At 73.0% G+C, this 44,690-nt stretch carries 36 protein-coding genes; 13 read left to right on the top strand and 23 right to left on the bottom strand.

Translation table 11 applies throughout. From position 1 onward, the window contains the following. Positions 1-137: 137 nt before the first annotated feature. Positions 138-1,565: a HEAT repeat domain-containing protein gene (locus tag AB0F13_RS26840; RefSeq protein WP_362087452.1), complete on the bottom strand. Its 1,428-nt coding sequence runs from the start codon at positions 1,563-1,565 to the stop codon at positions 138-140. 326 nt (positions 1,566-1,891) lie between these two features. Between AB0F13_RS26840 and AB0F13_RS26835 the strand changes: the two genes are divergently transcribed. After that, the gene (locus AB0F13_RS26835) at positions 1,892-3,367 is read left to right on the top strand and encodes a SpoIIE family protein phosphatase (RefSeq protein WP_362087450.1); all 1,476 of its coding nucleotides are present in this window, start codon (positions 1,892-1,894) and stop codon (positions 3,365-3,367) included. A 69-nt stretch (positions 3,368-3,436) separates the two neighbouring features. On the opposite strand, the gene AB0F13_RS26830 is transcribed toward AB0F13_RS26835, so the two are convergent. Beyond that, positions 3,437-4,918, bottom strand: a complete 1,482-nt coding sequence (locus AB0F13_RS26830) for a hypothetical protein (protein ID WP_362087447.1) — start codon at positions 4,916-4,918, stop codon at positions 3,437-3,439. A gap of 235 nt (positions 4,919-5,153) precedes the next feature. On the opposite strand from AB0F13_RS26830, the gene AB0F13_RS26825 reads away from it, so the two are divergent. Both AB0F13_RS26825 and AB0F13_RS26820 read left to right on the top strand, forming a co-directional pair. Continuing rightward, entirely contained in the window at positions 5,154-6,260 is a 1,107-nt protein-coding gene (locus AB0F13_RS26825) for an aminoglycoside phosphotransferase family protein (protein WP_362087444.1), read from the top strand. Between the two features lie 404 nt (positions 6,261-6,664). After that, positions 6,665-8,545: a peptidoglycan recognition family protein gene (locus AB0F13_RS26820; protein WP_362087441.1), complete on the top strand. Its 1,881-nt coding sequence runs from the start codon at positions 6,665-6,667 to the stop codon at positions 8,543-8,545. A gap of 76 nt (positions 8,546-8,621) precedes the next feature. On the opposite strand, the gene AB0F13_RS26815 is transcribed toward AB0F13_RS26820, so the two are convergent. The 6 genes from AB0F13_RS26815 to AB0F13_RS26790 all read right to left on the bottom strand — a co-directional run bounded on the left by AB0F13_RS26815 (position 8,622) and on the right by AB0F13_RS26790 (position 13,551). After that, positions 8,622-9,122 carry a hypothetical protein gene (locus tag AB0F13_RS26815; RefSeq protein WP_190109561.1) on the bottom strand — a complete coding sequence of 167 codons (501 nt, stop codon included), beginning with the start codon at positions 9,120-9,122 and terminating at the stop codon, positions 8,622-8,624. A 120-nt stretch (positions 9,123-9,242) separates the two neighbouring features. After that, the gene (locus tag AB0F13_RS26810; protein WP_361888798.1) at positions 9,243-9,482 is read right to left on the bottom strand and encodes a DUF397 domain-containing protein; all 240 of its coding nucleotides are present in this window, start codon (positions 9,480-9,482) and stop codon (positions 9,243-9,245) included. Between the two features lie 76 nt (positions 9,483-9,558). Continuing rightward, on the bottom strand, positions 9,559-10,734 hold the full coding sequence (locus AB0F13_RS26805; protein ID WP_362087437.1) for a thiolase domain-containing protein: 1,176 nt from the start codon (positions 10,732-10,734) through the stop codon (positions 9,559-9,561). Beyond that, positions 10,731-11,777 (bottom strand): lipid-transfer protein, encoded by a 1,047-nt coding sequence (locus tag AB0F13_RS26800; RefSeq protein ID WP_362087434.1) that lies wholly within the window; start codon positions 11,775-11,777, stop codon positions 10,731-10,733. Before AB0F13_RS26800 ends, AB0F13_RS26805 begins: the two co-directional genes overlap by 4 nt. Continuing rightward, positions 11,774-12,733 (bottom strand): OB-fold domain-containing protein, encoded by a 960-nt coding sequence (locus AB0F13_RS26795; RefSeq protein ID WP_362087431.1) that lies wholly within the window; start codon positions 12,731-12,733, stop codon positions 11,774-11,776. Before AB0F13_RS26795 ends, AB0F13_RS26800 begins: the two co-directional genes overlap by 4 nt. Positions 12,734-12,750: 17 nt before the next feature. Beyond that, the gene (locus tag AB0F13_RS26790; RefSeq protein WP_362087428.1) at positions 12,751-13,551 is read right to left on the bottom strand and encodes a crotonase/enoyl-CoA hydratase family protein; all 801 of its coding nucleotides are present in this window, start codon (positions 13,549-13,551) and stop codon (positions 12,751-12,753) included. 134 nt (positions 13,552-13,685) lie between these two features. Here AB0F13_RS26790 and AB0F13_RS26785 point away from each other — a divergent pair, with 134 nt between their 5' ends. The 4 genes from AB0F13_RS26785 (at position 13,686) to AB0F13_RS26770 (ending at position 18,269) form a co-directional block, all read left to right on the top strand. Continuing rightward, positions 13,686-15,308 (top strand): acyl-CoA synthetase, encoded by a 1,623-nt coding sequence (locus tag AB0F13_RS26785; protein ID WP_362087425.1) that lies wholly within the window; start codon positions 13,686-13,688, stop codon positions 15,306-15,308. Between the two features lie 76 nt (positions 15,309-15,384). Continuing rightward, a complete protein-coding gene (paaK, locus tag AB0F13_RS26780) occupies positions 15,385-16,692 on the top strand; it encodes a phenylacetate--CoA ligase PaaK (protein WP_362087422.1) in 1,308 nt (435 codons plus the stop codon). Next, a complete protein-coding gene (locus AB0F13_RS26775) occupies positions 16,689-17,159 on the top strand; it encodes a DinB family protein (protein WP_362087419.1) in 471 nt (156 codons plus the stop codon). The genes paaK and AB0F13_RS26775 overlap by 4 nt, the downstream gene beginning before the upstream one ends. Positions 17,160-17,294: 135 nt before the next feature. Then, a complete protein-coding gene (locus AB0F13_RS26770; protein ID WP_362087417.1) occupies positions 17,295-18,269 on the top strand; it encodes a zinc-binding dehydrogenase in 975 nt (324 codons plus the stop codon). Positions 18,270-18,342: 73 nt separating this feature from the next. Here AB0F13_RS26770 and AB0F13_RS26765 read toward each other — a convergent pair whose 3' ends face one another. From AB0F13_RS26765 to AB0F13_RS26695, 15 genes are all read right to left on the bottom strand, one after another. Then, the gene (locus AB0F13_RS26765; RefSeq protein ID WP_362087414.1) at positions 18,343-18,924 is read right to left on the bottom strand and encodes a hypothetical protein; all 582 of its coding nucleotides are present in this window, start codon (positions 18,922-18,924) and stop codon (positions 18,343-18,345) included. Between the two features lie 130 nt (positions 18,925-19,054). Next, complete coding sequence (locus AB0F13_RS26760; protein WP_362087411.1) at positions 19,055-20,605, bottom strand: acyl-CoA synthetase; 1,551 nt, start codon at positions 20,603-20,605, stop codon at positions 19,055-19,057. An 82-nt stretch (positions 20,606-20,687) separates the two neighbouring features. Beyond that, positions 20,688-21,791, bottom strand: coding sequence for a nitronate monooxygenase family protein (locus AB0F13_RS26755; RefSeq protein WP_362087408.1), 1,104 nt, complete (start codon positions 21,789-21,791; stop codon positions 20,688-20,690). Between the two features lie 66 nt (positions 21,792-21,857). Next, a complete protein-coding gene (locus AB0F13_RS26750) occupies positions 21,858-24,143 on the bottom strand; it encodes a tetratricopeptide repeat protein (RefSeq protein WP_362087405.1) in 2,286 nt (761 codons plus the stop codon). A 127-nt stretch (positions 24,144-24,270) separates the two neighbouring features. Next, entirely contained in the window at positions 24,271-25,458 is a 1,188-nt protein-coding gene (locus tag AB0F13_RS26745; RefSeq protein WP_362087402.1) for an acyl-CoA dehydrogenase family protein, read from the bottom strand. 231 nt (positions 25,459-25,689) lie between these two features. Then, positions 25,690-26,478, bottom strand: coding sequence for a phosphatase PAP2 family protein (locus AB0F13_RS26740; RefSeq protein WP_362087399.1), 789 nt, complete (start codon positions 26,476-26,478; stop codon positions 25,690-25,692). Positions 26,479-26,683: 205 nt separating this feature from the next. Continuing rightward, a complete protein-coding gene (locus tag AB0F13_RS26735; protein WP_362087396.1) occupies positions 26,684-27,670 on the bottom strand; it encodes a CapA family protein in 987 nt (328 codons plus the stop codon). A gap of 150 nt (positions 27,671-27,820) precedes the next feature. Continuing rightward, positions 27,821-28,504: a GntR family transcriptional regulator gene (locus tag AB0F13_RS26730; protein ID WP_362087393.1), complete on the bottom strand. Its 684-nt coding sequence runs from the start codon at positions 28,502-28,504 to the stop codon at positions 27,821-27,823. 56 nt (positions 28,505-28,560) lie between these two features. Continuing rightward, positions 28,561-29,925: an aldehyde dehydrogenase family protein gene (locus AB0F13_RS26725; protein WP_362087390.1), complete on the bottom strand. Its 1,365-nt coding sequence runs from the start codon at positions 29,923-29,925 to the stop codon at positions 28,561-28,563. After that, positions 29,922-30,926, bottom strand: coding sequence for a proline racemase family protein (locus AB0F13_RS26720; protein WP_362087387.1), 1,005 nt, complete (start codon positions 30,924-30,926; stop codon positions 29,922-29,924). Before AB0F13_RS26720 ends, AB0F13_RS26725 begins: the two co-directional genes overlap by 4 nt. Before the next feature lie 29 nt (positions 30,927-30,955). Then, complete coding sequence (locus AB0F13_RS26715) at positions 30,956-31,864, bottom strand: dihydrodipicolinate synthase family protein (protein WP_362087455.1); 909 nt, start codon at positions 31,862-31,864, stop codon at positions 30,956-30,958. A gap of 50 nt (positions 31,865-31,914) precedes the next feature. Continuing rightward, positions 31,915-33,348, bottom strand: a complete 1,434-nt coding sequence (locus tag AB0F13_RS26710; protein WP_362087384.1) for an NAD(P)/FAD-dependent oxidoreductase — start codon at positions 33,346-33,348, stop codon at positions 31,915-31,917. Next, on the bottom strand, positions 33,329-33,643 hold the full coding sequence (locus AB0F13_RS26705; RefSeq protein ID WP_362087381.1) for a (2Fe-2S)-binding protein: 315 nt from the start codon (positions 33,641-33,643) through the stop codon (positions 33,329-33,331). Before AB0F13_RS26705 ends, AB0F13_RS26710 begins: the two co-directional genes overlap by 20 nt. Positions 33,644-33,683: 40 nt before the next feature. Next, positions 33,684-34,832, bottom strand: a complete 1,149-nt coding sequence (locus tag AB0F13_RS26700; RefSeq protein ID WP_362087378.1) for an FAD-binding oxidoreductase — start codon at positions 34,830-34,832, stop codon at positions 33,684-33,686. 46 nt (positions 34,833-34,878) lie between these two features. Then, a complete protein-coding gene (locus tag AB0F13_RS26695) occupies positions 34,879-36,258 on the bottom strand; it encodes an aminopeptidase P family protein (protein WP_362087375.1) in 1,380 nt (459 codons plus the stop codon). Between the two features lie 131 nt (positions 36,259-36,389). Between AB0F13_RS26695 and AB0F13_RS26690 the strand changes: the two genes are divergently transcribed. The 6 genes from AB0F13_RS26690 to AB0F13_RS26665 all read left to right on the top strand — a co-directional run bounded on the left by AB0F13_RS26690 (position 36,390) and on the right by AB0F13_RS26665 (position 44,596). Further along, on the top strand, positions 36,390-38,138 hold the full coding sequence (locus AB0F13_RS26690; protein WP_362087372.1) for an ABC transporter substrate-binding protein: 1,749 nt from the start codon (positions 36,390-36,392) through the stop codon (positions 38,136-38,138). A gap of 12 nt (positions 38,139-38,150) precedes the next feature. After that, a complete protein-coding gene (locus AB0F13_RS26685) occupies positions 38,151-39,086 on the top strand; it encodes an ABC transporter permease (protein WP_362087369.1) in 936 nt (311 codons plus the stop codon). Then, positions 39,083-40,069, top strand: coding sequence for an ABC transporter permease (locus AB0F13_RS26680; protein WP_362087366.1), 987 nt, complete (start codon positions 39,083-39,085; stop codon positions 40,067-40,069). Before AB0F13_RS26685 ends, AB0F13_RS26680 begins: the two co-directional genes overlap by 4 nt. Continuing rightward, positions 40,069-41,088 (top strand): ABC transporter ATP-binding protein, encoded by a 1,020-nt coding sequence (locus tag AB0F13_RS26675; protein WP_362087364.1) that lies wholly within the window; start codon positions 40,069-40,071, stop codon positions 41,086-41,088. The genes AB0F13_RS26680 and AB0F13_RS26675 overlap by 1 nt, the downstream gene beginning before the upstream one ends. Further along, a complete protein-coding gene (locus tag AB0F13_RS26670; protein ID WP_362087361.1) occupies positions 41,085-42,077 on the top strand; it encodes an ABC transporter ATP-binding protein in 993 nt (330 codons plus the stop codon). The genes AB0F13_RS26675 and AB0F13_RS26670 overlap by 4 nt, the downstream gene beginning before the upstream one ends. Before the next feature lie 176 nt (positions 42,078-42,253). Further along, the gene (locus tag AB0F13_RS26665) at positions 42,254-44,596 is read left to right on the top strand and encodes a collagenase (protein WP_362087358.1); all 2,343 of its coding nucleotides are present in this window, start codon (positions 42,254-42,256) and stop codon (positions 44,594-44,596) included. Positions 44,597-44,690 lie beyond the last annotated feature (94 nt).

Raw genomic sequence — 44,690 nt, 5'->3', positions numbered from 1 at the left:
TTCGGGAGAGGGGTTAGCAGCCGCAATGTAACGATCTGGGCCGCCACGGGGCGGATGGCGGCCTGCCCCCCCCCCGCGGCGATCTCCCCCCCAGCCCGTCCGGCGCTTGAGGACCGGGGTCCGGAGCGGAGCTCCGGTCATACTGCCGGGGCGTCCGGTTCGAAACGGCTGCGCACCGCGGTCTGCACCTCGGCCTCCTCGGCAGGATCGGCCGCCAGCCGGCGCAGCTGCTCGACGACGCGGGCGTCGGCGGTGGTCGCGTGGTGGGCGGCGAGCTCGCGGGTGCTCTCCTCGCAGTCCCACAGGCACTCGACGGCGAACCCGGTGGCGAACGAGGGGTCCGTCGCGGCGAGGGCGCGCCCGGCACGGCCGCGCAGATGGGAGGAGGACGTCTCGCGGTAGACGTGGCGCAGGACGGGGGCGGCGCAGCCGATCGTCAGACGTCCGGCGCCGTCCACGAGGTCCCACAGGACGGGCGCGTCACAGCCCTCCGTCCGCACCGTGCGGCGCAGGGCACCCAGGACGAGCGCGGAGTCGTACTGGGCACCACGGCAGGCGAGCATCCCGGCCGCGGCGGCGCCCAGGGCACCGGTGCGATGGACCCAGCTGCGGGCGCGTTCCAGGGCGGCCGTGCTGCGCATCCGCTCGAAAGCGGTCACGGCGGCGTCCGCGACCAGTTCGACGGTGTCCTCGGCGGCGGCCTCGATGAGGTCGAGGGCCTGGGGGTCGTGGTGCTCGGCGAGGTAGCGCAGGGCGGTGGCGCGTGCGGCCTCCGGGCCGGAGGCGGCCGCCGCGATGATCTCCACGCGGTCCTCGGGGCCCGCGACCGCGGTGAGGCACCGGGTGGCGGGGACGTGCCGCAGCTGGGTGGGGTACTGGGCGAGCCCCTCCTGGGCCCAGTCCAGGACCTCGCGCACGCTCCAGCCCGGCCGGGGACCGGAGGGCCGCAGCTGGCGCTGCCAGCGGTCGAAGGAGCCCTGTTCCTGTGCGGCGCGCACCCTGGCGGCGAGCGCGGGGGCGTGCCGGTCCTCCGCCCACAGCCGCCACGGCCGGGGCTCGAAGGCGTCGCGCACGGCGGCGGCGAGCGCGGATTCACCCTCAGGAGTGTGCGGGAACCGGGCCAGGACCGCGGCGCCGAGGGCCGCGAGGCCGGCGTCGTCGTCGCGCAGGGCCAGCTCGTCGAGGGCCCAGGCCCAGTTGCCGCCGGTGGCGGCGTAGCGGCGCAGCAGCAGGAGGGCGTCGTCGCGCCCGTAGGAGGCGAGGTGGCCGAGGACGGCGAGGGCCAGGCCGGTGCGCTCCTCAGCGGTGTCGAGCAGGTCGTCCGGGTGGAAGAGGTGCTGTTCGATCTCGCCGAGCCCGCCGTCGAGGTCCAGGTAGAGGCGCGCGTAGTAGAGGGAGCGGTTCTCGAGCTGCCAGTCGCGCCGGGGGTCGTGCAGCACACAGTGGTTCAGTGCCGTGAGCGCCTCGGCGCGCGGCGCCGCGAGGGCATGCAGGGTCCCGTCGCCGCGGCCTCGCTGAAGGAGGCCGAGCAGGGTGCCGCTGGGCGCTATGTCTGGATCGAACATGGGGTCAGCATCCGGTGCGGGGAGTCGGCTGGCAACGGGATTTCCGTCGTCCGGCATTCTTGCCGGTGTCCACCAGTGCTATGCCTGGTGAACTGTGGAAACTCGGGTTCTCCTGAGCGCCCGCAGCCTACCCGGAGCAGAGCATTCCGCCGAGCGGTGTCAGATATGTCCCACTCACGCCGGAGGCATATGCCGCGAGCACCACCGTATCGGGTATTGCAAAATCCCTTACGGGCCCTCGCTCGCTGTGCAACAGTCGTTACAGCAGACCGGCCGTTCCAGCGGACCCCGGATCCGGCCGCGCCCCGCCTCTATCGGAGAACGTGATGCCGTCCCCACTGTCCGCGGACCGTTCCGCCGCACCGCCGCCCGAGGGCGACCCGGTCGACGCGCTCATCTCGCAGGCCCAGCGGCTCAGAGGCGGCATCGACGCCGTGCGCCGCGAAACGGCGGCGGACGCCGAGCGGTCGGACGACCCCCGGCTGCGCTGGCAGCGCGCCCTGTGCGAGCTCGCCGCCCACCAGGTGGACCACCTCGGCGAGCACCTGGGGCAGCTGCGCGAAGGACTGGACGGGCAGTGCCCGCAGCCCTCCGCCGCGACTGCCACCCTGGCCTCCGGGACGGTGCCGGCGGGGCCGGAGCAGAGCGGGCCGGACGCCCCGCCCGGCCGGGTGGGCAGCGCCGAGTGGAACCTCCTGACCGACGAGGTCACCTGGTCCGACGAACTCTTCCGGCTCTTCGGGCGCCCGCCCGGGGACGGTGCGCTGACGCTCGACGAACTCCCCTCCTGGCTCCTGGAGGAGGACCGGGACGGACTGACCGCGATGGTCACCGACTGCCTGGTGGACGGTAGGCCCATCGACGGTGAGTTCCGTATCGTGCGCGGCGACGACGGCGCGGTGTGCACGGTGCACATGATGGGCGAGCCGGTGCTCGACGCCGACGGCTGCACGGCCTCCATGTGGGCGGTGCTGCGGGATGTCAGCGCACTGCGGCAATGCCGGCAGGAGGTGCACGAGACCCGTGACTCGGCGCACCATCGGCGGCAGCTCGCGCAGACGGAACACCGGCTCGCGGTCGAGCTGCAGGAAGCCGTGCTGCCACCGTGGCGCGGCTCCCTGCGGTTCCCGCCTGCCGGGCCGGCCGGAGCGCACACCCCCGCATTCGGCGGCGCCCTCGATCTGGCCGGGCACTATCTCCCCTCCTCGACGAGCAGCCTCGTGGGCGGCGACTGGTTCGACGCCATGGAGCTGCCCGGCGGCCGGACGCTGCTGACCGTCGGCGGGCTCACCGGACACGGGGTGACCGCCACCTCCACCATGGCGATGCTGCTCGGGGCGGTGCGCGGCATGGCGGTCTCCGGTGCCGAGCCGGGCCCGCTGATGGGCTGGCTCAACCACCTCCTCGACGCCTCCGCGCAGCCCGCCCTGGGCAGCGCCGTCTGCTGCCGTTACGACCCCGCGTCCGGCACGCTCCTGTGGTCCCGGGCCGGCCACCCGGCCCCGCTGCTCTTCCGCGGCGGAGCGGAGGTCGCGCTCCCGCCTCCGGAGGGCGTACTGCTGGGGGCGGTCTCCGACGCCGCCTACGCACAGGCCGAGGAGCGGCTGCTCCCCGGCGACGTGCTCGTCCTCCACACCGAGGGACTGGCTCCCCGGCCGGCCCTCGCCGGACTGCCGGAGCTCGCGCAGCGCTTCGCGGCGGCAGGCAGCGCGCAGGAGTGCCTGCGGGTGGTCCTGGAGGAGTTCGGCGACAAGGAGCGCGAGGACGACGCGTGCGTGCTGGTCGCCCGCATCGGCGCCTAGGGCCCCGCTCGTGGCCCCGGACGCCCTCCGGCTTCCGGCGGCCGGCCCCGCTGTGGCGTCGGCGGCCGGTCACACGGGGGCGGTCCTGCCCTTGCCCGGCCCCTTCGGCAGCGCCCGCTGGATGTCCTCCCGCAGATGCTCGATCTTGGGATAGCCCGCGTATTTCCCGGTCAGCCGGTACATCTCGCGCAGCCGGTCCCATGTGCGGTGCGATGAGGTCTCGCCGATGGTGTTGAGCGCCATCCGGGCGAAGGTGTCCGCCTGCTCCGGGTCGTTGCCGAGGAAACAGGCGGATGCCATGGAGATGTAGTCGAGGATCATCGACCGCTGGCGCTGGTCCCCCCGCAGCTGCATCGCCCGCTTGGCGTGCCGCTGTGCGATGACGGCGGCCGCGGGGTCGTGCTCCGCCAGCGTGCGGTAGGCCAGCGCCTGCATGCCGTGGAGATCCGCCTCGTCGAACATCTGCATCCAGCTGGGCGGCGGCACATCGCCCTTGTCCGACACGAACAGCTCCTCGGCCTCGCCCAGGGTCCGCCGCATGGCCTGGCCACGCCCCATCGACGCCTGCGCCCAGGCCTCGATGGTGTACAGCATGGCCCGGGTACGCGGCAGGGCCTGCTCGCCGGAGCCGGACTTGGCGAGCTGCATCAGATCCAGCGCCTCGCCGGGACGGCCCAGGTGGACCATCTGGCGGGCCGCCCGCGAGAGGGCCTCCCCCGCCCGGGGCCGGTCGCCGCCCTCACGGGCCGCGTGCGCGGCGATGAGGAAGTACTTCTGGGCGGTCGGCTCCAGACCCACGTCGTGGGACATCCACCCCGCGAGCACGGCGAGGTTGGCCGCGACCCCCCACAGCCTGCGCTGCAGGTGCTCGGGGTGGTGGTAGGAGAGCATGCCGCCCACCTCGTTGAGCTGGCCGACCACGGCCTTGCGCTGCAGTCCGCCACCGCGGGAGGCGTCCCAGAGGCGGAAGACCTCGACCGAGCGCTCCAGCGCGTCGATCTCGAGCGATCCCACGGGGGCCGCCTCATAGCGGTCGTACCCGGCCGGATCGGCGTGGGCGGTGCCCAGGGGGTCGTCGAAGCGGGGGGCGTCGGAGGAGAGGACAGGGTCGGAGTGCAGCCAGTCGTGCATCGCGCCGGTGATTGCTGATCCTGCGGCGAGCGCGGCGCCCGCGCCCACCAAGCCGCGTCGGTTGAGCATGAGGTCCATTCCCGTGAATTCGGTGAGGACCGCGGCGGTCCGCTCGGGTGGCCACGGCAGCCCGTCCTGGGACTGCCCCTTGCCGGCCCGCCTTCGCCGGCCGAACCCGAGGTCCTCAATGGTCACGACACGGCCGAGTCGCTCGGTGAAGAGGGCGGCCAGCACCTTGGGCACGGGATCTCGGGGGGACTCCCCCATGTCGATCCACCGCCGCACACGCGAGGTGTCGGTCGCCAGCTGCGGATGGCCCATGACCGCCGCCTGCCGGTTCACAAGTCTCGCGAGCTCGCCCTTGGACCAGCCGGCCAGGCCGAACAGGTCCGCGAGGCGGGCGTTGGGTTCCCTCGTCACGTCAAGCCCCCAGGTTCCTCGGCTGACTTGAAGGTACTCGGGCCGTCATGGGCCAAGCGAGTATTCGCCAGGGTTCGCCAGGGTGCGCCAGATGGTGTGCCACCCGCGCCCGGGTGTGATGTAGGAACGCGCAACCCCGGCCACCCGGCAGCCCGACCGCATTCCCCAGGGTGCGTGACGGCCCGGGGACCGGGAAGCGCGGCAATTCGCCGACACGAAGGGATCTGTTCCGCCCATGTATGCAGCATCGACCTCCGTGTCCGCTCCGCCCCGGCCGCTCCGCCCCCAGCAGAGCGGCAGCGGACCGTACCTCGACCCCTCCCACGCCGTGGGGGCCGCGTTCGGGAGCGGACGGGCGCGGAGGGCCCCGGGGCTCGGCGCCCAACCGCTCAGCGGGAGAATCGACTTGTCCGGCCCCCAGGGCGCGCAGCTGCGCACGGTGATCTCGTCGGTGCACCGCATCTGTCCCGAGTTCAACCCCGTCCAGGTTCTCCGGCGCGGCGGGCGCTCGGTCCTCCTGGTCGGCACGACCGGGCGCAGCACGGTTGTGGCGAAGTGTTTACTGGACAATTCACCCGCCTGGGCCGAGCGGTTCCGGCACGAAATAGCCACATATCGGGCGTTTGTCCGGCATCGCCCCCCGGTCCGGGTGCCACGGCTCATCGCCGCCGATCCCGACAACTGCACGCTCGTCATCGAGCGGATGCCCGGGCGCCCTGCCGCCGTCCAGCGGCACCCGGTGGACACCCTGCCCCGCGCGGATGTCCGGGCGGCGCTCGGGGCGATCTGCCGGGTCAATCTCTGGCGGCCGCCGGCAGGGATGTTCGACATGCCGCTGGACTACGGCAAGCGGATCGCCCGCTATCACGAGCTCGGCCTGCTCACCGACCGTGACATGGGTGACCTGCAGAAGCTGCTGCACGGCCTGGCGCATGTGCAGGGCCAGTTCTGCCATGGCGACGCACTGCTGTCGAACGTCCTGCTCTCGCCCGCCGGACCGGTGCTGGTCGACTGGGACAACGCCGGCTGGTACCTCCCGGGGTACGACCTGGCGACGCTGTGGACCGTCCTCGGCGACGCCCCGGTGGCCCGCCGTCAGATCAGCCAGCTCGCCCAGGCCGCGGGGGCCACGTCCCGGGACGCCTTCCTGGTCAACCTGATGCTGGTGCTCACCCGGGAGATCAGGACCTACGAGACGGCTGTGCAGCGCGCCATGCAGGATCCGGTACCACCCGGCACGACCCCCGAGTCCGGGGAGGAGCAGCGGCTGCTGCTGCGCCGGTTGCACGACGACTGCGCCATGGCCCGCCGGGCCGTGCGAGCCGCCGTCGGTACGCGCTGAGCCGGAGCCCGGTCGATACGTCGTTCCGCCGACTTACGGCGTGTCGATGCTCACCCGTACGGGCGAGCACTGCTCCGGTGCGCTCGTCGACGCCCGCGTCGGGAAACTCCCCGACGCGGGCGTTGACGTGTGTCACGCCGTCACCTCAGTCTAATGAGCGCCACTCGTCCGTGTTATTGACGGATCGTCGGATGAGCCCGGGGCTCTTGGTAGGTTTCGATCCGCAGGCTTGATCGCGTACCCCTTCACTGCAAGCGCTCGGCACGGCCCGTCCTGAGGAGGCCGCATTGCGAGGATCCGCACCGGAGTCAGCATCACGGAACGCACCCCCGGCCGGCAGGCGAAGAAGCCGCCGTGCGCGGACGGCCGGTGCTCTCGCGTCGGCCGCCCTGCTGCTGCCGCTGGTGGCGGCCGGTCCCGCCACCACCGCGGAGCGGCCGGGCTCCGCCGCACTGCAGCAGGAATTCGCCGCCGCGGCGGCGAAGTACCACGTGCCGGGCAACGTGCTGCTCGCCCTCTCCTACCTGCAGTCGCGCTGGGACACCCATGGCGGGGCACCCAGCGTGACCGGCGGCTACGGCCCCATGCACCTCACCGACGCGGCCACGGCCCTGGCCGCCGCCCCGCACCACAGCGAGCCCGGTGAGGACGCCCGGGGTGACATCGCCCGGCCGCGCGGCTCCACCCGGGCGGCCGTCCCCGCACCCGCGACGCTTCCCGCCCGGCTGCGTACCCTTCCGCGCGCCGCCGAGCTGACCGGGCACTCCCCCAAGGAGCTGCGGGAGAGCGCCGCCGCCAATGTCCAGGGCGGTGCCGCCCTGCTCGCGGCCGAGCAGAAGCGGCTCGGCCTGCCGCTGAGCGAGGACGCCGCCGACTGGTACGGCGCGGTGGCCGGCTACGCCGGCGCGTCCGACACCGCGACGGCGGCCACCTTCGCGAACGACGTCTACGACGTGCTCCGTACCGGCCTGCGGCGCACCACCGACAGCGGCCAGCAGGTCGCCCTGCCCGGCAGCCCGGGCCTGGCGCCGCGCACCGGGCAGGTGCGGCGGCTGGGGCTCTCCCGGGTCGGGGCCGACGGCGTCGAGTGCCCGGCGACGGTGGCCTGCGAGTCGATCCCGGCTCCGTACCAGCCGCTGGAGGGCAAGGACTACGGCAACCACGACATCGCCGACCGCCCGGCGTCGCAGAAGGTCGACTACATCGTCATCCATGACACCGAGGGGTCTTGGGAGACGACGATCAGGCTCATCAAGGACCCGGCGTACGTCTCATGGAACTACACCATCCGTTCCGGGGACGGGCACATCGCCCAGCACGTGCCGACCAAGGACGTCGCCTGGCACGCAGGCAACTGGTACATGAACGCGAAGTCCGTCGGCATCGAGCACGAGGGCTTCCTGGCCCAGCCCGACGCCTGGTACACGGAGGAGATGTACCGCACGTCCGCGCGGCTGGTGCGGCACCTGGCGCAGAAACTGAATATTCCGCTGGACCGGCAGCACATCCTGGGCCACGACAACGTCCCGGGGACGATCCCGTCGACGATCCGCGGCATGCACACCGACCCGGGCCCGTTCTGGGACTGGGCGCACTACTTCGAACTGATGGGCCGGCCCTTCCACGCCACGGCGAGCCCCTTCAGCGGGATGGTCACCATCGCGCCCGACTACGACGAGAACGAGCCGGTCTACACGGGCTGCGTCAAGGCGGGCGAGACGTGTGCTCCGCACGGCTCGGGCGCGGTCCGGCTGCGCACCGCGCCCCGCGACGACGCCCCGCTGGTCAAGGACATCGGCCTGCGACCGGACGGGAGCCCCTCGACGACCGATGTCAACGACACGGGCGCCCGCGCCTCCACCGGACAGCAGTTCGCCGTCGCCGACCGGGAGGGCGGCTGGACCGCGATCTGGTACCTGGGGCAGATGGCCTGGTTCCGCAACCCGTGGTGGGACCCGGCTGCCATCGGCGCGCGCGGGCAGATGATCACACCGAAGGAGGGCCTGAGCGAGATCCCCGTCTACGGGCGCGCGTACCCGGAGAAGGAGGCCTACCCGGAGGGCGTGCCGGTGCAGGGGGTGACGCCGCTGCCGTACAGGCTGCCCGCGGGGCAGGCGTACGTCATGGGCGCGACGTCCCCGGGCGAGTACCTGTGGGCGACCACGTTCGAACCGGCGGGCCACAAGGTGATCCGGGGCGAGGACGTCTACTACGAGATCCAGTTCGGGCACCGGGTGGCCTTTGTGAAGGCCTCGGACGTGACGGTCCGCCCCTCGAACCGGTAGTGGCACCGCACGGCCGGAGCCCGGCGCGCCGAGGGCGTGCCGGGCTCCGGTGCTGCGGTGCCTGTGGTGTCCCGGCCTAGCCGGCCTGGAACATCTCCGCGGGCAGCGGCTTGAGCAGCTGGTAGAGGTCATCGGTGATCGGCCGGTCCCAGCTGGCGATCGTGACGAGGACGCCGTCGCTGCGGTCGAACTGCGTGCAGGAGATCCGGCTCTCGGAGCACTTCAGCCGCCGCACGATGAGCAGATTGTCCTCGTGCATGACCGGCACGTCCTCGGTCTCCACCACCTCGACCGGCTCGTCGTTGCCGAGCGCCGCCAGCAGCTGCGCCACCTCGAAGGGCGGCTGTCCCTCGCCGAGGTCCCGTGCCGGGGAGCCCTCGGGCAGGTTGCCGATGATCATCGCGGGGCCGCGTCCGCCGAACAGGTCGTAGCGGAGGAAGACCCCCTGGCAGCTTCCGTCGGGCGCGGGCAGCAGCCCGGCCCCGAGGTCACCCGGCCAGTCCCCGGGGTCCATGGCGAGGACGTCGAAGTCCGGCCCGGTGGGGGTGGCGGCGCTGCGGCGGCGGAGGAACGACATGCCCACATCGTACGTGCCCGCCCCCGTGCCGTGCCCGCGGGGAACCCGTGTGGGCGGTGCGTGCCCGCGACAGCGGATCATGCCTCCGCGGCCGGCGCCTGCGTGAGATCGGCGCGGCGCCTACGTGAGATCGAATTCGCCGTCCCGTGCGCTCAGCACGAAGGCCCGCCACTCCCCCGGGGAGAAGATCACGGCCGGGACGTCCGGGTCACGCCTGTCCCGCATGGCGATGTAGCCCTCGACGAAAGCGATCTGGACGTTGCCCCGCCTGCCCCGGCTGCTCGCCTGCCACCTGGCGGTGGCGAGATCGAGCTCCGGCTTCACGTCGCCCGCCAGTTGTTCAGTCGTGCTGTCCGCCACGTCCGCACTCCTCCCGGCTCGTCGTCGCCGCCCACACTAGCGAGCGACGCCCGTGCCGCACAGGCCGCGCGGGGCCTCAGGTGGTGGGCGGGGCGTCGCCGACGAGCCACATGGAGAAGAACTGCGCGCCGCCCCCGTAGGCGTGGCCCAGCGCCCGGCGTGCGCCCGGCACTTGGTGCTCCCCGGCCCGGCCGCGGACCTGCAGGGCGGCCTCGGCGAAGCGGAGCATGCCGGAGGCGCCGATGGGGTTGGTGGACAGCACCCCGCCGGAGGGGTTGACGGGCAGGTCGCCGTCGAGCCCGGTAGCTCCGGACTCGGTGAGCTTCCATCCCTCGCCCTCGGCGGCGAAGCCGAGGTTCTCCAGCCACATCGGCTCGTACCAGCTGAAGGGCACGTACATCTCGACGACGTCAATCTCGCGGCGCGGGTCGCTGATGCCGGCCTGCCGGTAGACGTCGGCGGCGCAGTCACGGCCGGCGCGGGGCGAGACGAAGTCCTTGCCGGGGAAGAGCGTGGGCTCGCTGCGCATGGCGCCGCCGTGCAGCCAGGCCGGCGGGTGCGGGGAGCGGGCGGCGCCTGCGCGGTCGCTGAGGACCATGGCGCAGGCGCCGTCGGAGGACGGGCAGGTCTCGGAGTAGCGGATCGGGTCCCACAGCATGGGTGAGGAGCGCACCTTCTCCAGGGTGAGGCCGTGTTCGTGGAGGTGGGCGAAGGGGTTCTTCAGGGCGTTGCGGCGGTCCTTGTGTGCGACGAGGGTGCCGGTCGTCCCCGGTGCGCCGCTGCGGCGGATGTAGGCGCGTACGTGCGGGGCGAAGAAGCCGCCGGCGCCGGCGAGGAGGGGCTGCTGGAAGGGGACGGGCAGGGACAGGCCCCACATGGCGTTGGACTCGGACTGTTTCTCGAAGGCCAGGGTCAGCACGGTGCGGTGGACGCGGGCCGCGACGAGGTTCGCGGCGACGAGGGCGGTGGAGCCGCCGACGGAACCGGCGGTGTGCACGCGCAGCACGGGCTTGCCGACGGCGCCGAGCGCGTCGGCGAGGTAGAGCTCGGGCATCATGACGCCCTCGAAGAAGTCGGGGGCCTTGCCGATGACGACGGCTTCGATGTCGGACCAGGTCAGGTGGGCGTCGGCGAGGGCGCGCAGGGCCGCTTCGCGGACGAGGCCGGCGATGGACACGTCCCGCCGTGCGGCGGCGTGCTCGGTCTGACCGATGCCGACGACGGCGACGGGTTCCCGGTGCGCGGTGCTCATGCGCCCTCCCCTTCGAGTACGGCGACGAGGTTGTGCTGCAGGCAGGGCCCGGAGGTTGCGTGGGCCAGCGCCCGGTCGGACGCACCACGGTGGATGCGGGCGGCCGCCTCGCCGAGGCGGATGAGGCCGGTGGCCATGACGGGGTCGGCGGCGAGGGCGCCACCGGAGGGGTTGACGGTGACGGTGTCGTCGAGGCGGAGCGCGGTGCGCAGGACGACTTCCTGGGCGGTGAAGGGGGCGTGGAGTTCGGCGGTGTCGACGGGGGCGTCGAAGGCTCCGGCGTGTTCGGCGGCCAGGCACGTGGAGGGGGAGTCGGTGAGGTCGCGCAGGCCGAGGGCGTGTGCCTCGATGCGGTGGTCGATGCCGCGGATCCAGGCGGGCCGGGCGCACATGCGGCGCGCGGTGTCCCCGGCGGCGAGGACGACGGCGGCGGCGCCGTCGGTGACGGTGGGGCAGTCGCCGGTGCGCAGTGGCCGTACGACGTATTCGCCGGCCGGTGCCGGGTCGTGCGGTCCGCTGCCGGCGGCGGTGCGGTTGCGGACGGCGATGGCGGCGAGCGCGGCCTCGTCGGTGCGGCCGGCGTCGATGAGGGCCTGCGCCTGGAGGGCGGCCAGAGCGACGGAGTCGGGCCACAGCGGTGCGAGGTAGTAGGGGTCGAGCTGGCGGGTGAGGACGTCGCGCAGAGTGCCGGAGCAGGGTTTGCCGTGAGCGTAGACGAGGGCGGTCTCGGCCTGGCCGGTCAGGATTTTCACCCAGGCCTCGTAGAGCGCCCAGGCCCCGTCCATCTCGACGTGGGACTCGGCGACGGGTGGCCAGGCGCCGACGCCGTCGAGGGCCAGGGTGAAGGAGAAGGGGCGGCCGGCGAGGTAGTCGCTCGACCCGGAGCAGGTGAAGTCCGCCTCGCCCGGGGCGAGTCCGGCCCGGCCGAGCGCCTCGCTCACGACGGGCAGCAGCATCTCGGCCTCCGACAACCCGTCCGTGGGGTACCGGTGGCCGCTCTGGGCGAAGGCGACGATCGCGACGTCCCTGGGGTGATCGCTCACAGCAGCCCCTTGTAGGTGTCGTAGTCGGCGTCGGGCTCGCCGGTGGGCCGGTAGTGGGCGGGGTGGCGGCCGGGCCCGCCGCCGGCTCCTTCCGTCCATACGGGCGTCACGCGCAGCCCCATGCGCACCTGGTCGCAGGGGATGCCGTCGATGCGGCCGTGCAGGGCGAGGTCGGCGCCGTCGAGGGCGATGTGGGCGTAGACGTAGGGGACTTCGATGTCCAGGCCTTTGGCCTTGATGTTGACGACGCAGAACGTGGTGACGGTGCCGTGCGGTCCCACCTCGACCTGTTCCGTGGTGGCGATGCCGCAGGTGGGGCAGGCGCCGCGCGGTGATACGCAGACCTTGCGGCAGGACGGGCAGCGCTCGCCGAGGATCCTGCGTGCGGCCAGGGCGTCGAGGTAGCGGGTCTGGGCGCGGCCGGGCGTGTAGGTGTAGTCCAGGCGGGCGGGGGCCGTGATGCCGGTGACGGGGTCGGTGAACGCGCCGTGGTGCGGGGCGGCGTGGGCGGTGCCGGTGCCGTCGTACGGTTCGAAGCAGGCGATGTCGGTGACGGCGCCTTCGCGCCGGGCGGCCCAGCGGACGCGGACGCGCATGCCGGTGCGCACGGCGTCGGGCCCGTCCGCGTCGAGGGCGTGCAGCAGTGCGGTGTCGGCGCCGTCGAGCCGTACCAGCACCCAGGCGAAGGGGTGCCGCAGTGGCTGTTCACGGCGCGGTGCGGGGTTCCAGGCCCAGGTGGTGACCGTGCCGGTGGTACCGACCTCGACGAGGTCACGGATCTCCTCGGCGGTGGTGGGGTCGTACTCCACGGGCGGTACGAGGACCCGGCCGTCCCGCGTCCGTACGCCCAGCACGGTGCGTTCGCGCAGTCCGGTGAGGAAGGCGCTCTGCACGGGGCCGAGGGAGCGGGTGAAGGGGAAGGAGACGACGAGGGGTGCGGTGAGGTGCTCCGGCATGGGGTGCGTCCTGCCTCTCAGCTGCGCCGGTAGACGGGGGGCCGCTTCTCGGCGAAGGCGCGGGCGCCTTCCTTCGCGTCGGCGGTGTCGAGGACCGGCCGGCCGCGCTCGAGTTCGAGCGCGAGTGCCTCTGTCTCTCCCATCCCCTCGGTGTCGTGGACGCTGGCCTTGACGGCCTCGACGGCGAGGGGGCCGTTGGCGTTGACGAGTTCGGCGGTCTCCAGGGCCCGCTCCAGCGCGGTGCCGTCCGGGACGACGTGTCCGACGAGACCGATGCGCTCGGCTTCGGCGGCGGTGTACGCGCGCCCGGTCAGGAGCATTTCGAGGGCGTGGGTGCGGGGGATCTGCCGGGGCAGCCGGACCGTGGAGCCGCCGATGGGGAAGAGGCCGCGCCGCACCTCGAAGAGGCCGAAGGTGGCGCCGCGGGCGGCGATGCGGATGTCGGTGCCCTGGAGGATCTCGGTGCCACCGGCCACGCAGGGGCCCTCGACGGCGGCGATGACGGGCTTGCGCGGCCGGTAGTGGCGGAGCATGGCCTTCCAGTGCAGGTCGGGGTCGGCCTTGAACCGCTCCCGGACCGGGTCGTCGCCCGGCTCCCGTGCGGCCAGCGCCTTGAGGTCCATGCCGGAGCAGAACGCGCCGCCCGCGCCGGTGAGGACGACCGAGCGGATGGTGTCGTCGGTGTCCGCGAGCAGCCAGCCGTCGTGGAGTCCGGCCAGCATCGGGAGCGAGAGCGCGTTCCTCGCCTCCGGCCGGTTCAGGGTGAGCACGAGCGTGGCGCCGACGCGGCGCACGGTGAGGTGTTCGGTGCCGCCCATGGCGGTCCTCCCGTCGTGAGACCCCCACCAGCGTGCAGGAGGCGGTGGTGGGGTTCAATAGTTTGCTGACAAGCCGTCAGATTCCTTGGGTGCGGCTCTTCCCACCTCCGCGCCGCGGCGCTCCAATGGCCGCCATGGACTACAACCTCGCGGATCTCTTCGAGTCGGTGGCCGACGCGGTGCCCGGCCGGGAGGCCCTGGTCCACCTCGACCACCCGGGCACCGGCAGCGAGCGCAGAATGACGTACGCGGAGCTCGACGCGGCCGCCAACCGGCTCGCCCACCACCTCCTCGACAGCGGCATCGGCCCGGGCGAGCACGTGGGGCTCCACCTCTGCAACGGCGTCGCCTACCTCCAGACCCTCTTCGCCTGCCTGAAGATCCGGGCCGTGCCGGTCAACGTCAACTACCGGTACGTCGAGGACGAGCTCGCCTACCTCTACCGCGACGCCGACCTGGTGGCACTCGTCTTCGACGCCGCCTTCACGGCACCCGTGGCGGCGGCCCTGCCCCGGGCGGGGCGGTTGCGCCACCTGGTAAGGGTGGGCTCCCCGCCCGCCGGCGCGCCGGAGCCGCGCATCGCCCCCGTCGCCCTCGCGGACGCCCAGGCCACGGGCTCCGCCGCGCGCGGCTTCGCGCCGCGCTCCGGCGACGACCGCTTCCTGATCTACACGGGCGGCACCACCGGCATGCCCAAGGGCGTGGTGTGGCGGCAGGAGGACCTCTTCTTCTCCGGGCTCGGCGGCGGGGCGCCCACGGGTGAGCCGGTGAAGCGGCCCGGGGAGCTGGCCGAGCGGGTCGCGGCGGGCGGCGAGGGACTGGTCTTCTTCCCCACCGCGCCGCTGATGCACGGGACGTCCACGCTGACCGCTCTCATCGCCTTCGGCTTCGGGCAGAAGGTCGTCCTGCACCGCAAGTTCGCGCCCGAGGAGGCCCTGCGCACCGTCGCACGGGAGCGGGTCAGCAGCCTCTCGCTGGTCGGGGACGCGATGCTGCGCCCGCTGCTGGACGCCCTGGCCGGGCCCCTGCGGGACGCCGACTGCTCCTCGCTGCTGAGCGTCAGCAGTTCGGGGGCGATCCTCTCGGAGACCGTGCGGGCGCAGTTCGCCGCGCTGCTGCCGGGGGTGCGGCTGCTGAACAACTTCGGCTCCTCCGAGTCCGGCTTCAACGGCACCGCCACCGAGGACTCCGGACCCGAGCGGGGTTTCCGGCTGCGCGTCAACGACCGCACGGCCGTCGTCGACCCGGCCACGCACCGGCCGGCCGCCCCCGGCGAGACCGGGCGGATCGCCCAGCGCGGCCACGTGCCGCTCGGCTACTACAACGATCCGCACAAGACCGCCGAGACCTTCTTCACGGCGGGGGGCGAGCGCTGGGTGCTGCTCGGCGACATGGCGACGGCCGGCGCGGACGGCGTGATCACCGTCCTCGGCAGGGGCTCGCAGTGCATCAACACCGGCGGCGAGAAGGTGTTCCCCGAGGAGGTCGAGCAGGCACTGAAGGCACATCCGGCGGTCTACGACGCGCTCGTCGCAGGCATCCCCGACGCCCGCTGGGGGCAGCGCGTCGCGGCGGTCGTCCAGCCCCGCGAGGGCGCGGACCCGCCCACTCCGGACGTCCTCCAGGCGCACTGCCGGGCCCGCCTCGCGGGGTACAAGGTGCCGCGCACCGTGGTCCTCACCGGGCGCATCCACCGCTCCCCCAGCGGCAAGGCGGACTACCGCTGGGCCCGGAGGGTGGCCGAGGGCTCCCTGTGAACGCCCCCGGCGAGCGAGGGCCGGGGCCCGGGGCGGGCCCCGGTTACGGGACGGGCGGGCCGGGGAAAGATCCACCATGACGGACTCCCACGACCTCATGGGCGACAGGGACGCGGCGGAACACATGCCGCGCGAAGAGCTGACCGTGCTGCAACTGAGCCGGCTGCGCCGCACCCTGCGGAACGCCTACGACAACGTCCCGTTCCACCGCCGGTCGTTCGACGCCGCGGGCCTGCGCCCCGAGGACTGCCGTACGCTCGCGGACCTCGCCCGTTTCCCCGTCACCACGAAGGCGGACCTGCGCGAGCACTACCCCTTCGGCATGTTCGCCGTGGACCGCTCGCGGGTGCGGCGCATCCACGCCTCCAGCGGCACGACGGGCACGCCGACCCTCGTCGGCTACACGGAGCGCGATCTGGATATCTGGGCCGGTGTGGTGGCCCGTTCCCTGCGGGCGGCGGGCTGCCGGCCCGGCGACATGGTGCACATCGCCTACGGATACGGGCTGTTCACCGGCGGGCTGGGCGCCCATTACGGCGCCGAGCGGCTGGGCTGCACGGTCATCCCCGCCTCCGGCGGGATGACGGACCGTCAGGTGCGGATCATCCAGGACCTTCGCCCCCGGGTCATCATGGTCACGCCCACGTACATGCTCACCCTGCTCGACGAGTTCGAGCGGCAGGGCATCGACCCGCGCACCACGTCACTGCGGGTGGGTGTCTTCGGTGCCGAGCCGTGGACCGAGGAGATGCGCCGGGAGATCGAGGAGCGCTTCGCCATCGACGCCGTCGACATCTACGGCCTGTCGGAGGTGATCGGCCCCGGCGTGGCACAGGAGTGCGTGGAGACCAAGGACGGACCGCACATCTGGGAGGACCACTTCTACCCGGAGGTCGTCGACCCCCTCACGGGTGATGCCCTGCCCGACGGTTCGCCCGGCGAGCTGGTCCTCACCTCGCTCACCAAGGAGGCCATGCCCGTCATCCGCTACCGCACCCGCGACCTGACGCGGCTGCTGCCCGGCACGGCCCGCCCCTTCCGCCGGATGGAACGGGTCACCGGGCGCACCGACGACCTGATCATCCTGCGGGGGGTCAATCTCCACCCGTCGCAGATCGAGGAGATCGTGCTGTGCACGCCGGGCCTCGCTCCCCACTTCCAGCTGCGGCTGACCCGCGAGGGACGGATGGACCACCTCACCGTACGGGCCGAGGCGCGCCAGGGGGTGACACCCTGCCAACGGGCCGCGGCCGCCGAGGAGATCGTCCGCCGGGTGAAGGACGGCATCGGGGTCTCGGTGACGGCCGAGATCGTGGATCCGCAGACCCTTGAGCGGTCGGCGGGCAAGCTCCGGCGGGTCGCGGACCTGCGGCCCGGGCGATGAGCGGCATACCCGCTCGCGGGCCGGACAGACGGACGACGGTTGCGCCACGCCCCCGCCGGGGGCCCTTGTTGCAGCAGTTCGGCTTCGCCCGCGAGCGCCTCACCGACCGGCTGGCGGGCCCGGTGATGGACAGCGGCACCTGGCGCCTCAGCCACCTCAGCGAGCTGCTGGCCCTGCGCGCCGACCACACCGACGGCAGCCACTCCCTGCCCCGGGACGACTATGCCGTCGCCGGGGACGCCGCCACGGCGATCGCGGCCTTCGACGCAGCCGCCACGGCATGGCGAACGGCCCTCCTCGGCGTCGACGACCCGGCGCTCGACACAGTGGGGCACAGCACGTATCCGCATGGCAGCGACCCTGAGGACCCCTTCATCGACATCGTGTGGTGGGTCAACCAGGAACTGCTGCACCACGGAGCCGAGATCGCGCTGCTCCGCGACCTCTACCGGGCGCGGCAGCGCTGACCGGCGACGCCGGCCCTCCGGGCAGCACTGCCGGTGGCGGCCTGTTGACCTCAAGCGCGGTTGATGTCCGATGCTGAAGCCACCACCCACCGCCGCGGGATCCACGCCCGGCGAACGCCACCAGGAGAGCACGAAATGCACGCGATACGGCTGCACGCCTACGGTCCCGCCGAGAACCTGAGCTACGAAGCGGTGCCGGACCCGGTCCCCGCCGAAGGGCAGGTGCGGATCGATGTCCAGGCGAGCGGGGTCCACCTGATCGAGACCACTCTTCGCCGCGGCCTCGGGATCGGCCCGCACCTCCCGCCAAAGCTGCCGACCGTTCTCGGCGGGGAGGTCGCCGGTGTCGTCGGGGCGGTCGGCCCGGGGGTCGACGCGCACTGGCTGGGCCGCCGGGTCGTCGCTCAACTGGCATCGGGCGGGTACGCCGAGCAGGCGGTCGCGGCCGTCGACTCCCTTCATCTGATTCCCGATCACCTGGACGCCGATGCCGCCGTGGCGATGATCACGACCGGGGCCACCGCACAGGGAGTGCTCGCGGTCGCCCGGCTGACCGCTGACGACGTCGTGCTGGTGATGTCGGCGGCCGGCGGGCTGGGCAGCCTGTTCGTGCAGGCGGCACACGCCGCCGGTGCCGTCGTCGTGGGCGTGGCCGGCGGCCCGGCGAAAACGGAACGGGTCCGTGCGCTCGGTGCGGACGTCCCCGTCGACTATCGCGCCGACGACTGGCCCACGCAGGTTCGCGAGGCTCTGGACGGGCGCGAGGTGAGTGTGGTTCTCGACGGTGTCGGCGGCGCTTTGGGCCGCCGGGCGCTGGAACTGCTCGGCCCCGGAGGGCGGTTCCTGCTGCACGGCTGGGCGTCGGGGGAGCCGACCGAGATCAGCACCCGGGATCTCGTCGAGCGTCAGCTGACCGCGACCTGGGCGATCGGACCGAACATGATCCCCGCCGGTGGTTTGCGCGAGCTGGCGGCCCGGTCGCTGAACGAGGCGGCGGAGGGCCGGCTCGTCCCGTTGATCACCCGGTTCCCGCTCACCCGGGCCGCGGACGCGCACGCCGCTCTGGAAGGCCGCCGGGCCGAGGGCAAAGTGGTGTTGACGTCCCCGTAGCCGGGGTCCCCGTGCTCGCGAGAGGGCGCACCGCGTCGGCCGCGCGGTGCGCCCTCGGTCGGTGCCGCGAAGGTCAGACGTCTATCTGGATGGCCTCCATGCGGCGGGACTGGCCGGTGGTGCCGACCGTGACGGAGGTGCCGCGCACGGCGTTCTGCCAGCCGATGTCCTGTACGTGCGCCCGGGCCGCGACGGACCCGGAGGCGACCGTGATGTGGAGGGCCTCCATACGGCGGGACTGGCCGGTGGTGCCCGCGACGACGTTCTGGTAGTCGTTGCCGCAGCGGGTGCCCTGCCAGCCGATGTTCGCGAGGTGGGCGTTGAGACATATCCCGCCCACGTTGCCCGTGGCGACCTCGATGGCCTCCATGCGCCTCGACTGGCCGGTGGTGCCCGCGACCTTGCCGTCACAGACGACGGGCAGCCAGCCGAGGTCGGCCACGTGGACGCGGTAACACACGATCCGGGCGGCCGCGGTGCCGCGCTTGGCCAGCTCGGCCTTGACCGCGTCGGCCGCCGTGACGGCGGTGCTGCCTCTGGTGGCCGGGGCAGAGGATGTCTGTGCCTGTGCGGTCGCCGTACCCGTGAGGCCCATGACGGCCGCCGCGGACAGTGCGAGCAGTGCCTTGCCGCTCTTGGTGACGAAGCCGTTCACAGCAGTCTCCTCCTGTTGATGGGCTTACCGCCGTCCTGTCTAGCGACTCCTGGGAGGCAGCAGGACCCCTTTGCGGGGCATCGGCCGGGAACCGCTGCGGACCGGCGGAGTCCGCACGGTCGGAAAGCCGTCACACCGCGCGGTCCCGGCCACGCCAGTACGGTTCGCGCAGATGCCGCTTGTAGAGCTTGCCGTTGGGATCGCGTGGCATGGCCGGGATGAAGTCCACGGACCTGGGCCGCTTGTAACCGGCCAGCCGGTGGGCGCAGTGGGCGAGGAGGGCGGCGGCCAGCTCCTCGCCGGGCCGGTGGCCGTCGGCCACCTCCACGACGGCCTTGACCTCCTCGCCCCAGTCGTCGTGCGGGATGCCGAAGACGGCGGCGTCGGCGACGGCGGGATGGGACAGGAGGGCGGACTCGATCTCGGCGGGGTAGATGTTGACGCCGCCCGAAATGATCATGTCGATCTTGCGGTCGTGCAGGAAGAGATAGCCGTCCTCATCCAGGTGGCCGAGGTCGCCGACGGTGAAGAAGTCGCCGATCCGGCTCTCCGCCGTCTTGGCCGCGTCCTTGTGGTAGGCGAAGCGGCCGGTGGTCATCCTCAGGTAGACGGTGCCGACTTCGCCCGCGGGAAGCGGTTTGCCGTCGTCGTCGAGGACGGCGAGTTCGCTGATGGGCCAGGCCCGGCCCACTGTGCCGGGCTTGCGCAGCCAGTCCCCGGCCGTGGCGAACGCGCCGCCGCCCTCGCTCGCCGCGTAGTACTCCTCGACGCAGGGGCCCCACCAGCCGATCATCGCCCGTTTCACATGGCCGGGGCAGGGGGCGGCGCCGTGGACGGCGTGGCGCATGGAGGAGACGTCGTAGGCGGTCCGTACGTCCTCCGGCAGTGCCAGCAGGCGCTGGAACTGGGTGGGGACCATGTGCGTGTGGGTGCACCGGTGGGTGTCGATCAGGCGCAGCATCTCCTCGGGCGTCCACTTGTCCATCAGCACCAGCCGGTGACCGATGTGCAGCGACGCGGCCGCGAACTGCAGAACGGCCGTGTGGTAGAGCGGTGAGCAGACCAGGTGGACGTTGCCGCCGAACGGCTCGATGCCGAAGATGCCGAGGAAGCCGCCGAGATGGCTCTCCTCGGGCGGCCTGCCGGTCAGGGGGCGGCGGATGCCGCGGGGGCGTCCTGTGGTGCCGGAGGTGTAGTTCATGACCCAGCCGAGGGTGCGGCCGCCGGGCGGGGTACCGGGGTTGCCGTCGAGGAGCGTGGCGTACGGGTGGAAACGGGCGATGTCCCCGACGGCGTAGCGGTGGGTGGCGGGCAGGCCGGCCTCGTCGGCGGCGGCGGTCGCGGCCGCCGCCCAGCGCTCGTGCGCGATGAGCGCCTTGGCACCGGAGTCGGCGACGATCCAGGCGATCTCCGGTGCGAGGAGGTGGTGGTTGACGGGGACGAGGTAGAAGCCGGCCTGGGTGGCGGCGAGATGGGCGGTGAGGAACTCGGCGCCGTTGGGCAGGACGGTCGCGAAGGCGTCGCCTTCGCGGAGCCCGGCGGCGCGCAGCCCGTGGACGAGCCGGTTGGCGGCCTCGTGCAGCCGACCTGCCCTCCAGGCTTCGCCGCTCGGGGTGATCAGGGCCCTGCGGCCGGGGTCGGCGGTGGCTTGGGCCCAGAAACCGTTCCGGGTCTCGGTCATGACGTGGCGTCCTCCTGGGGCAGGTGTTGCAGGTGCGGGCCATGGGCTGGTGGTGCCCGGTGGAACGAGGGCCCACGACCGCCTAGGCACGCCCCGCGATGCGGTCGAGGCGCTCCACGGCTCGTTCGAAGCCGCGGGTGAGGTCGTCGACCACGGCCTGCACGCCCCGCACCGTGTCCATGCGGCCGACGATCTGGCCCACCGGTGTACCCAGCAGCGGGACGGCCTCGTACTTCTGGATGCGGGAGAGGGCCTCGGCGACGAGCAGGCCCTGGAGCGGCATGGGCAGGGCACCGGGGCCGCCCGGGTCCTCCCAGGCGTCGGTCCAGGCGGTGCGCAGCTGGCGGGCGGGCTTGCCGGTCAGGGCCCGGGAGCGGACGGTGTCCCCCGAACCGGCGGCCAGGAGCTTGGCGGTGAGGGCGCGGGAGGTCAGGCCGGCCTCCTCGGTGGCGAGCCAGAGCGAGCCGAGCCAGACGCCCTGCGCGCCGAGCGCGAGGCCGGCGGCGATCTGTTCGCCACTGCCGATGCCGCCGGCGGCCAGCACCGGCAGCGGGTCGACGGCCCGTACGACCTCGGGGGTGAGCACCATGGTGGCGATCTCCCCGGTGTGGCCGCCGGCTTCGTAGCCCTGGGCGACGACGACGTCGACGCCGGCGTCCGCGTGGCGGGTGGCGTGCCGGGCGCTGCCGGCGAGCGCGGCGACGAGGGTGCCGTGGCCGTGCGCGCGGTCGATGACGTCGGCGGGCGGGGGACCGAGGGCGTTGGCGAGGAGCTTGACGGGGTAGTCGAAGGCGGTGTCGAGCTGGCCGCGGGCGACGTCCTCCATCCATCCGGTGATGCGCCACCCACAGGCCTCGCCGTCGGCGAGCGGGGGCACGCCGTAGCGGGCGAGGGTCTCCTGGACGAAGCGGCGGTGTCCGGCCGGGATCATCGCCTCGACGTCGGCCTCGCTCACTCCTTCGACCTTTTTCGCGGGCATGACGACGTCGAGTCCGTACGGTCTGCCGCCGGTGTGCGCCTCCATCCAGTCGAGGTCGCGCGCGAGGTCGCCGGGGGCGTGGTAGCGCACGGCGCCCAGGACGCCCAGGCCGCCGGCGCGGGTGATGGCGGCGGCGACCGCGGGGAAGGGGGTGAAGCCGAAGAGGGCGTGCTCGATTCCCATCCGCCTGCTCAGCTCGGTCCGCATGGGCGGCAGGATGCCGCAGCGGGGCCGGGCGGGGGAACCCGGCGGAAGCATCTTTCTGACACAACGTCAGGTCGGTGGCTGGAGTCCACGCGTGGCACGGGTCCGGCGCAGCGCCGCCACCTGCCGGTAGAGCTCGACGGCCTCGGTGGAGCGGCCCAGCTGTTCCAGGCAGTGGGCCTCGTCCTGGCGGCTGGCCAGGGCGTCGGGGTGGGCCGCGCCCAGCACCCGCTGGCGGGCCTGCGCGACGTCGCGGTAGACGGCGAGCGCGTCGGTCCAGCGGCCGAGCCAGCCGAGCCCGACCGCCACCTCGCGGCGGCTGACGAGGGTGTCGGGGTGGTCGGCGCCCAGCACCCGGGCACGGATCGCGCAGACGTCGCGCGCCTCGGCCAGTGCCTCCTCCCAGCGGCCGAGGCGGCCCAGGTTGACGCCCAGTCCGTGCCGGGCGCGCAGCGTGTCGGGGTGGGCCGGGCCCTGGGCGCGCGTGCGGTCCGCGACGAGCTCACGGTAGAGCTCCAGGGCCTGCGCGCTGCGGCCGAGGCGGCCCAGGCAGATGCCGGCCTCGTAGCGGGCGGCGAGCGCGTCCGGCTCGTCGGGGCCGAGCACGCGGGCGCGGGCGGCGGCCACCTGCTCGTAGGTGCGCAACGCCTCCGTCCAGCGGCCGAGCTGGCCCAGTGCGTAGCCGACCTCGTAGCGGGTGACGAGCGTGTCGGGGTGCTCGGGACCCAGGACGCGGGCGCGGGCGGCCGCGACGTCGCACGCCATGCTGTACGAGTCCTCCAGCCGGCCCAGTCTGCTCAGGTTGAAGGCGAGGTTGTGGCGGCAGCGCAGGCTGTCGGGGTGGTCGGTGCCCATGACGCGCTCCCGGGCGGCGAGCACCGCGGTGTACACCTGATGGGCCTCGAAGTGCCGGCCGAGCTGGCCGAGCACGTACGCCGTCTCCTGGCGTGCGGCGAGCGTGTCCGGGTGCTCGGCGCCCAGCGCACGCTCCCGCCCGGCCGCCGTCCGCGCGAACTCGCGCAGCGCGTCGTGCGGCTGCCCGAGCCGGCTGAGGGCGAATCCGACCTCGTAGCGGCTGGCGAGCGTGTCGGGGTGGTCCGGGCCCAGGATCCGCTCGCGCTCGGCGGCGACGGCCCGCTGCACCTCGCCGGCCTCGGCCCAGCGGTCGAGCCGGGCGAGCCGCAGCCCCTCGCTGTGGCGCCCGGCGAGCTCGGCGAGCAGTTCGGACGGCGGGCGCTCGGCCCCGGCGGTACCGGGCGCCGTCCGGCGGGCACCGGTGCCGCCGGGGCCGGGGTGCTCCTCCCACGGGCCGGTCCACGCGCCGGTGAGGACGGCGGAGGGGTCGGGCGGCGGCTGAAGGGAGCCGGTGCCGGCCGCCTTGGAGCCGGTGGTCATGTTCCTGGCCCAGCCCGGCAGCCGGGGCGGTTCGGGCAGCCGGACCGGGGAGGGCAGGGGCCGGGGGCGCCCTTCGGGCAGAGTGCGGCGCGAGGGCGCGCCGGCCCGGTACGGGGGCAGGGCGGCGATGCGCCGCACGAGGTCGCCCGCGTCCTGGGGCCGGTCGCCCGGGTCCTTGGCCAGCAGGTCGAGGACGATGCGCTCGAAGGGCCCGGGGAGCCCGGGGCGCAGCTCGCACGGCGGCCGCGGCGGGGTGTCGCGGTGGCCGACGAGCACGGCCCACGCGTCGTCCATGTCGAAGGGCGGGGCGCCGGTGGCGAGCTCGTACAGCACACAGCCGAGCGAGTACAGGTCGCTGCGGTGGTCGACGTTCCCGGCGCCGATCTGCTCGGGGGACATGTAGTGCGGGGTGCCCATGGCGATGCCGGTGCCGGTGAGGCGGGTGGAGAAGCCGATGTCGTGGGCCAGCCGCGCGATGCCGAAATCGCATATTTTCACGGTGCCGTCGGTGAGGCGGACGATGTTGGCGGGCTTGAGGTCGCGGTGCACGATGCCCTGCCGGTGGGTGTAGGCGAGGGCGGCCCCGACCTGCTCGGCGATCTCGATGACCTCGGGCACGGGCAGCGGGTGGTGCTTGTTGTCCTCCAGCAGCTGGCTGAGGTTGCGGCCGTCGAGCAGCTCCATGACGAGGTACAGCACGCCCTCCGCCTCGCCGAAGTCGTGGACGACCGTGATGCCCCGGTGCTGCAGGGAGGCCGCGACGCGTGCCTCGCGCCGGAACCGCTCGCGCAGTACCCGAAGGTAGGACTGTTCGTGCTGGCGTCCCATCGGCTTGAGGCACTTGACGGCCACCTGGCGGCCGAGCGATTCGTCGCGGGCCCGCCACACCTCGCCCATCCCGCCCCGCCCGATCAGGTCGAGCAGCTGGTACCGGCCCTGGATCAGCCTGGTGTCCGCCATGCTGTGCCGCCGCCCCCGTCGATTCGCTCCGCCTCCCCCGGCTCCTCAAGTATGGCGGCCCGTCTGCGCGGCTTGTAGGCCGACGGACGGGCGCCGGGGCCGGATCGGCGGCGTCCGCCGTGCGAAGTCAGCGGCGCACCCTGGGCATTCCCAGGCCGAGCCAGGAGATGATCTCCCGCTGGATCTCGTTGTTGCCGCCGCCGAAGGTGAAGATGACGGCGCTTCGGTAGCCGCGCTCCAGCTCGCCGTGGAGGACGGCGCCCGTGGAGCCCTCCTTGAGGGGCCCGGCCGCGGCGAGGACCTCCATCAGCCAGGCGTACGCGTCGCGGCGCGCCTCGGAGCCGTAGACCTTGACGGCGGAGGCGTCCTGCGGGGTGAGGGTGCCGCGCTGGAGGGCGTCGACCATCCGCCGGTTCAGCAGCTTCATGGCGTCCAGCCGTATGTGCGTACGGGCGAGCCGGCCGCGTACCCAGCCGAGGTCGATGACGCGGCGGCCGTCGGCGAGCCCGGTCGCCGCGGCCCAGTCCCGCACGTCGCGCAGGGCCCTGATGGCGGTGGCGCCGTGGGCGGCCAGGGTGACGCGCTCGTGGTTGAGCTGGGTGGTGATCAGGCGCCAGCCCTGGTTCTCCTCGCCCACCCGGCGGGTCATGGGGACGCGGACGTTGTCGTAGTAGCTCGCGGTGGTGTCGTGGGAGGCCAGGGTGTTGATCAGGGTGCAGGAGTAGCCGGGGTCACTGGTGGGGACGAGGAGGATGCTGATGCCCTTGTGGGGCGGCACCCCGTCCTGCACGGGGGCGGTGCGGACGGCGAGCCAGACCCAGTCGGCGGTGTCGCCGTTGGTGGTCCAGATCTTCTGCCCGTTGACGACGTAGCCGTCCCCGTCGCGCACCGCCCGGGTGGTGAGGGAGGCCAGGTCGGTGCCGGCGCCCGGCTCGCTGTAACCGATGGCGAAGTCCAGCTCGCCGGAGAGGATCCCCGGAAGGAAGTACGCCTTCTGCTCCTCGGTGCCGAACTGCATGAGCGTGGGGCCGACCGTGTTGAGCGCCATGAGCGGCAGCGGCACACCCGCCTGCGCGGCCTCGTCGAAGAAGATGAACTGTTCCATGGGCGTCATCCCGCTGCCCCCGTACTCCTTCGGCCATCCCACGCCGAGGCGGCCGTCCGCGCCGAGGCGGCGGATGGTCTGTCGGTAGAAGCGCTTGCGCCCGGCCGGGTCGGCGTGCCGGGTGTACGCGTCGTCGGGCACCAGATCCGCGAAGTACGCGCGCAGCTCGTTCCGTAACCGCTGCTGCTCCGGGGTGTACTGGAGATCCACGGCCCCTCCATGTCGTCGCCGGCGGTTCCTGTGGGTACGGGCGCACACGGTAGAACGCGTTGCAGTAATTCGGAAGCCGGGCGGGGCGCGAGCTTGCTGGGCCGCCGAGGCGGCGGGCCGGGGCGTTCGGGGCTCCGCGGCAGCCATGACACAGCTGTGACACAGCCATGACGCAGCATGGCGGACCCCCGTCAGGAGATCCGCCATGTTCAGGTGCGGTTGCCGGGGGCCTCAGCGCCCCGCGTGCCGGCGGTGCCGTCCGTGGCCGGGCGCGGGGTGTGCGTGCTCGTCGTACCCGGCGTACTCACCGTCGCGATCGGCCGCCGCGAGCGCGGCCCGCTCCTCGGCGAGGCCGTAGCGCCCCAGCAGACCGCCCAGCACCGGCAGGCGCTCCAGGTTCGGCAGCAGCCAGGCGTGCCACAGGCCGGTGACGAAAAGGATCGCGGAACTGGCGATCAGCACCGAGCCGAACGTGTCGGTCGGGTAGTGGGCGCCGACGTACATCCGGGAGAAGGCGACCAGCAGCACCGCGAAGACGCCGCAGACGACGACCGTGCGGCGGTGCCGGGACTCGCGGAAGAGGAAGAACACGGCGATGGCGACCGCGACGGTGAAGGCGGTGTGACCGCTCGGGAAGCTGTTGGAGCCGATCTCGGGGTCCAGCATGAACTCACGCGGCGGCCGGTTGCGGGCCACGATGGCCTTGGCGATCTGGGTGCTGTTCCAGCCGATCGCGACCACGAGGAAGGTGGCCGACGCCGCGATGGGGCGGCGCTTGACGAACAACAGCCACCCGCACCAGACCGCAAGGATGATCACGCCGGCGACCGGCGACGCGCAGGCGCTGACCGCCTCCATCGTGTGGTTCAGCCAGCCGGTGCGCGAATGGGTCTGGATCGTCCGGTCCAGATCCAGGTCGTGCGGCTGGATCAGCCTGGTATGCGCAGCGACCAGTCCGAGCGCGATCGCGGTCGCGAACAGCAGGACGGAGTTGCGCAGCCAATGGCGCACGTAGGGCATGGGTGGGGCGTCCTTCGTATCGGTATGGCGGTACCGGGTCGGCAGCGCGGTATGCGTACCGTCGGGTGACGAGTACATGCCGCACAGATGACGTCAGCGCGGCTGTACAGCAAAAACTACACGCGCCGGGCCGTGCGCCTCGGTCCCGCCCGTGGCGGTACGGGTCCGGCACCCGCGATGCGGTCACCCTGCGTGAAAGGGCGCTCTACCCCCAGTCCACGACCAGCCGCTCGCCCTGTACGGCCACCTCGGTACCGAAGGCGGCACAGGCGCGGGAGAACCGGTCGCGGATCCACTGCCGGTCCTCATCGCGCGCCACCGTGGTGTGGCAGTGGTCCAGGTACAACGGCACCGCCTCCAGCCGCACCGGCCGGTGCCGCGCCGGAGCGGGGCCGTCGAGGGTGACCAGGAAGAGCAGCCCCAGATCGTTGCGGAGGCGGGGGTCGACCGCGTAGTCGTCGACGAAGTCGCCCATGTCGTGGACGACGCGGCCGGCGACCCCGTGGAAGACGTGCGCCGAGTGCCCGGCGATCAGTGTCGCCCCGGCGCCCAGCAGCGCCGCCGCCGCGTCGCGCACATGGCGGGGCGGCCGGGTGGTCATGTTGGGCCCCCAGTGCGGGGTGACCAACACGGCATCGGCCTCGGCGGCCGCCCGTGCCACCAGCTCCGTGAGCCATGCCGGAACGCCCCTGTGGAGGTCGGCGAAGGCCACGCCGGGGCGGCCCTCCCCCGCCGCGAAGTCCTCCGGGTGATCGGTGACGCCGATCACAGCCAGCCGTACGCCGTCCGCCTCCAGGACGGCGAACGCACGGGCGGCGCCGGCGTCCGGCCCCGCTCCCACCACCCGGACCCCGGCCCGGGTCAGCAGGTCGCGGGTGTCCGCCAGGGCGTCGAAGCCGAAGTCCAGGGCGTGGTTGTTGGCGAGCGTGACGCAGTCCACGCCCAGCTCGGCGAGGATGCGGGCGGCGGCCGGCGGGGCCCTGAAGAAGAACGGTTTGCCGGGCGCGGGCCAGGGCTCGCCCCGGCCGGAGACGCAGCACTCCAGATTGGCCACGAACAGATCGGCCCCGGCGATGATCTCCCGCAGTTCGTCGCACAGGATCGCGCCGGGCTCCGGCGCCTGCGCCAGCCGCTCGCCGACGCCGCGCCCCAGCATGGTGTCACCGGCCATCACCACCGTGATCGGCGCCATCCCCGCGCCTCCCGTCCGTCCGCCGCCCCCGCCGCCAAGTATGCGACGAGCGGCTCCCGGAACGGCGAGAGCCGGTTCACCGGCGGGGGCGGCACCAGCCGGGGGGCGCGGCACCGGCCGGGCGCGGCACCGGCGGGGGCCGGCCAGTTATCAGCCGACGGAGCCCTTCCCGTCACCCTTCGCCCACAGGGAGCGCACGTGCCCCAGGTGGCGCGCCATGCACTTCTCGGCGCCCTCGGCGTCGCCCGCCAGCATCAGGTCGAGGAGCTCCAGGTGCTCCTCGGCCGAGGGGATCAGCTCGCCGCGCTCGTCCAGGGCGGTGAGCCCGTACAGGCGCGAGCGCTTGCGCAGGTCGCTCACGGTCTCGACGAGGCGTTCGTTGCCGGAGAGCGCCAGCAGGGTGAGGTGGAACTGCCGGTCGGCCTCCAGATAGCCGATGAGGTCGTGCTCGCGCGCGGCGCGCACGATCTCCTCGGCGACGGGGCGCAGCACTTCGAGGTCCTCGCGGGCCGCGGTGCGCGTGATCCGGCCGGTCATCGGGACCTCGATCAGGGTGCGGATCTCGGTGTACTGGTCCAGGTCGCGCTCGTTGACCTCGGTCACCCTGAAGCCCTTGTTGCGGACGGGCTCGACCAGGCCCTCGCGGGCCAGGTCGAGCATCGCCTCGCGCACGGGCGTCGCGGAGATACCGAAGTCCTCCGCGAGCCCCGGCGCCGAGTAGACCTCGCCGGGGCGCAGTTCGCCGGAGATCAGCGCGGCCCGCAGCGCATGGGCGACCTGATCGCGCAGCCGCTCTCTGGCAGTGATGAGGTTGCGCTGCTTCAGGTGCCCCATGGTGTCCCTTTCGTGCCCCGATGGACTGGACCACCAGCGTACAATGTCACATTGCGTCAGGGGGACAAGGTGTAGGTACGGCTGGAGGTGTAGAACTCCAGGGCGGCGCGGCCCTGTTCGCGCGGCCCGTGCCCGGATGCCTTGGCGCCGCCGAAGGGCAGGTGGAAGTCGACGCCCGTGGACGGCGCGTTGACGCGGATCATGCCGGTGTCGAGGCGGTCGAGCCCGTGCAGGGCCGCTTCGAGGCCGCCCGTGTGGACCGAGGTGACCAGCCCGTACGGCACCGAGTTGACGATCCTCACGGCGTCGGCCAGGTCGTTTGCGGGCAGCAGGGCCGCGACGGGGCCGAAGACCTCCTCCCGCAGCAACAGGTGGCCCGGCGGCACCTTCTCGGCCAGGGTGGGGGCCGCGTACCAGCCGGGGCCCTCGGGCACGGTGCCCGCGGCGACGACGGACAGCCCGCCGAGAGCCTGTGCGAACCGGTCGCGCGCCCGCTCGGAGATGAGCGGCCCGCACACCGTGGCGGGGTCGGCCGGGTCACCGACGGGAAGCGCGCGCAGCGCCTGGGCAAGCGCCTCGCGCAGGGGGTCGAGGGCGGCGCCGACGGCGATCACCCGGCTGGTTGCGGTGCACTTCTGTCCCGCGTACCCGGCGATCGCGGCGGCGATGTGGGCCGCGGCGCGTTCGATGTCCGCGTCGGGCAGGACGATCGCCGCGTTGAGCCCGCCCATCTCGGCCTGGACCGGCACGCCCCGGGCCGTGGCGGTGCGCACGACCGCGTTGCCGACGGCGGTGGAGCCGGTGAAGGAGACGGCGTCGGCGGCGCAGAGGACGGCGTTGCCCTCCGCGGGTCCGCCGGGGACGACGGTGAACACCCCGTCGGGCAGGGCCTGCCGGACGATCCGGGCGAGGCGCTGGGCGCAGGCGGTCGCCTCGGGTGCGGGCTTGAGGACGACCGCGTTGCCGGCCGCCAGCGCGGGTGCGGCCTTCCAGCTCGGGATGGCGTAGGGGAAGTTCCAGGGAGTGATCAGGCCCGCGACCCCGTGCGGGCGCCGGCGCGTCAGCAGCAGCCCGGGGCCGCCGGCCGGCTCGTGGACGGCACCCGTGGGCTCGTAGGGGGCCTGGGCGTAGTACCGCCAGATCGCGGCGGTGCGTGCCACCTCCGCCCGTGCTTCGGCGAGCGGCTTGCCCACCTCCCGCACGGCGAGCGCGGCCAGTTCACCGGCCGCGGCCTCGACGGCCCCGGCGATCGCGGAGAGCGCCGAGGAGCGGGCGGCCGCGCCGCCGCCGTACCAGCCCGGCTGGGCGGCACGGGCCCGCTCGACGGCGTCGGCCGCGGCGGCGGCGCCGGGCGCCGGTACCCGGGCGACGACGTCGCCGGGGTCGGCGGGATTGTGCGATGCGATGGAGGACGGTGTCACAGCAGGAAGCCTCCGGGGAAGGGGTCGTCCGGGTCGAGGAAGTACTGGGCCGTGCCGGTGATCCAGGCCCGTCCGGTGATCGTGGGAACGACCGCGGGCACCCCGCCGACCTGCGTCTCCCCCACCAGGCGGCCGGTGAACTCGGTGCCGATGAAGGACTCGTTGACGAAGTCGCGGTCGAGCGGCAGCGCGCCGCGGGCGTGCAGCTGCGCCATCCGGGCGGAGGTTCCGGTGCCGCAGGGCGAACGGTCGAACCAGCCCGGGTGGATGGCCATGGCGTGCCGCGAGCGGTACGCGTCCGAGCCGGGGGCGGCGAGGTAGACGTGCTTGAGGCCGGCGATCTCGGGGCGTTCGGGGTGCACGGGCCTCTCGGGCGAGGCGTTGACGGCGTCCATGACGGCGAGCCCGGCGGCCAGGAGGTCGTCCTTGCGGGCCCGTTCGAAGGGAACCCCGAGCGCGGCGGGTTCGACGAAGGCGTAGAAGTTGCCCCCGAAGGCGAGGTCGTACGTCACCGTCCCGTACCCGGGCACCTCGGTCTTGCGGTCCAGGCCGGCACAGAAGGCGGGCACGTTGGTGAACGTGACGGCCTTCGCCGCGCCGTCCTCGACCTGCACGTCGGCCGTGACCAGTCCGGCCGGGGTGTCGAGCCGCACCGTGGTGACGGGCTCGGTGACGGGCACCATGCCGGTCTCGACGAGGACCGTGGCGACGCCGATGGTGCCGTGCCCGCACATCGGCAGCAGACCGGACACCTCGATGTAGAGGACCCCGTAGTCGGCGTCGGGGCGGGTGGGGGGCTGGAGGATCGCGCCGCTCATGGAGGCGTGGCCGCGCGGTTCGTACATCAGGAGCGTGCGGAGGTGGTCCAGGTGCTCGATGAAGTGGAGCCGGCGCTCGGCCATGGTGGCGCCGGGTATCACCCCCACGCCACCGGTGATGACGCGGGTGGGCATGCCCTCGGTGTGCGAGTCGACGGCATGGAAGACATGACGAGTGCGCACGTATGTCCCTTCGGCGGTCGGGCGGGCGGTCAGCAGTGGCCGTCGGCGACGGCCTTCTCGGTGGCGGCGCGCACCACGGCCGCGCTCTCCCCGGTGAGCGGGTGGCGCGGCGGCCGGGTGGGGCCGCCGTGGCGGCCGACGATGTCCATGGAGAGCTTGATGGCCTGTACGAACTCGGTCTTCGAGTCCCAGCGCAGCAGCGGGTGCAGCGACGCGTACAGCGGAATCGCGGTCTCCAGGTCCCCGGCGACGGCGGCGTGGTAGAGCCGGGCGCAGGTGGCGGGGAAGGCGTTGGGGTATCCCGCGACCCAGCCGACGGCACCGGCGAGGGCGAGTTCCAGGACGACGTCGTCGGCGCCGACCAGCAGGTCGAGCTCAGGGGCGAGTTCGGCGATCTCGTAGGCGCGCCGGACGTCGCCGCTGAACTCCTTGACGGCCACGATGCTGCCGTCGCCGTGCAGCCGTGCCAGGAGGGCGGGGGTCAGGTCGACCTTGGTGTCGATGGGGTTGTTGTAGGCCACGACCGGTATCCCGGTCCTGGCGACCTCGGCATAGTGGGCGCGTACGGCGTGCTCGTCGGCGCGGTAGGCGTTCGGCGGCAGCAGCAGGACGGAGCCGCAGCCCGCCTCGGCGGCGTGCTCGGTCCAGCGGCGCGCCTCGGCGCTGCCGTACGCGGCGACGCCGGGCATCACCCGGGCACCGTCGCCGGCCGCCTCGACGGCGGTGCGCACCACGCGGGCGCGCTCCTCGTCGGTGAGGGTCTGGTACTCGCCGAGGGAGCCGTTGGGTACGACTCCGTCGCAGCCGTCGTCGATGAGCCGGCGGACGTGGGCGGCGTAGGCGTCGTAGTCGACACTGAGGTCCTCGCGCAGCGGGAGCGCGGTGGCGACCATGATGCCGCGCCAGGGGTGGTCGTTGGTCCAGGAGGTGGCGGTCATGCCGGTAACCCTTCCGAGGTGTTCGAGGTGTCCGAGGTCGTCGTTGGTGTTCATTCGGTCCATGAGCCGAGCACCCCGAGCGGGACGGGCACGGCGAGCGGGCGGCGTTCGGCGGACGGCGGTACGCTCCCCTGCCCCGCTCCCGCGGCGAGGCAGGTGACGGCCGCGGTGCACATCCGTCCCTGGCACCAGCCCATGCCGGCGCGGGTGAGGAGCTTGACGGTGCGTGCGTCGCGGGCGCCGAAGTCCGTGACCGCCTCGCGAACGCGGCCGGCGGTCACCTCTTCGCAGCGGCAGACGTCCGTGTCGTCGCCGAGCCAGTCGCTCCAGCCGGGGCCGGGGGCGTGCGCGGCGGCCATGGCCCCGGCGAAGGCGCGCATCCGGTCGCGGCGGCGGCGCAGTGCCCGCGTGCGCCCGCTCCCGGTGAGTGCGGGCTGCCCGCGCAGCCGGGCGGCGACCGCGATGCCCGCCAGCTCGCCTTCGGCGCGGGCCAGTTGCCACCCTCCGGTTCCGCCGGTCTCGCCGGCGGCCCACAGGCCCGGCACGGAGGTCTCCTGCAGGTCGTCCAGGACGAGGGCGTGCATTCCGTCGGGCGTGGGGCGGGTGGCACAGCCGAGCCCGGTGGCGAGCTCGATCTGCGGGGCCAGGCCGTGTCCGACGGCCAGCGCGTCGCAGGCGATGCGGCGGCCCGTTCCCGGGACCGGCCGCCACTCGCGGTCGACGCGGGAGAGCGTGACGGCCTCCACCCGGTCGCTGCCGTGGACTTCGGTGACCGCGCTGCGGGTGCGCAGCCTTACCCGGTGGCGCAGCAGTGCCGAGCCGTGGACGGCGGCCTCCAGGAGCTTGCCCGGGTTGAGGGCGAGGGCGCGGGGGTGGCGGGCGTAGCCGAGGTAGCCGGACGCCTCGGCCACAGCCGGGACGCGCGCGCCGGCGGCGGCGAGCGAGGCGGCGACGGCGAGCAGCAGCGGTCCGCTGCCCGCGACGACGACCCGGCTGCCGGGCAGGACGAGCCCGGACTTGAGCATCGCCTGGGCGCCCCCGGCGCCGACGACACCGGGCAGGGTCCAGCCGGGAAAGGGCAGTTGGCGTTCGTAGGCACCCGTCGCGAGCAGGACCGCGCGGGCCCGTACCCGCACCGGGTGCCCGCCGTCGCCGTCCGCGCCGGTGAGGGCGTGCACCGTCCACGGCTCGCCGCTCCCCCGGGCCACGGTCCAGACGTGGTGCCCGGCCAGGTGGACGACCTCGCTCGCCTCCAGGCGGCTGCGCAGGGCGGTGAAGGCGGGCCAGCCGTGGTGCAGGGCCTGCGGCCGGGCGGCTCCCAGGGCCGGGTCGGGGTGCCGGAAGAACTGGCCCCCGGCCTGGGCGCCGGCGTCCAGGAGGGCGACCGTCAGGCCGAGTCCGGACGCGGCGACGGCACCCGCGAGGCCGGCGGGGCCGGCGCCGATGACGGCGAGGTCGTAGGTTTCAGACGCCGAGCCCGGCATGGCCGTGTCCTTCCTGGGTCGTGATCGCGTCTCCTGGCCGTGCGGGCACCAGGCAGGCTCTCCTGTTGGGTTGGGCGTTGACGGTGGCGAGGCAGTCGTAGCACTGCCCGATGCCGCAGAAGGCGCCGCGCGGGCGGCCGCCCTCGCGTGTGGTGCGCCAGGCGAGGATGCCCGCTCCCCACAGGGCGGCGGCGATGGACTGCCCGGGCAGGGCGGTGACCGTACGGCCGTCGAAGGTGATCTCGAAGGGCGGGCCGGGCTCCGCCCTGACCAGGCCGGCGGGGGTACGGGCCACTGCTGGCCTCCTTACGGGGGGGGGGACGGACGGGGAAGTGTCAAGCGGCGGCTGTGAAGCGGCCGGGGCGGAACGGGCCCGCGTCGAGCGGTGGTTCACCGCCCGTCAGCAGCCGGGCGACGATCAGCCCGGTGGCCGGGGCGAGCCCGATCCCCGCGCCTTCGTGGCCGCAGGCGTGCAGCAGTCCCGGCACGCGGGGGTCGGGGCCGATCGCGGGCAGGTGGTCGGGCAGGTAGGGGCGGAAGCCGGCGTACGTCCGCATCGCCCGCACCGTGGCCAGCACCGGGAACAGCGCTGTGGCCTGGCGGGCGAGGCGGCCGAGCGCCTCCACCGACAGCGTGCGGTCGAAGCCGACCCGTTCGCGGCTGGCGCCGATCAGGACCGGGCCCGCGGGGGTGCCCTCGACCACGGCCGAGGTCTGCAGGGCCGCCGAACCGCTCGCCACGTCGGCGACGTAGTCCGCCGCGTACACCTTGTGCCGCACCACGCGCGGCAGCGGTTCGGTGACGAGCACGAAGCCGCGGCGCGGCAGGACGGGCAGGCGGGCCCCGGCGAGGGCGGCCAGTTCGCCGCCCCAGGTGCCGGCGGCGTTCACCACATGCGGGGCGTGGGTCTCGCCGGCCGGCGTCCGTACGCCCCGCACTTCGCCTCGCGCGCCGGTGAGGATCGCGGTGACCTCCTCGCCGGTGCGGACCCGCGCGCCCGAGGCGCGCAGCAGGTGGGCGGCGGCGAGGGCCGGCTGGACCTGGGCGTCCTGGGGGTAGTGGTAACCGCCGGCGAGGCCCGGGGCCAGGTGCGGCTCCAGGTCGTTCAGCCGGTCCGGCGGTATCTCCCGCGCCGTGACGCCCGCCTTCTCCTGGGTCGCGGCGAAGGCGCGCAGCGCGTCCATGCCCGTGGCGTAGGAGGCGACGACCAGGCCGCCCTTGGGCTCGTACTCGATCCGGGCGGGCAGCACTGCGGCCAGCTCCTGCCACAACCGGGCGGAGAGCAGGGCCAGATCGAGCTCGGGGCCCGGTTGCTTGTCGGAGACCAGCAGGTTGCCCTCGCCGGCTCCCGTGGTCCCGCCCGCGACGGGACCACGGTCGATCACGGTGACGGAGAGGCCGGAACGGGAGGCGTAGTAGGCGCAGGCGGCACCTATCACCCCCGCCCCGACGACGATGACGTCGGAGGAGCTTGTCGTTGGCACGTCAGTAATATTTCACATTGCACTGGCGCTGCCAAGGGTCTTCCGATCAGTCTTCCCGCCCCTCGGCCAGTTCGCCCATCCACGCCTCGATCGCGTCCGGCGTCCGGGGCAGCGCCCCCGACATCAGCCGCGCGCCGTCGGCCGTGATGACCAGGTCGTCCTCGATCCGCACCCCGATGCCCCGCAGTTCGGCCGGCAGCGTCTCGTCGTCGGGCTGGAGGTAGAGCCCGGGTTCGACGGTGAGCACGTGCCCCTCCTCCAGCACGCCGTCGAGGTAGGCGTCCGCCCGCGCCTGGGCGCAGTCGTGGACGTCCAGGCCGAGCATGTGCCCGCTGCTGCACAGGGTGTAGCGGCGGTGCAGGTCGCCCTCGGCGCTCTTCAGCACCCCCCACTCCGCGAGGCCTTCGGCGATGACGCGCATGCCGGCCCGGTGGAAGTCGCGGAAGCTCGCGCCGGGTTTCAGCGCGGCGATGCCCGCGTCCTGGGCGGCCAGGACGAGTTCGTAGACCTGCCGCTGGACGGACGAGAAGCGCCCGGACAGGGGGAGGGTGCGGGTGATGTCGGCGGTGTAGAGGGTGTCCGTCTCCACGCCCGCGTCCAGCAGGAGCAGTTCGCGGGCGTCCAGGGGCCCGTCGTTGCGTATCCAGTGCAGGACGCACGCGTGCGCGCCGGAGGCCGCGATGGTGTCGTACCCGGTGCCGTTCCCCTCCGCCCGGGCGCGCAGGCCGAAGACGCCCTCGATCCAGCGCTCGCCGCGCGGGTGGGCCAGCGCGCGGGGCAGCGCCCGTACGACGTCCTCGAAGCCGTGGGCGGTATGGTCCACGGCCGACTGCAGTTGCCCGATCTCCCACACGTCCTTCACCAGCCGCAGCTCGCTCAGGACGCGGGCGAGCTCGGCGTCGCGGGAGGCGTCGCGCCCCGGGGGCGGCGTGCGGTGGTCGTCCAGGTGCAGGCAGCGGATGCCGGTCATGCGCTCGGCCTCGGCGAGGTCGGGGCGCCGCCCGACCCAGAACTCGCCGTAGCGGCGGTCCCGGTAGAAATCCGCACCGCTGCGCGACGAGCGCGGCCGCATATGGAGCACCGCCTCGTGCCCGTGCGGGCCGTCCGGCTCCAGGACCAGCACATGGCCCGCCTGCTCCTCACCGGTCAGACCGGTCAGCCAGGCGTAGGCGCTGTGCGGCCGGAAGCGGTAATCGCAGTCGTTGGAGCGGACCTTCAGCTCTCCCGCCGGGACGATAAGCCGCTCGCCGGGGAAGCACGCGGACAGCTTCGCCCGGCGCGCGGCGGCGAGCCCGGCGACGGGAAGCCGGATGTCGGCGGGCAGTGGCGTCGCCGCCCAGTTCCCCGCCATGAAGCGCTCGAATTCCGGCGAAGCGGGCAGATCATGACTTGCCACCCGCTGTGCTGCGGCTGCCGGCTCGTTCATGGGACTCCTCCTCGGACACAGGTGGGTAACGGAACGACTGACACCTTGTCAGTGCAATTTCACATTACTATGTTACGGGTCACATTTCAGCCAGCAGTCCGGCTGTTCGACTGTTCACGGAGTGACCACTGATGAACACGCGCACCAGTACCGCCCTCGCCGCCACCCTGGCGGCCACCCTCGCCCTCGGCGCGGCCGGCTGTTCCGGCGGAAAGCAGGCGGGGGGCGCCGGCGAAGGCGGCAAGAACCCCGCCGCCGCCAACGTGGGCGCCACGATCGGCGGCACCCCGCACAAGGGCGGCACCCTCACCGTGCTCTCCAACCAGGACTTCACCCACCTCGACCCGGCCCGCAACTGGGTGATGAGCGACATGGACTTCGGGACGCGGCTGCTCTACCGCACGCTGGTGACCTACAGAGCCGCGCCCGGAACGGGGGGCGGCGAACTCGTCCCCGATCTCGCCACCGACCTCGGCACCCCCTCGAACGACGCGAAGACGTGGACGTTCCACCTCAAGCAGGGGGTGAGCTACGAGGACGGCTCGCCCGTCACCGCGCAGGACGTCAAGTACAACGTGGAGCGGTCCTTCTCCCCCGACCTGCCCGGTGGCGCCGACTACGCCGCCCGCTACCTCGCCGGCGCCGAGGGCTACCGGGGCCCCGCCCAGGGCAAGCACCTGGACTCGGTCAAGACGCCGGACGACCACACCATCGTCTTCGAACTGCGCAAGTCCTTCGCCGAGTTCCCCTACGCCACCGTCATGCCCACCTTCGCGCCCGTGCCACAGGCTCAGGACAAGGGGCCGCAGTACGACAACCGGCCGTTCTCCTCCGGCCCCTACAAGGTCGACTCGTACGACCGGGGCAAGAAGCTGGTGCTGGTCCGCAACGACAAGTGGGACCCGAAGACGGACGAGGTCCGCAAGGCCTACCCGGACAAGCTGGTCGTCGTCATGGGGCTGAAGCAGAACCAGATCGACGACCGGATGATCGCCAGCCAGGGCGCCGACGCCTCCGCCGTCCCCTGGTACGCCCTGCGGCCCGAGAGCGCGGCCAAGGTGCTGCCCAGCGCCGAGGTGCGCTCGCGGCTGCTCGCCGAGTCCCAGAACTGCACGGACATGGTCCAGATGCACACCGGCCGGGCCCCCTTCGACAACGTCAAGGTGCGTCAGGCCGTGCAGTACGCCCTCGACCGGGACGCCGTCCTGACCTCCTCCGGCGGCCCGGCCTTCAACGACCCGTCGACCACCTACATGCCGGCCGCGCTCTTCGGCGGCAAGCAGCCCGACACCCTGAAGATCCCCGCCACCGGCGACGTCGAGAAGGCCAGGCAGCTGCTGAAGGAGGCCGGCAAGCCGGACGGCTTCTCCACCAAGATCACCGTCTCGTCCGGTGACAAGGGCCGGGGCGAGGCGATACAGCAGTCCCTCGGCAAGGCCGGCATCAAGGTCACCATCGAGACCGTGGACCCGTCGGCGTTCTACGCCACCATCGGTGACATCAAGAACCGCACCGACATGGTGTACACGGGCTGGTGCCCCGACTACCCCTCCGGCTCGACCTTCCTGCCCTTCGTCTTCGACGGCCGCTTCATCAAGGAGAAGGGAAACTCCGGCAACCACTCGCTCTTCCGCGACGAGGCGACCATGAAGCGGATGGACGAGATCGCCGCCATGACCGACACCAAGCAGGCCGCCCAGGCCTGGCAGCAGCTGGACGGCGAGATCCTCGCCCAGGCCCCGGCCGTCCCCGTGCTGGTCCGGCGGTGGCCGCTGGTCCTCGGCACCAACATCGCCGGTGCCTACGGGCACACCTCCTTCGGCGGCCAGCTCGACTACGCCACGGTCGGCCTGAAGGACCCCGCGAAGAGCCAGGGCTGAGGTCCGCACACCATGACCACTACGACACCGCCCGCGGCGGTCGTCCCCGCGGGCAGCGGCCCCTGGCAGCTCGCCCGCGCGGAACTGCGCCGCCGCGTCTCCGTGAAGATCTCCCTCGCCGTCGTCGCCCTCTTCCTGATCATGGCGGCCGGCGCCCCGCTGCTGAGCTCGCTCGCGGGCTGGACACCCGAGGAGTTCGACAAGACCGCCGTCGACCCCTACCTCGGCGGCCGGCCCCTCGGCCCGCTCGGCGGCATCTCCGCCGACCACTGGCTCGGCGTGGAACCCGTCACCGGCCGCGACCTGTTCGCCCGCGTCGTGCACGGCGCCCAGGTCTCGCTGCTCATCGCCCTGAGCGCCACCGCCATCGTCGTCGTCGCCGGAACGGCGGCCGGCATCGCGGCGGGCTACTTCGGCGGCCGCACCGACGCCGTGCTCTCCCGGCTGATGGACCTCACCATGTCCTTCCCCTCCCTCATCTTCATGATCGCGATGATGTCGGTGGCGAAGGACGTCAACCGGGTCCTGCTGATGACCGCCGTCATCGGGTTGTTCGGCTGGCCCGGCGTGGCCCGCGTCGTCCGCGGCCAGACCCTCTCGCTCAAGCACCGCGAGTACGTCGACGCCGCCCGCGTCGGCGGCTCCGGGCCCTGGCGCATCCTCACCCGCGACATCCTCCCCGGCGTCTCCGGGCCCGTCATCGCCTACACCACCCTGATCATCCCCGGCATGATCGCCACCGAGGCGGCGCTGAGCTACCTGGGCGTCGGCGTCCGCCCGCCCACCCCCTCCTGGGGGCAGATGATCGCCGAGAGCGTCGCCTTCTACGACACGGACCCCATGTACTTCGTCATCCCGAGCAGCTGTCTGTTCCTGGCCGTGCTCGCCTTCACCCTGCTCGGCGACGCGCTGCGCGACGTCCTCGACCCGAGGAGCGGCCGCACATGACCGTCTACATCGGGCGCCGGCTCCTCGCTGTCATCGGGGTGCTCATCGCCATCGCCGCCGTCACCTTCACCGTCTTCTACGTCCTGCCCTCCGACCCCGCCGCCGCGGCCTGCGGCAAGTCGTGCAGCACCGAGCGCCTGGAGGCGATCCGCGCCCACATGGGCCTCGACCGGCCGCTGTGGCGGCAGTTCGCGGACTTCGTCACCGGCATCTTCACCGGCCGGACCATGGGCAGCGGCCAGTACGCCCTGCAGTGCCGGTTCCCCTGCCTCGGCTACTCCTACGAGAACTCCGAGGACGTCTGGGACCTGCTGATGGACCGCCTGCCGGTCTCGGCCTCGCTCGCCCTGGGCGCGGCCGTGCTCTGGCTGCTGCTCGGCCTGAGCGCCGGGGTCACCGCGGCCCTGCGCAAGGACAGCCTCACCGACCGCGTGCTGATGGTCGGTGCCGTCGCTGCCGCCTCCCTGCCCGTCTACTTCACCTCGATGATGCTCATCTACGGCCTCATCCGGGTCGCCGGCCTGCTGCCCTACCCGCAGTACGTGCCGCTCGGCCACGACCCCCTGCAATGGGCGTCGAACCTGCTGCTGCCCTGGCTGGCCCTGGCCGTTCTGTACGCCGCCATGTACGCGCGCCAGAGCCGCAGTTCGATGATCGAGACGATGGCGGAGCCGTACATCCGCACCGCCCGCGCCAAGGGCCTGCCGCGCCGCACCGTCGTCGTCAAGCACGGGCTGCGGGCGGGCATGACGCCGATCCTCACCCTGTTCGGCATGGACCTGGGCGGGCTGCTGGCGGGCGCGGTCATCACCGAGTCCATCTTCGGGCTGCCGGGCATCGGGCGGCTCTTCTACGGTGCACTGTCCACCGGGGACCAGCCGGTCATCCTCGGCGTCACGCTGCTGGCCGCCGCCTTCATCGTCGTCGCCAACCTGGCCGTCGACCTGCTGTACGCCGTCGTCGACCCGCGAGTGAGGTACTGATGGCCGCCGAAGCACCCCTGTTGTCCGTCAAGGACCTCACGGTCACCTTCCCCACCAAGCGCGGACCCGTACGGGCTGTGGACTCGCTGGACTTCACGGTGCGCCGGGGGCAGACCCTCGGCATCGTCGGCGAGTCCGGCTCCGGCAAGTCCGTCACCTCCCTGGCCGTGATGGGCCTGCACACCGGCGCGAACGTCAGCGGGTCGATCACCCTCGACGGCCGGGAGCTGACCGGGCTGCCCGAGCGCGAGCTGAACCGGCTGCGCGGCCGCCGCATGGCGATGATCTTCCAGGACCCGCTCTCCAGCCTTCACCCGTACTACACCGTCGGCGAGCAGATAGCCGAACACCACCGCGTCCACTTCGGGTCCGGCCGCGCGGCGGCGCGCAGACGGGCCGTCGAGATGCTCGGCGAGGTCGGCATCCCCGAGCCCGCGCGCCGGGCGGGCGAGTATCCGCACCGGTTCTCGGGCGGGATGCGCCAGCGCGTGATGATCGCCATGGCGCTCGCCTGCGAGCCCGAGCTCCTCATCGCCGACGAGCCGACCACCGCCCTGGACGTCACCGTCCAGGCGCAGATCCTGGAGCTGATCGCCCGGCTCCAGGAGGAGCGCGGACTCGCCGTCGTCATGATCACGCACGATCTGGGCGTCGTCGCCCGCGTCGCCCGGGACGTCCTGGTGATGTACGGCGGCCGGGCAGCCGAACAGGCACCGGTGGACGCCCTGTTCGCCGACCCGGCCCACCCCTACACCCGGGGCCTGCTCGACTCCCTGCCCCGCCTCGACGACACCGACGACGCGCCCCTGCGGGCCATCCCCGGCAGCCCGCCCTCACTGCTGGCCCCCTCCCCCGGGTGCGCCTTCGCGCCGCGCTGCCCCCGGGCGGCAGCCGCCTCGCCGGCCGAGCGCGCGCGCTGCGAGGGGACCAGGCCCGAGCTCCTCCCGTCGCACGGGCACCTCGTCGCCTGCCACCTCTCCCTGCACACCGCTGCCCATGCCCGCGGAGGCACCCGATGACCGCGATTGCCGAGCCCCTGCTGTCCGTCCGGGACGTGACCATGACGTTCCCGGGCAGACGGGGCCGCTCGGCTCCCGTACGGGCCGTCGACGGCGTCAGCTTCGACGTGGCGCCGGGCGAGACCCTGGGCCTGGTCGGGGAATCCGGATGCGGCAAGTCCACCACGGGCCGCATGATCGTACGGCTCCTGGAGCCGACCACCGGGTCGGTCCTCTACGACGGCCGCGACATCAGCCGTCTGGGCCGGCGCGCGCTCAAGCCGCTGCGCCGGGAGCTGCAGATGGTCTTCCAGGACCCGCACTCCTCCCTCAACCCGCGCCAGACCGTGGCCCGGATCATCGCCGACCCCTTGCTGGCACAGGGCGGTTCCGCGGCCGGGGCGCGCAGGCGGGCCGCGGAGCTGATGGAGCTGGTCGGGCTCATCCCCGAGCACCTCGACCGCTATCCGCACGAGTTCTCCGGCGGTCAGGCGCAGCGCATCGGCATCGCCCGCTCGCTGGCCACCGGGCCCCGGCTGATCGTCGCCGACGAGCCCGTCTCGGCCCTCGACGTCTCCGTGCAGGCCCAGATCGTCAACCTCATGGAACGGCTGCAGCGGGAGCTCGGCCTCGCCTATCTCTTCATCGCCCACGACCTGTCGGTGGTCAAGCGGGTGTGCGACCGGGTCGCCGTGATGTACCTGGGGCGGATCGTCGAGACCGGCGACAAGGAGCGGGTGTACGCGGCCCCCGCGCATCCCTACACCCGGGCGCTGCTCTCGGCCGTGCCGCTGCCGGACCCGGCCGCCGAGCGCACTCGTGAGCGGATCGTGCTCCTCGGGGACCCGCCGAGCCCGGCGGCGCCCCCGCCCGGCTGCACCTTTCACCCGCGCTGCCCCAAGGCCCAGGAGGTCTGCCGGAGCGAGGCACCGCTGCTGCGGATCGCGGCGCCGGGTGAGACGCGGGAGGTGGCCTGCCACTTCCCCGAGACGACAACTGCCGGAGTTTGAGCCTCCACTTGGAGCTCCGGCAGCACTGAAATCCCCTGAGGGGTTGTCAGTAACATTTCACATTACTACGTTACACATCACATGGCGGCGCATCGGCCTCTCAGGTGCCGCCCGGCGCAGGGCAGTTGATGCCTCATGCGCACCCCCCACTCGCACCTCCCACCCAGGAGTCACCGGTGTTCCAGTCCAGAACTCTGCGCAGATCCGTGCTCACCGCTGCGATAACCGTGACGCTCTGCGCCACGGCCTGGCAGCCCGGCTCCGCGGCTGCCTCCCCCTCCCCCACCGCCCCGGCGACGGCGGCACCGCGCCAGGTCGCCCAGGAGCCGAACCCCTTCGACGAGGTCCAGCGCCTCGCCAACGCCCCGCGGCCCGCCATCCAGTCCCCCTCCACGCCCGGCGGGCTGTCGGACGGGCGCGTCCCCGGCGCCCGTACGCCCGAACCGAAGCCCACGGCCCTCACCCCCCGTGCCACGCTCGGCGGCGTCGCCGTTCCCTGCACGCTCGACGGCGTCAAGGGCCTCAGCCCGGAGCGGTTCGCCGACTTCCTCGCCGATCCGGCCGTCACCGCCGACGGCTGTCTGCGCGGTCTCATCTGGACCTGGGACCAGCGCCTGGTCCCGGTCATGTCGAAGGCGCACGTCCAGGCCGTCTCCCGGCGGATCGAACAGCTCGCCTCCGCGCACGACGGCAAGAACGGCAGCCACCTGCTGGAGATGTTCACCTACCTCCACGCCGTGGCCTACCACGACTTCTCGCACGACGAGATCGACATCACCGACGCCCCGACGGTGGATGCCATGCGCCGCGCGACCGGCGCGTTCGGCGGGGCCGCTCGCACCTTCGACGTCACCCGCACCAACGCCGAGACCCTGCGTGAGGCCCTGTACGCGGCCAGCTCACCGGGCCTGCGCCAGCACCAGCTGCCGCTGATCAAGCGCGTTCTGGCGACCATGGACGCCGCCCACCCGGCGACCGCCAAGGACGCCTCCTGGGCCGGCGCCGCGCTCGCCGCGCTCTCCCTCAACTACCTCGGCGTCTACACCGGCAACCACGACACCGCCTTCCACGCCGCCGTCGCCGCCGACTCCTCCTACCGCGCGGCCTTCAAGGCCTTCGCCGGTTACACCCACCTCAAGGGCACGGCCAACGCCTGGGTGGTGCGCGACGCCGTCAGTGAGTACGGCCGGATGGGCCAGATCGACGCGCTCAGGAGCGAGATCACCGCCGCCCTCGGCGGCCTGCTGACCACCACCGCAGGCAACTTCGGCGAGGGCAGCGAGCCCTGGGCCAAGGTCGTCACCTGGCTGAACGAGTTCGGCGCCTGCAAGCAGTACGGGGTGTGCAAGGCGGACATCGAGCGCCGTCTCTTCCCCAGCACCTACGCGTACGACAACGGCGGCATCAAGGTCCGCACGGCCCTGCCCCGGGCCACCGTCGACCGGCTCTACTACGCGAGCAAACAGGTCAAGGCGCAGTTCCACCGGGTGCTGGGCACCGAGCAGCCGCTGGCGGGCGACACCAACACCACGCTGAACATCGTGCTGTACGCCTCCCGCTCCGACTACGAGATCTACCACCCGCTGCTGACCGGCATGGGCACCAACAACGGCGGCATCTACATCGAGAACGGCGCCACCTTCTACACCTACGAGCGCCGGGTACCCCAGGACTCCACGCTCACGCTGGAGGAGCTGTTCCGCCACGAGTACACGCACTACCTCAACGGCCGGTGGGCCGTGCCCGGTCTCTTCGGTGAGGGCCCGTGGTACCAGGGCGACCGCACCACCGCCATGGACGAGGGCACGGCGGAGTTCTTCGACGGCGCCACCCGCGACGACGGCATCAAGGTCCGCAAGTCCCTGGTCCAGAGCATCATCAACGACACGGCGGGCGGCACCAAGCCCCGCATGAACGTCAACCAGTTGCTGCACGCGGAGTACGACCGGGACGGCTTCCGCTTCTACTCGTACGCCGGAACGTTCTTCGAGTACCTGTGGTCCGAGCGCCCGTCGCTGCTCAAGGAGATGTACGGCTACCTCCGGGCCAATGACGTCACGGGCTTCGACGCCTGGCGGAGCCGCCTCGGCCGGGACACCGGCCTGCAGCGCGCGTACGACACCTTCCTGGACCAGCAGATCGCCAAGGTCAAGGACCTGTACGTGCCCGCGACCACCTTCACGCCCGTCGGCGGGCTGGACGCCGGGCACCCCGCCACGATCCGCGCGTCCTTCAACGCCACGACCGGCATGAAGCCCGACTGCCGCTCCAACGAGGCACCGGGGCGCCCCCGGTTCACGTGCACGGGCCGCATCACCGCCAACCTGAGCAGCCCGGGCAACGCCGACCTGGTCTTCAAGGACATGTCCGAGACGGTCGACTACTTCATCCTCGACCGCACGAAGAAGGGCACCAACAACTTCGCCGACATGAACTGCTCCTTCGGCAAGGTCGACATCTGGTCCGGCCGCCCCGCCGGCTCGGCGGACTTCACCTGCGAGGGCCCGCTGAGGGGCTGACACCACCGGGTCACGCTCGCGGCCACCCGCTCCCGCGTCACCAGCTCGGCGGCCTGCTCGAAGTGGGCCGGCGTGGGCAGCACCTGGTTCAGCT

The sequence above is a fragment of the Streptomyces sp. NPDC026206 genome (genome assembly GCF_040638465.1).
GTDB lineage: Bacteria > Actinomycetota > Actinomycetes > Streptomycetales > Streptomycetaceae > Streptomyces.
The sequence above is the reverse complement of the archived record's forward strand: the minus strand, read 5'-3'. Positions and strand labels throughout refer to the sequence as shown.

Coding starts and splice junctions, on each gene's coding strand:
- AB0F13_RS26840 (WP_362087452.1), bottom strand. CDS start 1,565: ATGTTCGATCCAGACATAGCGCCCAGCGGCACCCTGCTCGGCCTCCTT.
- AB0F13_RS26835 (WP_362087450.1), top strand. CDS start 1,892: ATGCCGTCCCCACTGTCCGCGGACCGTTCCGCCGCACCGCCGCCCGAG.
- AB0F13_RS26825 (WP_362087444.1), top strand. CDS start 5,154: ATGTATGCAGCATCGACCTCCGTGTCCGCTCCGCCCCGGCCGCTCCGC.
- AB0F13_RS26815 (WP_190109561.1), bottom strand. CDS start 9,122: ATGTCGTTCCTCCGCCGCCGCAGCGCCGCCACCCCCACCGGGCCGGAC.
- AB0F13_RS26805 (WP_362087437.1), bottom strand. CDS start 10,734: ATGAGCACCGCGCACCGGGAACCCGTCGCCGTCGTCGGCATCGGTCAG.
- AB0F13_RS26795 (WP_362087431.1), bottom strand. CDS start 12,733: ATGCCGGAGCACCTCACCGCACCCCTCGTCGTCTCCTTCCCCTTCACC.
- AB0F13_RS26790 (WP_362087428.1), bottom strand. CDS start 13,551: ATGGGCGGCACCGAACACCTCACCGTGCGCCGCGTCGGCGCCACGCTC.
- AB0F13_RS26785 (WP_362087425.1), top strand. CDS start 13,686: ATGGACTACAACCTCGCGGATCTCTTCGAGTCGGTGGCCGACGCGGTG.
- paaK (WP_362087422.1), top strand. CDS start 15,385: ATGACGGACTCCCACGACCTCATGGGCGACAGGGACGCGGCGGAACAC.
- AB0F13_RS26775 (WP_362087419.1), top strand. CDS start 16,689: ATGAGCGGCATACCCGCTCGCGGGCCGGACAGACGGACGACGGTTGCG.
- AB0F13_RS26770 (WP_362087417.1), top strand. CDS start 17,295: ATGCACGCGATACGGCTGCACGCCTACGGTCCCGCCGAGAACCTGAGC.
- AB0F13_RS26760 (WP_362087411.1), bottom strand. CDS start 20,605: ATGACCGAGACCCGGAACGGTTTCTGGGCCCAAGCCACCGCCGACCCC.
- AB0F13_RS26755 (WP_362087408.1), bottom strand. CDS start 21,791: ATGCGGACCGAGCTGAGCAGGCGGATGGGAATCGAGCACGCCCTCTTC.
- AB0F13_RS26750 (WP_362087405.1), bottom strand. CDS start 24,143: ATGGCGGACACCAGGCTGATCCAGGGCCGGTACCAGCTGCTCGACCTG.
- AB0F13_RS26740 (WP_362087399.1), bottom strand. CDS start 26,478: ATGCCCTACGTGCGCCATTGGCTGCGCAACTCCGTCCTGCTGTTCGCG.
- AB0F13_RS26735 (WP_362087396.1), bottom strand. CDS start 27,670: ATGGCGCCGATCACGGTGGTGATGGCCGGTGACACCATGCTGGGGCGC.
- AB0F13_RS26730 (WP_362087393.1), bottom strand. CDS start 28,504: ATGGGGCACCTGAAGCAGCGCAACCTCATCACTGCCAGAGAGCGGCTG.
- AB0F13_RS26715 (WP_362087455.1), bottom strand. CDS start 31,864: ATGACCGCCACCTCCTGGACCAACGACCACCCCTGGCGCGGCATCATG.
- AB0F13_RS26710 (WP_362087384.1), bottom strand. CDS start 33,348: ATGCCGGGCTCGGCGTCTGAAACCTACGACCTCGCCGTCATCGGCGCC.
- AB0F13_RS26695 (WP_362087375.1), bottom strand. CDS start 36,258: ATGAACGAGCCGGCAGCCGCAGCACAGCGGGTGGCAAGTCATGATCTG.
- AB0F13_RS26690 (WP_362087372.1), top strand. CDS start 36,390: ATGAACACGCGCACCAGTACCGCCCTCGCCGCCACCCTGGCGGCCACC.
- AB0F13_RS26685 (WP_362087369.1), top strand. CDS start 38,151: ATGACCACTACGACACCGCCCGCGGCGGTCGTCCCCGCGGGCAGCGGC.
- AB0F13_RS26680 (WP_362087366.1), top strand. CDS start 39,083: ATGACCGTCTACATCGGGCGCCGGCTCCTCGCTGTCATCGGGGTGCTC.
- AB0F13_RS26675 (WP_362087364.1), top strand. CDS start 40,069: ATGGCCGCCGAAGCACCCCTGTTGTCCGTCAAGGACCTCACGGTCACC.
- AB0F13_RS26670 (WP_362087361.1), top strand. CDS start 41,085: ATGACCGCGATTGCCGAGCCCCTGCTGTCCGTCCGGGACGTGACCATG.